Source organism: Halorussus caseinilyticus (assembly GCF_029338395.1).
Lineage (GTDB): Archaea > Halobacteriota > Halobacteria > Halobacteriales > Haladaptataceae > Halorussus > Halorussus caseinilyticus.
On the sequence record NZ_CP119812.1, the window covers coordinates 57,672 to 115,342 of the forward strand.

Below are 57,671 nucleotides of genomic sequence, written 5' to 3' on the forward strand. Positions count from 1 at the left end.
ACTCGAAAGTCGTCCAACTGGTCAAGGATGTGATCTGGGTCGTTGGCAATCGCGGTAGGCGTCTCAACCTCGATGATGGTGTTCGGTGCGGCGAACCCCTGTACGAGAACGTCGGGTACGTGACTTACGCCGTCTAACTCGCCGTCCGGATTCCCAGCGGCACCCGGTGGCTCAACGTGATCGACATAGACTGACGTATCCGAGGGTGTGGCGTTAGTGGCCGTGTCGAAGGTTTCTGTTACGAGTACATTGTGGTCGTAGTCTTCATCTCCCGCAGCGAGAATAGCTCCGATGACACCGCCTGCGACGGTTCCTGCGGGTCCGGCCACGCTTCCGATTGTGGCTCCAATTGCGGCTCCACCAATCGTCTTACCCGTGTTGCTGTCGTTATCGTCGGACATACCAACAGCCACTCAGGCCATTGTATAAAAGTTGTTGTGGGGTCTAATACCTGACTTCGCCTCATCGGGTTTAAAAACCGCGAATGTCGTTTCGTTCTCTCGCGTCGTCGCGTTCATCCGCCGCGAGTTCGGTGTCGGCTGAGGACCTTACTGCATTCCGACCGAGACCGCCGAGTCGGTAGCGGTAGCTATGCCTTCGCCCCTACGTTTCCGCTGTTCTCCCCCGCCGCTCACCGCTTCGACTGTTAACTTCTACTGCTTACCCGCCGATTTCGGCCGAAAGAATCGCCGGAAAGACGGTTTTGCTCATTCAAAGTCGCGTCTACTGGTCCCTACCTTCGATATATTGGTATATGATTTACAATGGTTGTTAATGGATTTGGTGTCGACTCGTGTCTGTTCTGGGTTTCCTGCGGAGAAAACATTACACGACAACTACTAAGTAAGCCGAATGAAACGCTCTACCCGTCGAAAACAGGGCGCACGAAATCGAGGGTCGGCGACGTGCGGCCGCTACCCGCCGATTCCCGCGGGGACGGTTTCGAGACGCCCGCCTCCTCCGCTACAACACCATGTCGAAGACACGCTACGCGACGATGGACCGAGACGACTGCGAACAGTACTACTGGGACGAGATTGCCCCGGCGATGCGGGTCGAGGGTCGCAATCCCGACGCCGAGACGCCGAGCTATCGGTGGCTGAATCGGGAGTATCCGGGGTTCGTGAAGCACCTGAAGCGGTCGTTCGACCTCTCGCCCGGCGACTTCTACGACGAGCGCGGGATTCCGCCGGAGGGCGACGACGACCCGTCGCCGTTCGGGTTCGTGGACCACGACGCGACCCGCGAGGCAGTCGAGGACTACCTCGCGGAACTCGCCGACCGGCGCGGCCGGGCGGAAGCCACCGTCTCGACGCGCCGGTCCATCCTCCGGCAGTACCTCCGGGCGTACCGGCAGGCCCACGACGCCGACGACCTGCTTTCGCCGCTTCTGGACGCCGCCGAGCAGTCCGCCGAGATGGACCGCGTGGCCGACACCTTCGACGTGTTGCGGCGGCGCGATGACGCGCTGACCACCCTCCCCGCCAAGCAGAAGTACGCCCAAGAGGTCCGGCAGTTCTACAGCCACCAACTCGCGTTCGGTCCCGCCCAGTACGACCCCACCGAAAAACTCGAAAAGCGGTTCGGGTGGGACGAGACGCCCGACTGGGACAACCCGAGTCTCGACGCCGACCAAGTGCGGGCGCTCTACGAGGCGGCCGACGCGCAGGACGACCGGTTGCTCGTCGTGGGCGTCTGCGGGTGGGGCCTGCGCCCGAGCGAAGTCGCGGCGCTCCGCGACGACCAACTGCCCGACTCGCTCGACCCGAGCGACGACCCCTACATCGAGTTCGGCGAAGGCGAGCGAAAGAACGGGCCGGGGACCGTGACGATGCTCGCCGGTCTCGACGTACTCCGCGAGCGTCTGGATACGCTGACCGACCGCGAGGGGTGGAACGGCTACCTGTTCCCGTCGTCGTCCGCCGCGGCGGGCCACCTCACGACCGAGACGGTGCGCCGTCGGTTCAAGAATATCGCCGACGACGCCGACGTGACGGTGGACGGCGGGACGCCGACGCCGAAGTTCGGGCGGCGGTTCTGGTACACCACGTACACGCGCGCGGTCGAACGCGTGGCAGAGCGGGTGTCTGCGGTCGCGCGCGAGCAGGGAAGTTCGGACGCCTCGGTCGTGCTGAGAAACTACCTCTCGGCCGACGAACGACGGAAGCGACGGCGCGAGGAGATGCGCGAGGAGTTGGAAGGACTGTTCGCGGACCGAGACGGCGGGGGCGCGGAGAACGAAAAATAGATATTAAAGAAATAAAAACATTGCCTTAGAAAATTTTTACCAATCTATAGACCATTGGTAGCGGTCCGAACCGGGAGTCAGAGGTCGTAGCCCCATTCGCGGAGAATCGCCTCGGCGGCGTCGAGGTTGCGCATCCCCGCGAGGTAGATGGCCTCACACGCGTCGAGTTTGTAGAGTCCGTCCTCGAACCGGTCTTCGAGATTGCGGCGCGCGCCCTCTTCTTCGTCGTCGGTGTCGGACTGGACGAACAGTGGTCGATGGAGTCCTCGACGCGCCGAACCAAGTCGTGGAGGTCGCTCCACGAGGTGGCGCACGAGGTTGTCTACCTCCGGGTCCACGCGGTAGTCCTCCGCGCCGAAGTGGTGGGTGAGTCCGCCGTCCTGCGGGTCCATGTCGATGACGAGAGCGTCCTGACCGCGGCGGGCGTGCGCCGCCGCGAGGTTGACCGAGTGGGTCGTCTTGCCGACCCCGCCCGCTTCGCTCTAGACGGTGTACGAAATCATCGACTGGTGGGTCACACCCGGCGCATAAAAATCTCCGTCAGACGAATCAGTCAGACTGAACAGTGACACTAATCAGTAACACTATCTAGTAATACTGACCAATAATACTGTCTAGTAACACTGGTGGACGGTAGAGACCGAGTGAGTCGTCCCCCGTTCCGCCCGCGGGTACCGCGAAGGGCATGATTTATGCCTCGTATCTCTGAAAAGCCAGTGTGAGAAACGTATCGAATCGGGAAATTATCGTGACTCTTGTCGTGTTGAGCCTCGGACTTTCGGCGGGAGTCACGATTGTCGCCGGGAGTAGCGACCTGATGTACGTCGAAGACGACATCTCCGAAGATACGACGTGGACGGCGGCGGGCGGTCCCTACCGAATCGCCGCGGACGTGACCGTCGAGAAGGGGACCACGCTCCGCATCGAACCCGGAGCGGTCGTCCAGTCCGCCGAGGACATCACGATTGCTGTCGAGGGGAACCTGACCGCCGAGGGAACTGCGAGCGAACCCGTCACGTTCACCACCGCGCCGCAGGCACCCGCGGAGATTCGCTGGGCGTCCATCGAGTACGACGGCGCGTCGGACTCCCGACTCTCGCTGTCGCACGTCACGATAGAGCGAGCGACGAACGGAATCACCGTCGCCAGCGGTGCCGGAAAAATCGCACTCTCCGAGACGACGGTCCGAAACGTCGAGCGGAACGGGATTCGCGTCGCCGACACGTCGAACACGCCGAAGATTACGGTCGAAGACTCGGCGTTCGCCGAAATCGGCGAGCGAGCGGTCGCACTGACCCCCGGCACGGGGACCGTCCGCGAATCGGACGTGGCCGCCCAGTCGAACGACCTCGGCGAGCAGACGATGCACAGAGCCACGGCGACGTTCGTCGCCGACGTGACGATGGACTCGTTCCGAGTCGGCTACCGCGGGCACGGAAACGCAAGCGGAGTGAAACGTGGGTCCATCAAGCGCCTCGGTATCGACACCGACGGCGACGAGCGAGTGGACCGGTCGCTGAAACCGGCGGTCCGAACCGTCGGCCATCCGGGAAGCAACGCCTTCCGAATCCGGTTCAACCGCTCGGTCACGGTTCCGGCGGGAGCCACGCTGGTCGCAATCTACGGCGGCGTGACCAACCCGGAAACCTACGGCACGTACCCGGTCGCGGTCAGTTTCGAGCGGGCGGGCGTCGAACAGACCGCGGGGACCCGGATTCCGTTCGACATCTACTCGTCGGCGGGCCAGCGATTCGGCAGTGAGGACGCGAAACCGAGTCGCACCGGACGACTCTCGATAACCGGCACCACCTTCGACGCCATCGGAGACCGAGGCGTGTTCGTCGCCGCGGACGCCGCCCGGCGGCTTCGAATCGCCGGGAACTCGTTCGCCGACGTGCGCGGAACCGCCGTCGCGGTCCGCGGCGAGCGAGTCGGTTCGGTCGTCCTCGACGGAAACGACATCTCCGCGCTCGGTGAGGAGGCCGACGGTCTCCGAGTCGCCACGCAGGAGGTCGAGAGCTTGGAAATCAGAGAAAACAACGTCTCGGGTGCCGACGCTGGCATCGCCTTCGTAGCGAGCAACCGCAACGTCGGCGGCGTGACCGTCGCCTCCAACACCGTCGCGCGAAGCACGACAGGTCTCCGCGTCCGACACGACGCCCGGTACTTCGACCAAGACGTGTCGCTGACGGTCCTGAACAACACGTTCGCGAACAACGCCCGGCGCGGCGTCTCGGTGGTCGCCGAGGACGCGCGACTCGCCGGGTTCGAGGTCCGAGGCAACCGGATTACGGCGAACGGCGAGGCTGGGATGGTGCTGGAAGGCCACCGGGTCGAGGAGAGTCGCATCGCGGACAACCGACTCGCCGAGAACCGCGGCGACGGACTCGCCATCTGGACGGACACCGTGATGCACAACGTCTCGGTGGCGGCGAACCGCGTTCTCGATAACGCGGGCGTCGGCCTGCGCTTCGATAGCCAGCTGACCCACGCCGGACGACTCTCCGTGACCGAGAACGTCGTGGCCGCGAACGCCTACGGCGTCCGCGTCTCGGGGTCGCTCGGTGCGCGAATCCTCGACAACACCGTCGTCCACAACACCTACGGCGACGGTCCGCCGGTCGGCTCCCCCGGCTACCGGCCCGGAACCGGAATCGTGGTCGAAGAGGGTGACGCTGGCGCAATCTTCGAGGCCGGGAGCGTGGACCCGCGACTCGCAGAGCTAATCGACGAGCGGATGGTCGAGTTCAGTCTCGAACGGAGACCCGGCGACGACTACACGGTCGTCCTCAGACCCGACGAGGGTGCCCACATCCGGCGGGGCGACGACAGCGCGCTGGCAGTCGAGGCGCTCCCCGACGACATCCCGACCGGGGTCACGCTTGGGAAGGACGACGACCGGCGCTCGGGCGTCGTCGTCCGGGACAACGACGTGTACGGCCACGACCGAGGGATGGTGGTGAACGTCAGCGGACTCGTCGACGTGAACTCGACGACCCGCCTGCTCGTCAACACGACCCGGACCGTCGTCGCCGAGCGAAACTACTGGGGCGCACCCGACGGCCCGACACACGCGTCGATTCACCCGGAGGGGACCGGCGACCTCGTCGTGACGCGCCGCGGGTGGGTCGATTTCGTCCCGATGGCGTCGTCGCCGTTCGGACCGCGGCGTCACCGTCCGACGGCGAACCTCACCGTCTCGCCGCGACCCGCGGTAGTCGGCGAGCGAGTCCGCCTCTCCGGTGTCGAGTCGAGCGACGCCGACGGACGCGTCGCGTCCTATCGGTTCGTCGTCGGCGGCGAGCGACGGACCGTCGCGGAACCCGCCGTCTCCGCCTCGTTCGAGACGAACGGCACGGAGACGGTTTCCCTACTCGTGGAAGACGAGATGGGGGTCGAGAGCGAAGCGCCCGCGACGGTCACGGTGAACGTGCAGAACGCGACGGCAACGAACGAAACGGCAACGAACGAAACGACCGCGAACGCGACGACGCAAGCCAGCGAGACGGAAACTGACCGGCAGACGACGCTCTCGGCCAGCGCGGACAGCGGTTTCGTCCCCGGTCTGACCGTCTTCACGACTCCCGGCGGACTCGTCGGACTCGTGTTCTACCTCGCGGCGCTGGTTCTGGGCGCGTACGCCGCCGTCCAGACGGTCCGGGACGAACCGATTCCCGTCGAGGGGATGACCATCAACGGTCTCGCGGGGGCCGGTGTCCTCGTCTGGGCCGGGTTCGGACTGGTCGGCACCGACGGACTCCTCGCGGTCGGTGTCGGCGGTGCGGTCCTCTGGGCCGGTCTCGTCGGCGTCCTCTGGGCAGTGACACAGCGGTTGTAGCAGAAGCGCGGCGGCTCGGAGAAATCGAACCGACCGGATGCGGTCGGTCTAGTCGTCGGAAATCGGTTCGCTGTTCGGCGACTCTTCGAGGAACTGGTCGGTGCCGAAACTCTGGAAGCGCGACCCGCCGTTGACCGAGTACTCCTCGCGTCCGAGGAGTTGGTTGACGATGAGAGCGTTCCGGTACGCGCCCAGCGAGAGGTCCGCGATGTTGAAGCCGTGGGCGTGCAGTGCGCCGTTCTGGACGAAGAGCGTCCCGTCGAGTCCGTCGGTTTCGACGGTGTAGTCGCGGTCGACTTGGAACTGGTCGTCTTCGGTGAACTCGATGCTGGACTCGATGGGGTCCAAGAACTCGGGGGTCGGGCGGTGGTAGCCCGTCGCCAGAATCACGACTTCGCTGTCGTGCTGGAACCGCTCTTTTTCTTCCCACTGGTTGCAGGTGAGTCGGTACCGCCCGTCGTCTCTCGCCTCGATGTCCTCGACTTCGGTCTTCGAGAGCATGCCGATGTCGGGGTCGCCGTGAATCGAACGCCGGTAGAGGGTGTCGAAGATGGCCGCACTCGTCGAGGGCGAGATGCCCTTGTACAGCAGGTCTTGCTGTGCAACCCGGTCGTCGCTCGTCTCCTTGGGCAGGTCGTAGAAGTACTCGATGTAGTCGGGCGTCCGCAGTTCGCGCGTCAGTTTCGACGGGTCGACCGGGTAGAATCCGTCGGAGCGAGTCAACCAGTCGAGTCGGTAGTCGGCCTTCTCCTGTCGCTTCAGCAGGTCGTGGAAAATCTCGGCCGAACTCTGTCCCGACCCGACGACGGTAATCGAATCGGCTTCGAGACAGCGTTCGCGCTGGTCCAGATACAGCGACGTGTGGAAAACGTCGTCGCTCGGGTGTCCGCGGAGGCTTTCGGGGACGAACGGACGCGACCCGACGCCGAGAGCGATGTCGTCGCACCGATGCTTGGTTTCCTCGCCGGTCTCGGGGTCTCGGGCCTTGACCATGAAGTTGCCGTCGCCGGTGTCGTAGACCGACTCGACGCGCCGATTGAACTGGCAACTATCGAGACGGGTCGAGACCCACTTACAGTACTTGTCGTACTCTCTGCGCGGGATGTGGAAGTTCTCGTAGTTGAAGAACTCCCAGAATCGGTCGTGCTTGCGGAGGTAGTTCAGGAAACTGTGTGGGTTCGTCGGGTCGGCGGGCGTCACGAGGTCACCGATAAACGAACTCTGGAGCGCCGACCCCTCGATGAGCATGTCGCCGTGCCAACTGAACTCCGACTTCTGTTCGAGGAATAACGCGTCGATTTCCTCGTCAGTCCCGTCGATAAGCGCCGCTAAGCTGAGATTGAACGGACCAAGCCCAATCCCGATAACATCGTAACTGCTGGAGTTCATGTGTTTGACCACACTACACTATGCATAAATAATCTACGGATTGAACTAATTTTTATTCTATATTTTTGTTGTGATAGCAACCGAGCGACCGTTTTAGCGCTCGTATCCGCCACTATCGGGACTGCGAGACTATCTGATTATCGCGCGTCGGGAAAGTCCGGACCGCGGACCGGCGGCGCTTACAGATTGAGCAGTTCGCGCGGGTTGTCCTGCGCAATTTTGCGCTTCTGCTCGGTGGTAAGTCCTTCGTGGTCGAACACCGACGCCGGAGCGTCGAAGTCCATGTGGGGGTAGTCCGTGGCGAGGACCAACTGGTCTTCGAGGTCGTTCATCTCGATGATGGTCTGGAGGTCCTCGGGCTTTCGGGGTTGCTCTTCGAGCGGTTGGAGTCCGTAGTAGAAGTCGCTCAGGTACTCGCTCGGCAGTTTGTTCATCTCGGGCGCGTCCGAGGGCCGTTCGATGTACTCGCGGTCCATCCGGGTGCGGAGGAACTGAATCCACGAGACGCCCGCTTCGAGGAAACACCAGTCGATGTCGTAGCGTTCCGGAATCCCTCGAGCGATGATGCTCGTCGCGTGCCACATCTTCGCCATCGGGTGGGTCAGCGTGTGGTACTCCATGAACGTCTCCACGTTGAGGTCACGGGTCGGAAACGCCGGGTACAGTCCGCTACCGCTGTGGAGGAAAATCGGGAGGTCCTGATTCTCGGCCGCCTCGTACATCGGTTCGTACTGCTGGTGGCCGAGCGGATACTGCGGGCCAACGTCTATCATGAAGATGCCCGCGACTCCGGGTTCGTCGCCGTACTCTTCGATGATGCGTGCGCTCTCTTTGGGATGCTCCGGAATTGCCAGTAGTTTGGCGAAGTTCTGGTTTTCGGGGTCGGCGAATCGCTCCACGAGGTACTCGTTGAGCGCCCACATGTAGTGGACTCGTTTCTCGGCGTTCGGAATCTGAGTGAGCTTGAACTGCCCCGGCGAGTACACGACGACATCGACGCCGAACTCCTTTCGCTTCTCCTCGTACTCCTCGGGGTTGGACACGGGATGTGGCGTCCACTGGATGCGCCCCCCGGCAGACCGGTCCCACCCGTCCCACGGAAGCGGTCCTCGTTCGGGATGAGCCATGTACCCCGCTTTTTCCCGCTCCCGAACGTCTTCGTCGAGATACGGGAACAGGTCCTTGTGCGTCGTCATCGAGTGCACTTCCGTATCGTAGACGGTGATGTCTTCAAGTTCCGAGTCCATAATTATATTGACTAGTAGACTGCACTAAAGTCTACCGGAGTTCAGCGAAAATAACCGTTCGATTCGACAGAAGGCTAGAGAATTTCTCCCGTACACAGACCGTCTAGCGAGCGTCGAGCGTCGGTTTCGATACGGGATGAACTTCGACAGAGCAATAATTTTTTCATCCCGTTGACTCAGGGTAGTAACATGGACGAATCATCGGCCGTGCCGGTAGGCGAGCGAGACGAGTTCGAAGACAGCGAGGGGCAAATAATCGACGTGGCGGGAACCGACGTGGCCGTTTTCCTCTCCGAAGGCGAACTGCACGCTATCGAGAACACGTGTCCTCATCAAGGAGGTCCGTTGGGCGACGGAAAAGTCGAGGGTGACAACGTGTACTGTCCGTGGCACGGATTCGAGTTCGACCTCACGACGGGCGAACACGCACACATGGACGACATGTGCGTCGAAACGTATCCCGTGTTCGTAGAGGACGAAACCGTGTACGTCGCCGTCGAGTAAACTCGACGGGACGAGCGACCGGTCGAAGCTACTCTTCGTACTCCGATTCGACGCGCGCGTCGAACGCGTCCCGAATCGTTTCGGTTGTCGCGCTACGCTCGAACTGTTGGCCGTCGAGACTCGAAACCGGACGGACTTCCCACGTCGTGTTCGTCAGGAAGGCGTCGTCGGCGTCACGCAAGTCATCGGGGGTGTAACTGTCGGTTTCGACCTCGATGCCCCGCTCTTCTGCCAGTTCGAGGACGACTTCCCGAGTGATGCCGGGGAGAACCGGCCCGTCGAGCGAGGGAGTCTTCAGCACACCGTCGGTACAGAAGAAGAGGTTGCTAGTGGCACCTTCGGTGACGTTCCCCGCTTGGTCGAGCATGAGCGTCTCGTCCGCGTCGGACTCGCTTCGGGCGAGGATTCCGTTGAGGTAGTTGTGCGTCTTGGCGGCCGACGGCACGGCCGAGTCGGGTATGCGAGTGGTCTCGACCGTCTCGACTTCGGCAGGCCCGTCCCAGACGGGTTCGCCCTTCCTACCGCTTCGAGGCAGTTCCGAGACGAGTATCACGAGCGTCGGGGAACTGTCGGCCGGTGGACTCAACTTTCCGGAGTGGACCCCGCGGGTGACAGAGAGTCTGACGTACGACTCCGAGAACCCGTTAGCCTCCAGCGTCTCCCGAATCGCCTGTCGAAGGTCCGCCGACCCGTAGTCGTGGTCGATACCCAAGAGGTCACAGGTGCGTTGCAGTCGGTCGTAGTGTCGGTCCCACTCGAACGGGTCCCCGTCGTACGCGCGAAGCGTCTCGAACGCCGCGTCCCCGTATTTGAATCCCCGGTCGTTTACCGACACGGTGGCTTCGCTCGCGGGAACTATCTCCCCATCGACGTAGTACAGTAACTCACTCATGATTAGATTCTCCCAGCTATACATTTATAGGCTCGTATGTCACTTGTATTTTACTTCTCGGCTCGGTTGTAGAAAAATTATCGGAGAATCGACTCCGCGTTACGGTTAGAGATAGTTAGAGTCAAGCCAGTTTTCTCTGAAAGTACGCTACCGATACGTGAGCGTAGTTTTTGAACGTATGTTTAGATACGGTCTTCTAAGTTTGTAAAATTCATCGGTAAAGTAGGAGCAGTTCAAAAATCTGCTCCGAGAGTAATGTTATTTTCGCAATCAATATCCAGATATGAAAACAATTATTATTGCTGTGCTTTAATTGATTCGATGAGTGCCGCGGCACTAGTGGTTTAAACACATGTCGGATAAAACATTTGCAGTTACGACCGAGAACGAATTCACCTCGTTGGCGGCTAGTCCAGACGAACCGGCCAGAATTCCGGTCGAAGTTCGGACGACAGTCGAAGACCCTTACGTCGCGTATCGAAACGCACGCGACGGTCCGGACGGAGTGTATCTCGAAACGACCGGAGAACAGGACGGTTGGGGGTACTTCGGCGTCGAACCGGAATACTGGGTCACGAACTCCAGCGACGAACCCGATAGTTTCGACCAACTCGATACCCTGTTAGACGACGAGCGACTCGTCCGTGGCGACTGCGACGTGCCGTATCCCTGCGGCGCGTTCGGGTGGCTTTCGTACGACATCGCCCGAGAGATAGAAGACCTCCCGGACACGACCGAAGACGACCGGAACCTCCCGCGGCTCCAGTTCGGCGTCTACGACTTAGTTACCGCGTGGGAGGACACGGGAGACGCCGACCGAACAGAACTGCGAGTTACGTGCTGTCCGGAGGTCAGTCCGGGCGACGACTTCGCATCGAGATACGCCACTGCGCGTAACCGCCTCGAAAACCACGTCGAGAAGATTCACAGCGGCGACTCGGGCGTAGAGCCACCGAAATCTGACAGTTCGGTTACGTTCGAGAGCGAGGCCGGGAAAGAAGAGTACGCCGACAGCGTTCGGAAGGTGAAACACTACATCCGAGAGGGCGACACGTTCCAAGGAAATATCTCTCAACGACTCTCCGGACCCGCCGCGGTCCATCCCGTCAAAGTGTTCGACGCCCTCCGCGAAGTGAACCCGGCACCGTACTCGGGGCTTCTGGAGTTCCCCGGTGTGGACCTAGTGAGTACCAGCCCCGAGTTGCTCCTCCACTGCGAGGGCGACCGACTTGTCACCGAACCGATTGCAGGCACCCGACCGCGCGGCGAGACGCCCGAAGAGGAGGAAGAACTCGAAGACGAATTGCTGTCGAGCGAGAAGGAACACGCCGAACACGCGATGCTCGTGGACCTCGAACGAAACGACCTCGGGAAAGTCGCCGAATACGGGTCCGTGGAAGTGACCGACTACAGGCGCATCGACCGCTACTCGGAGGTCATCCACACGGTTTCGGTTGTCGAAGGGACCCGCCGCCCGGAGAAGACGATTCCCGACTCTATCTGTGCCGTCTTCCCCGGCGGAACGATTACCGGCGCGCCGAAACCGCGAACGATGGAAATCATCGACGAGGTGGAATCGACCCGACGCGGCCCCTACACGGGGAGCATCGGTGTCATCGGGTTCGACGAGCGAGCGACCCTCAACATGACGATTCGGACGCTCGTTCGGCGACACGACAACTACTACCTCCGCGTCGGTGCGGGAATCGTTCACGACTCGGACCCGGTTTCGGAGTTCTACGAGACGCTGGACAAAGGGCGCGCGCTCATCAACGCCATCAGCGACGCCTTAGACGACGAAACCGAACTCGAACTCGAAGTGGGTGACGAACAATGATTCTGGTCATCGACAACTACGACTCGTTCGCGTACAACCTCGTGCAGTACATCGGTGAGTTCGCCGAAGAAATCGTCGTGCGAAGAAACGACGCCATCGATGTCGAAGAGATTCGAGAGATGGACCCGGACGGAATCGTCGTCTCTCCCGGACCCGGTACACCCCAAGACGCGGGCGTCTCCATCCCGATTTTCGAGGAGACGGAGATTCCCGCACTCGGCGTCTGTCTGGGCCACCAAGCTCTGTGTGCGGCGGAAGGCGCGTCGGTCGGCCACGCGCCCGAAGTCGTCCACGGGAAACCATCTCAAATCACCCACGACGGGAAGGGCATTTACGAGAACTTGGACGAGGTTATCCGCGTCGGCCGGTACCACTCGCTGGCGGTCGAAAACGGGTCGCTCCCCGACTCGCTCGAAGTGACGGGACAGACCGAAGGCGAGGAGGAAGACCGCATCGTGATGAGCGTCCGTCACGAGTCGAAACCCCACATCGGCATCCAGTACCACCCCGAGAGCATCCTGACCCCGCCCGGCAAGAGGTTGATACAGACCTTCTGCGAGAAGTGCCGTTCGGGTGCGTTCACCGGCTCGGAATAGTCGCTACCGGGTTCAGACGGGTTCGTGACAGACGTTACCCAGTACACCTCCCCAGGATATTTATTCGAGACGTTTCTTTTTACAGTTATAATTTTAGAGCGAATAATTTAAGTCGTCGAAATTTGTGGTATCAGATATGGTCGTAGGACCTGCCCACCACTACGGAGTCAACGTGTCCGACATCGAGCGTTCAATCGAATTCTATCGAGACGTTCTCGGACTGGAGTTGCTACGGGAGGAAAAGGAGCTGAGCGACCACCACGAAGAACTCCTCGGCGTGGAAGGAGTCGAGGGGACTTTCGCGGTTCTGGAAGGAAACGGGATGAAGTTCGAACTGAAGTCCATCGACAAGCCCTCGAACAAGAGCATCAACGCGATGCGGTCGCCCATCGACGTTGGTGACGACCACTTCTGCTGGGAAGTGGACGACATCGACGCGAAGTACGAGGAACTGACCGACAAGGGCGTCGAGTTCCTCGGCGAACCCAAGTCGGTCGGCACCGTCAAGTCGCGGGTCGCCTACTTCTACGACCCCGACGGAAACGTCCTCGAACTCGTCGAACCCGAGTAACGAGAATCGCCGCAAAGAGTTCTTCGAGAGGCGCGATTGGCCCATCTCTGTCTCTCATCTCTCCTATCGCTGTCCCGTGTTCTGTATCTCTGTTCTGTGTTCTATCGCTCGATAGCGACTGATTCCTCGGTCAGTACGACCGAAGAACCCAACGGGATTATGTAGATAGCAGTGGTCGTTTCGACCGATGGCGAGCAAGCGCGCGACGGTGACGTGTCCGGACTGCGGTCTCGAAGAGACGTTCACAAAACTCGGGACAGCACGGTCCTGCATCGAAGACCACCGCACGGAGACGGGCCACGAAGCGACGTGGGAGCTACACCAACTCGACGCGGGCGTCGAGCGCGCTGGCGACGACGCTGGTGTCTGTGGCCGACCGGGTTGTACGAACGAGAATTCACCTCTCGTTCAAGACGGCCGGTGAAAGTCGAGTAAGAAATGAAAATCGAGTAAGAGGTGAATGGCGAAGGGCGGAAACTGTAGGTTGTAGTGAACGAAAAGAGACACACCACGTTTCCAGTGAAATTCGCATTTTGGGTGGGTGGGACGAGTGCCAGCGTTTCGGAGTCGTGCGACCCAGAAACGCTGGCACCGATTCACTGGAAACGTGGTGTCAATGAGTGACTTCAACGACCTCTTTTCTCGGGAAGACCTAATCTTCGCCGACGAGGAACTCCTCGAAATCAACCACCTTCCCGACGACGACGACCGTATCGTCGGCCGCGGCGACGAGATTCAATCGCTTGCGAACGCGCTCAATCCGGCGCTCTTCGGCCAGTCCCCGAGCAACGTCCTCCTCTACGGCAAGACCGGCACCGGCAAATCACTCCGTGCGAAACACGTCTCGCGGCAACTCGTCCCCGAGGCGGCGCGCGACGGCATCACCGTCGGCAGAGCCTACGTCGATTGCGCCCAAGACACGACCGAGACGAAAGCCGTCTAGACCATCGCGCACAGTCTCAACACCGACGATACCGACATCTCCATCCGGAAAAGGCATCTCCACCTCGACCTACTACAAGCGACTCTGGCGCATTCTCGACGGCGAGTACGACGTGGTGGTCATCATCCTCGGCGAAATCGACAACTCGAAGACGACGCGATTCTCGTGCAACTCTCGCGGACAAACTCGGCCACTGCAAACTCGGCACTATCGGAATCAGCAACAAAATCAAGTACAAAGACCGGATGGACGAGCGAGTCAAGTCGAGTCTCTGCGAACGCGAGTTCGTCTTTCCGCCGTACGACGCGACTCAGCTCCGGGCCATCATGGAGGCCCGCGACGACGCTCCAGACGATTCAGTCGCTCGTGGAGCGAATCGAGGTGGACCGCGACGTGATGTCGTACGTCGTGGACATCACGCGCGAGACGCGCTCGGACGCACGGACGCAGGTCGGCGTCTCCCCGCGGGGCACTCAACGGCTCTTCGAGACGGCGAGGACTCGCGCGCTACTCGACGGCCGGGAGTACGTCGTCCCCGACGACGTGAAAGCGGTCGCTCGCCCGGTCGTGGCCCACCGACTCGTGCTGACCGCGGACGCCCGCGTCGAGGAGACGACCCGCGACGAGGTGGTCGGTGACATCCTCTCGGCGGTGTCGGTGCCGACGGTCGAACGGCGAGCGTAGCCGCGGAACGCGACTCCGGCGCACAGAGCGCGCTCTGCCTGTCTCGGCTATCGCCGCTTCTCGCGCGCGAAATACTAACCTATAATACTGTATACTAATTTCGATAGGAACTGGCTCGCCTACTCGTGGAGTGCCACGCTGAGCAGGACGATGGCGAGGACGAGCAGTGCGAGCGCCGGGAGAGAGAGACCGGTCGAACCCACCCCGTCCACGAGTTCGCCCGTCAGGACCGCCCCGCCGCCGACCACGCCCGCGCCGACCGCGTGGACGCCCTCGGTGCGCCACGTCGAGGCGGCCCGGCCCAACTGCTCGCCGACGTTGATGGCGTGTTCGCCGATGTCCCACCCGACGACGGCCACCGCCGCGCCAGCGACGAGTGTCCCGGCCGGGACCGCCCGGAAGATTCCCGCGACCAGTACCCCGACCAAGACGAGTCCAGCGCCGAGTTTCACCAGTCTGCGCGACCCGCGACCCCGCAGTGGGACCAGTCCGACGCCGAGCAGGAACACCCCGAGAAGACCGGGAAGCGCCCGCAGGATGCCGGGCAGGTCGCCAGCCATCACCGCGCCCGCGGGGACGCCGAGAAGCGCGACGACGCCGCCGACGCCGAGCGCGAGCAACGACAGAAATCGCCGCCCTCGGGACCGGAGTTCGTCGCCCACGGCCATCGCCCCTTGACCCGCGAGAACGACGCCGACCGCCGGACCGCCGGGACCGCCGACGAGAACGGTGCCGAGAGCGAGCGCGAACGCCGCGAGCGCGGCACTCGGACGCGTCGGTCGCCGTCTAACGGCGACCGACGCGCCGTCGCGCGCTACCGATTTCTCCGTCACAGCGCCCCCGTTCCCCGGCTTTTGCGACCGCCGCGGCGAGTCCGTCGTCGGCCGACCAGTCCACGACCGGAATCTCGCTCCGCCGGAGCGACGCGATTCGGTTGGTCCGCTCGGTCGTCGCCAGCCTTCGGCCGGGCGACTCGCCGCCGGTCGCGTCGGGACTCACGACCGTCACGCTGTGGCCGTGAGCCTCCAACTTGTGTGCGGCCGTCGCCGCGCCGTCGTCGCACAGCGGCGAGAACAGCGTCACCTGCGCGTTCGGCGGCAACTGACGCCGGATGCGGGCGATTTGGTCGTCGATTGGCGGCCCGGCGTCCTCTCCGGGGGGCGCGGCGGCCAGCGCGGGGTGGGTGGCGAGCAGTCGCATCGCCCGCGACTCGTGGTCGCTCCCGGCGCTCGGGGCCAACCAGCAGTCCTCGCGGCCGAGCGCGGCCACCCCGACCCGGTTCCGGCCGGTCAGGAGCGCGCCCGTCAGTCGCTGTGCGGCGGCCACGCTCCGGACGACTGCGTGGGGTTCTCCCGCTGGCGCTCGGTAGGACTCGGGCCGGGCGTCCACCAGCAGGACGACCGACGCGCTCCGCTCCTCGCGGTACTCGACGGTCGTGAGTTCGCCGACGCGGGCGAACCGTTTCCAGTCGATACGACTCATCGAGTCGCCGCGCCGGTACTCTCGCGTCTGGTGGAACTCGATGCCGACGCCGCCGTCGTCGGTCAGCAGGTCGCCCGCGTCCTCGATGGCGAGGTTCCGCTTGGGCGGCGTCCCGCGGGCGACGGCGCAGTCGATTTCGGTCTCGGCGGCCACCGTGGTCTCTACCTCGTGTTCGCCGCTCGGGTCGCGGACGACCACCGTCGCGGGGTCGAAGCCGTGTTTGCCCTCTTCGGCGCTCACGGCGTAGCTGAACGTCGCTTCCCCGCCGGGTCGGAGCAGGCCGCCGTATCGCGGCGACCCCGACGTGACCGTCAGCGCGGGCGGCACGCCGTCCACGACGCGCAGGTCGAAGAGGGTGTCGTCGCCGACGTTGCGGACGGTGACGGTGACTTCGACCGACTCGCCCGGCGTCGGCGCGCGGTCGCTCAGTCGCCGGTCGATTTCGAGGTCCGGCGTCGCTGGCGGCGCGGGCGAGAGTCGCGGGTAGACCGCGAACGCGACCCCGACGGCCGACACGAGAACGAGGTCGGGCCGGTCGGCCGCGAGACCCACGCCGCCGACGAGCAACGTCACCGCGACGATTCCTCGCCAGCGCCGGGTCGTCGTCACCGTCCTCCCCCCGTTTCGTCCCCGGCGTCCTCCGATTCCCGCTCCGCAATCGCCGCCACCGCCCGTCGCGCGCCGCGGCGACTCCACGGTTCGGCCCGCAGGAGCGCCGCTATCCGCGGTTCGACGCCCGGCCCGCGACCGGCGAGGAACGAGGCCGCCTCGTCGTCGTCGGTCCACGACCCGTCGTCGAGTCGCTCTCGGGCCTCCTCGCGGGAACACTCTCCGCGGCGGACCCACGTCTCGACGGCGGCGGTTCGGAGTCGCTCGCGGAGTCGCTCGCGCCTCTCGTCGCCGACGACCGGCGCGAGCGCGGTCCTGCTTTCGAGCGCTTCGTCCACGCCGTCGCCCGCCGCGGGCGCAGTCACCGGGCGCTCGGGCGTCGGCGTCTCGGTCTGGCGGAGGGTGTCGCTCCGCCCCGACATCAGGGCGGACCCGGCGACGAGCAGGCCCACGCCCGCGAAGGTTGCGACGACGAGGTAGTCGTTGCCCAGCGCCGTCAGCATCGCTTCGACTGCCCCGTCCGCGGGACCGCCGCCGAGAGTCAGCGCGACTCCGAGCGCGAGGACCCCCGACGCGCCCGAGGCGACGCGGTATCGCTTCACTGCTGAACCTCCAACTGCGACCGAACTCGGTCGAGGTTCCGCTCGGCGCGCTGGCGGCGCTCGTCGGTCACGCGAGCGCCGCCGTACCGGACTTCCTCGAACAGCGAGGTCAGCGTCTGTGCGGCGTCGGCGTCCACGCCGCGACGACGTGCCGCCGCCGCACACTCCCGCGGGGTGAGGTCGCGCCTGTCCCCGAGGTCCAGTCGCTCGACCATCTCGAACCACGCCGACGCTATCTCGTTCTGCGGGTCGGGTTCGCGGGTCTCGTCGTCGCCGTCGCGCGACGGCGACGACGAGACCCGCGAAAGCAGTCGGTCGCGGAACCTGACCGCCGCGGCGACCACTGCCAACAGGACGAGGAGTGCCAAGAGTCCGAGCAAGAGGTCGAACAGGTCACGGAGCAGAGACAGGAGTCGTTCGAGTAGACTCGGTTCCCGCAGGGTCTGTTCGGCACCGGACTGGGACTTCGACCCGGACCCGCCGCCCTGATTTCGCCGGTCGCCGCTTCCGGCGCTCTGCTGTCTCTGCCCGTCGCCGCTCCCGGCGCGCTTGTTCCGCTGGCCGTCGTCGGGTTTCGACTTCGCGCCGGTCCGCTGGCCGTCGTCGGAGGGTTTGGCCCCGACGCTCTCGGACCCGGACCCGCCGTTCGAGTCGCCGGACCCCGACTTGCCGCCGTCGATGGCGTCGTCCAAGTTCTTGGCCTGTCCCGTCCCGATGGGTATCTCGTCGTAATCGACCTCCGTGACTTCCTCGGGGTCGGTCGAGACTGTCGAGTCGAGGGTGGTGGAGGTAGCTCCGATGGCGAGAACACAGCACAGCGCGACGACTGCCGTGAGAACCGTGTCCGCCTTCATCCTCGGTTCGGGTGGACCTCTCGGCGGGTGCTTCGGCGAGCGATTCCGTACATCTCTCGTCCGGTCGCTGGACGCGCTCGGAGATAATTATGACGCGCTTAAGTACGACGTAGGTCGCCGATAATAATTGTCTCCCGCTCCCGTCTCCGAGTTATGCCTGATTCACTGGCGAGCCAGCGGGCGAAGAGACGACGACGGAACTGACGACGACCGAGGCGCAGGCCGGGACGACGTACCGCGACGGCAACGAGACCAGCGTGAGCTATCAGGTCAACGGCCAGTGAGTCGATGACCCCGAGAGCTACGAAGTCGAAGACGGCGACAAAGTGTTCGTCACCGTCTACACCCCGAACGTCTCGACGCCCGGACGGTACTTCACCGCGAACCACCCGCACCCGCACGGAAGCCTGAACGTCACGGTAGATGGGACTCCCGTAGACTTTACGAAGGAGAAGTACACGCACGCGGACAAGTACTTCCATTTCCACGGCGACGACGTGCAAATATCGGTCGAGGCGGAGAACGGGACCGCAACCGAGACGACCACCGAGTCGGCCTGACGCCAGCCAACAACGTTTTCCAATGTCGATTTATAGGAGGTCTCGATGGGGTTCGTAACCGGATTGCTCCGCGTCGTGACGAAGATTCTGCGGGGAGTGCTACTGGTCGCATTCGTGGCGGCCCTCGTCGGCGTGGCCGGGCAGTTCGCCGGGCAGATTCCGACGCCTATCGACGGCGGTTCGGACGGCGCGCCGACCGCGACGACGGGCGACGACGCGACGGCGGACCGCCCGACCGCAGACGGACCGCAGACGACGGACGACTCGACGCCGACCAGCGACTCGGTTCCGACAACCGGCGAGTCCCCTCCGACGACTGCCGTGCCACGCGCGGAACGGACCGCGAGCCCGTGGCCGACCGACACCGTGGTCGTCGCAGTCGATGCGCCGGAGGGGACCCGACGCGACGAGTCACGACTCGTCGCGTCGGCGCTCGACTACTGGAAGGCCAACGACGACGAGTACGCGGCGTACTCGGCCGACTTCGTGTTGAGACCCGACGCCGAGAACCCGGACCTCGTGGTCTCGTTCACCGAGACGGTCCGGTGTTCCGGCCACACCGAGGCGGTCGCCGGGTGCGCGCCGGTCCTGAACGAGACCTACCGGCCGCAACCGCCCGAGACGGTCCAAATCGAAACCGGGCACAACGACCGGTCCACGCTCCTCACCCTCGAACACGAGTTCGGCCACGTACTCGGGATTCGCCACTGCCAGCGACCGCTCGACATCATGGGGAGCAGATGCCCCGGCGGGGTGTCGGTGGACCGACCGGACGCAACCGACCGACCGCTGGCGTGGCGGTCCGCGAACCTCACGGTCTACGTGGACTCGTCGGGCGTCTCCCATCCGGTGGACGAGCAGGTCGGCCACGCGCTGACCTACTACGAGAGAGGCGCTGACGGGACGGTTCCCGAAGAACTCTCGTTCACGCGGGTCGAGCGTCGGTCGGCCGCCGACGTGGTTGTCCGGTTCGGCGACTCCGAGTGCGGTCCCGACTCGCCGTCGTGTTTCTCGTATCGCGGCCGCGACGTGGACGGCGACGGTGCGGTGGAGTACTTCGTCGGTTCGACCGTCACCCTCTCGCCCGAACTCGACCGGGAAGCGGTCGGGTGGCACGTCGGGTACGGTCTCGGCTACTTGCTGGGTGCCGAGGGGAGAAGCGAACTCCCGCCGCCGTTCCTCGATGCGGGATACGCCGACCGGCGAAGCGACTGGTGGCGATAGCCTTCGCCGTCAGTCGTCGGTGTCGGGTTCGGGTTCCGGTTCGGGGTCGGGCATCGACATGCCGGGTCCGAGGTCGTCTGAGTCCACGACGTTATCGGTCCACGTCCCGCGGAGGAACCACGCTCCGGCGACGATGGCGATGACGACGTTCGAGAACGCGATGCCGTACCAGACGCCCGTCGCGCCCATGTCGGCCAACTCCACGAGCAGGTAGGCCGGCGGAATCCGGAAGACGATGAGCGCGAGAATCGAGAAAATCATCGCGGTGCGGGTACTCCCGCTTCCGCGGAAGCCACCCTGCACGATTCGGAAGATGCCGAGGAACGCGAACGACAGGCCCACGATTTGGAGGTAGTCGCCGCCGAGGTCTATCACCGCGTCGGAGTTCTCGCCGGTGATGAACGCGCTCGTAATCGGTTCGGCGAAGACGAACGCGACGACGCTCACGACGGCGAAGATTGTGACGACGATTCCGGCACTCGCGTAGACCGCTCGCTTCGCTCGCTCAACTTGGTCAGCGCCCAAGTTCTGGCCCACGACGGTTTCGGTCCCGCGGGCCAGACCGATTGCTGGCAGGATGACGAGTGAAGTGAGTCGGTTGCCGATGCCGTAGGCGGCAACTGCGTCGTCGCCGACGATGGCGACTAGCGCCGTGAGCAACATCACGCCGACCGCCCGCGTACTCTCCTCGACGCTGGCCGGGGCACCGATTTTCACCATCTCACGAATCGTCTCCAAGTCGGGAACGAAGTCGCCGGGCGACGGTTTGAGACCGACGCGACCCGAGAGGAGCATCCCCATCGCAATCACTGCGCCCAGACCGCGCGAGGCAATCGTCGCCAGTGCCGCGCCTTGGACGCCCATCCCGGCGAAGCCAGTCGCGTCGTACAGCGACTGTTCGAGACCGGTGAGACCGAGCGCCTCGAACAGGATGTTGTTCTGGAATCCGAGGATGAAAAACGGGTCCGCGACGACGTTCAGGACGACGCCGAACGTCATGAGATAGAACGGCGTTTTGGTGTCGCCCCAGCCTTGAAGGAGCGACTGGAAGATGAAAAAGCCGAACATGAAGGGGATACCGAGGAACATCGTCCGGGTGTACTCCAGCGAGAGTTGGTACTCCGCGGAACCGGGCGTGGCACCGACCGCGGTGAGGAGCGTCGGCGCGAAGACGTACCCGACGAGCGACGTGAACGCCGACAGGCCGACGAGGAACGCGATGGCCTGTCCCGCGACGTGGTTGGCGTGGTCCTCGTTGCCCGCGCCCTTGTTCTGGGAGACGAGAACGGTACACGCGACGGTGAAGCCGCCCGCGAGACTGATGACGAGGAAGATGAGTGCCCACGAGAACGAGAGCGCGCTCACCGCGTCCTGTCCGAGTCGGCCGACCCAGAACGTGTCGGCGAGGTTGTAGCCGACCTGAAGCATGTTCGTCAGGACGATAGGTAACGAGAGCATCAACAGGGGTTTGACCAGTTCCCCGTCGGTGAGGTTTATCGACCTGTCACCGTCCATGCGACTCCCTCCGTGAACGATTACCAGTTACCAATGAGTTCATGTTACCGATGATTAAATTCATTTCATATATATGCTTCCATACCTGATGAAAAGTAGCGTCGGTGTCTCGGCGTCGGACGTTCTGTTCTGTTGTCGAACCAAAAGATACTAAATTTGTAGCCAAATAGACATTATCATGGCGTTCATTGGAATCAACCCCGGACTCACGCCGCTCGGGTTTCACGACCCGGCCGTCGTCGTAGTCCGAGGCGGCGAAGTCGTCTTCGGTGCCGAAGAAGAGCGGTTCAGCAGGGAGAAACACGCTCAGGGGTCGTTCCCGGCGGGTGCCCTCCGTGAGGCTACGACCTTCCTCGACGGCGGACTCGAAGACGTGGACGCGATAACCGTCCCGTGGGTGTTCGAGGAGATGGACTCGCTGTTCGACGGGCGAATCAGGGGGAAGGGAAAGCGCGACTCCGCCGACGCAGTGGACGCGATGAACGTCGCGCACCGCAAGGTCCGGGAGGTGGTCGAGTGCATGACCGGAAAGCAAGAAGAGAAGATAGCGGACGCTATCAGGGAGACGTTGGGCGTCTCGTCGCTCCCGCCGGTTCGGTGCCACCGCCATCACCGGTCCCACGCCGCCAGCGCCTTCTACCCCTCCGGGTTCGACGAGGCGCTGGTCGTCACCATCGACAGCGCGGGCGAAGACGACTCGACGGTCGTCTGGCACGCCAGCGAGTCGGGTCTCGAAAAACTCCGGACCTACGACTTCCCGAACAGTCTCGGGTTCTTCTTCTCGGGGATAACCGAGTTCCTCGGCTACCGGTTCAACAACGGCGAGGGGAAGGTGATGGGTCTCGCGCCCTACGGCGACCGCAACGAGGAAATCGAGGAGACGCTCCGGTCGCTGGTCACGCCGGGCGTCGATTACGACGTGACGGAACTGACCCAGTACGGCCCGCGGGAGATGGAACACGTCCTCGGCGACCTGTTCGACCGCGACCCACTCGACAGGGGCGGCGAGTACGACGACTGGCATCAGGACCTCGCGTACGCCGCCCAGCAGTTCCTCGAAGAGACCGTCGAGGCAATCGTCCGGGAGTACCTACCGGAGGTTTCGACCGACAACGTGGCGCTGGCGGGCGGCGTCGCGCTCAACTGCAAGATGAACAAGCGGGTGATGGAGATGGACGAAGTGGACTCGGTTTTCGTCCAACCCGTCGCCAACGACCCCGGTTCGGCCCTCGGGTCCGCGCTACTGGAGTTCGAACCCGGTGAAGTCCCGCAGATGCGCAACGTCTACTGGGGACCGGAGTACTCCGGCGAGACGGTACGAGACGTTCTCGAACGGAACAAACTCGACTACGATACGCCCGAAAACCTCTCCCGCGAAGTCGCCGAGGCCCTCGCGGACGGCCAACTCGTCGGGTGGTACCAGAACCGGATGGAGATGGGGCCGCGGGCGCTGGGCAACCGGAGCATTCTGGCCGACCCGCGGAGCAAGTCGTCGCTCGACAGGGTGAACGAGTACGTGAAACACCGCGAGGAGTGGCGGCCGTTCGCGCCGTCGATGCTGGCGGAGGCGGCCGACGACTACCTCGAAGGCGTCGATTCCGCGCCGTTCATGATAAAGACGTTCGACCCGGTGGACGACCGGAAAGACGAAATCGAGGCGGTTCTGCACCCCGCCGACGACACGACCCGCCCGCAACTCGTCTACGAGGACCAGAACCCCGAGTACTACGACCTCATCTCGGCGTTCGAGGACCTGACCGGCGTCCCCGTCCTGTTGAACACGTCGTTCAACGACAACGGCGAACCAATCGTAAACCGGGTCGAAGAGGCGGTCCGGGCCTTCTACACGATGGGACTCGATATGCTCGTCCTCGACGACGTGGTGATTCGGAAGTAGCTCCTCCGACCCAATTTCGTATATCCGCATATTATACCGTTCGCTCCGATTTCGGGCGGAAGTTCGTCTGTGTTGGGTTTCCCGGAAAACCCAACACAGACACGATTCCACACCAAGCCCATGAACAACCATTTTAAATGGTACTTCGATATATGTATGCTGTAATCGCCGGTTCAGATGGGAATCGTAAATGAGCGAGTATTCTAGCTCTTCTCCCGAACAGAGTCTGGTTAACGCCTATACCGGAGTCCCGCAGAAAGATTTTGTTACTCGGTTGTCAATATCGAATCGTGAACCGCAGACGATTCCTCTTGTACTCTGGATCAATCGTCATGACCCTGGGCGGGTGTCTCACTCAAGAACAAAGCGATACACCGGACAGGACATCGAAGCAAACGACCGCTCGCACGAAGCAAGATTCCGACCAAAGGCCAACCGAGACAATGCAACCGACTGGTCAGCACCTCGTATTCGTAAACATGGACGACAAACAACACACTATCCGAGTCACTGTCGATGCAACCGACGACAGCAATGTCTTTGACCGCACTGTGGACCTAGCCGCCGACGAGCGCCAAAGGTTCTTATTAGACATCGATAAATCAGGGAATATACAGTCTCAGTAACTATTGACGAAGACACGACAGAAACTACGTCAGTCAGTTTTGACGACTACGATATCGAAGAAGGCTCCGACGTTTTCATCGAAATCAACGACGGTCGTCCAAACATCTATTGGGAGGAATGACGGTCCCCGAGGGCAGGGTCAGAAAAAAGATAATATCGGGACACAGACCGTCGTTAGCCAATGGCTGTCCTGCGATGGCTCAGTGTAGGTTCGGCTAGGGTCTCCCGTCTAATTCCAAACGCTGGAGTAGTCGAGGTTCAGTTGGTCCTCAACGTAGTACATCGTGTTCCCTTGGCCGCCTTCGTGCCGTCGAAGCAATCAGCTCAGGCGTGGATGCCGATGATGTAGGCGTAACCGTCCTTGAACTCCCAGACCGGTGCACCGGAGTCACCGCCGTCAGTGCCGATTTTGTAGCCGACACGTGGGTCCGAACGATCAGGGTCGTGCCACATGATTTCGCCGCTGTTGCGTCCCGTCCGACGGCCCTGAAGTCAGATGTAACTGTCAACTCCGCGAGTTTCTCGGGAGTCAGTCCAGCAACGGCACCGGACGAGACGCCAAGTGCCGCGAGGCTTTCCATGAACCGACGACCCATCTTTCGGAGATCGCGTGTCTCCTTCCCCGACATGCAGTTCGAGTGTCAATAAGGTATTAGGATGAATTTTTTATCTAATCTAAAAATTGTGAATTAGAGATGTTTTCGGATTACTCGCTACTCACCGGAAGACTCTGATGACCCCAAACAAGCCAAAATCCCGGTCTTCTGCAGAAATGCTACCTGTACTACGCAGGCGAGTCTGCGGAGTTCGAAGCTACTGCCCCACGTTGCAACGACTTCCGTAACGGTAAGTCCGTATCGTCCGAACGATAGTCTACAAGTGGAATAACTCTGATGAGTATCGGTGTGTCAATGTGGACTTCTCGGGGGAATTCCGGTACTGTCTCAGAACGGGATGCTCGCCGGTGCCCGAGTGCAAAGCCCCGATACTCGCTATCGAAGGTCAGGCATACAAGCTCTACGACACGGCGAAGTGCCCACATTGTCGGTCCGCCACTCGCCCGTGCAGTACACCATGCCGAGACGAGTACTCATCAACTACTCGGACATGTTCTTCTGCAACGAGACGAACCTCGTTGGCTGTCCCAACTACGTTCGGCGCTCCGGAAAACCCTTGCAAGAACTCGCGTAGGCGTTCATCGAGAACATCCTGACGGCAATTCCGTAGAGTCTGAAATAGTCGCAAAGAACGTAGCGAAGCGGGAGGGGAACAAGAGCGAGAGGTGGTTAGCGGTCGTAGCCCCACTCGCGGAGGAGGTTGGCGACTTCGGCGGCGTGGTTTTGGTAGACGATTTGGAGGGCGGCTTCGCGGGCGTCGGCTTTGTAGACGTTCGAGGCGTTCAGTCGGTCTTCGAGGTCGTCGATGAAGTCGTCTTCGAGGGCTTGAACGTGGTCCCGAAGGAAGAACGGCACTTGGTCGCGGCCCTCTTTCACTGTCTCGCGGCGGTAGTAGTACGGGAGTTGCGCGGGCGACTCATCGCCGGTCGCGGATGCAGTTGTCTCGCCGGTGTCCGTATCGGCAGTCGAAGCCGTCTCGGGCGTCGATTGGGACCGCCCAGTGTCGGCCGAACTCGTCGTGTCGGCCGCGTCAGTCGTGTCGGTGGTGTCGGCCGCGTCAGTTGTCTCAGTCGTCGAACTGGGTTCTGGGGGGTCGTCGGCGAAGGGGTCGCCGCCGGTACCGTCTTTCATAGGTCACCACGCTCTTCGAGGAAGTCGGCGAGTTCGCGGAGTTGGTCGAGCGTCTCGTGTTCGTAGTCGCGGAGGTCGCGGCCGTCGTCGTGGTCTTCGACGGCGAACGCGGAGCCTTGAATCGACCAGCACTTCTCGAAGAGCGACGAGCGTTTCCGGATGGTGACTGGGTTCGGATAGGGGAGGTTGTCGACTGTTTTGTGGATGGTTTGTTGGTCGTTGGTGCCTTCGTAGCGGTTGACGACGGCGGCGAGAACGCCGACGTGGATGTCGAGTGTGTCTTCGATTCCGGCGACGACGGATTCGAGACCGTCGACGGATTCGCTTCCTTTGCCGGTTGGTTCGACGGGGATGGTGAGCGACCGGGTTGCGTAGATGGCGTTGTAGAGGTGGGGGCCGACGGTCGCGGGCGGGTCAACGACGAGGATGTCGTAGGTGTCGGGGATGTCGTTCTTTGCGAGGACGTGCTGGAGGCGGCCGAATTTGTTGAAGGGTTCGCCGAGGTCTTCGGCGGTTTGGGCGGCGCGGTCGAGTAGGGACCCGAGGTCTTCGAGACGGTTGTGGGAGGGGAGTACGTCGATGCCTTCGGTTGTGGTGAGGAGGTCGGTGAAGTCGCCTTTCGGTCGGTCGATGAGGTGGTGGACGAGGGTGTCGGCGTCGCTGTCGGCGCGGTCGTCGTCCACGCCGAGGAGGTGGGAGAGACTGCCGTCTTGGGGGTCGAGGTCGACGACGAGTACGTCGTGGTCGTTGTCGGCGTGGGCGCGGGCGAGGTTCGCCGAGAGGGTTGTTTTGCCGACGCCGCCTGCTTCGCTGTACACTGCGTATGTCAGCATATAGGCGGGGTCTCACCCTATAGTTATAAAACTATACGTTGTAACTATACCATAGAAATATACTATACAGCTATATCCCATAGCTATACCACTAAACTATATCAGACAGCTATACTCAATAGCTATCTGCGGTGGGATACGGCTTGTGAGATTCGAAATACCGTAGAGCTATCCTCGACAGCTATTTCGTAGAGCTATTTCAGACAACTATTCCAGACAGCTATCCCTGACAGCTATTTCAGACAGCTATTTCAGACAGCTATTTCAGACAGCTATTTCAGATAACTATTTCGTAGATCTATTACGCATAGCTATACTGTATAACTATACTGTATAGCTATTTTGTCTAGTTATTTCGTGTAGTTAGTTTGGATAGCGATACGGGATAGCTGTTTAAGAGTGCTATCGCGTACAGCGACAGAGAAAACTATCTCTCGGAGAGACACCGTTCTTCCGAAGTCATCTGTTCGAGAAGTCGCGGGAGAGAGAACGGTCGTCAGTCGGGGGAGAGGGTGGCATCGATGTCCGAGGAGAGGACGATTTCGTCCGACGACCGGACGACATCTTCGATACCTTCGTGGACGCCGACGTAATCAACGAGGTCGGCCATGGCGACCACGACGGTTTCGAGGTCGTGTTTGAGGTCGTGGTCGTGGTACTTCCCACCTGACAGTCCCTCGTTCTGTGGAGTGCGGGCGGTGATGCTGAGGTCCGCGAGTTCTTTCAGGAAGTCCCGGACGCGGCGCGCCGACCGTGGGTCGCTTCCGATATAGTGGCAGAGCGATTGGTAGCGGTCGTAGACCGTCGAGGAACTGACGGGTGTTTCGTCGTCGCCTTCGAACGTCGCCAGCGCGTACAAGGTGAGTTGTTGGTGTTCGGCGAGGTCGGCGATGCCGTCCATGACTTCTTCGCGTTCGAGTTTGTCGCGTGCTTTCTCGACGTGATGGTCGTGAACGTGGTCGGCGTCCGCGGCGCGCGCGATGTCGCCCGCTTCTCGGAGCAGGTCGAGGGCTTTCCGGGCGTCACCGGCGTCTTGTGCGCCGTACGCGGCACAGAGCGGGAGTACGTCGTCGGCGAGAGCGTCGTCGTGGAAGGCGGTGTCGGCGCGTTGCTGGAGTACGTCTTGGAGTTCGGGGGCGTCGTAGGGCGGGAACGAGATAGCTTTCTCGCAGAGCGACGACCGGACTTTCGCCGAGAGGTTGTCGCGGAACGAGAGGTCGTTGCTGATGCCGATGATGCCGACTTTCGCGTTCGTGATGTGTTCGTTGCTCCGGGCGCGCGGGATTTGGTAGAGGATAGAATCGTCGTCGCCGATGTTATCAACTTCGTCGAGGACGACGAGGATGGTGCCGCCGACGGCGTCGAGTTCGTCCCAGAGGTATTCGTAGACTTTGTATCCGGGGTGGCCGGTTTCGCTGATTTGGTCGCTTGGGTCGCGGAGTTCGTTGACGAGTTTCACGGCGATTTGGTAGCTTTTGCTGAGGTCTTCGCAGTTGAGGTAGATGACGGTGAGGTCTACGTCGTACTGGTCGGCGTCTCGTTGGAGGCGGTCGAGGAGGAATTTGGTGGCGGCGGTTTTTCCGACGCCGGTTTTGCCGTAGAGGAAGATGTTGGATGGGCGTTCGCCGTTGATGACGGGTTGGAGTGCTTCGTGGTATTGTTCGAGTTCGGTGTCGCGGCCGACGATTGTGTCGGGGGTGTAGTCTTCGAAGAGGGTGTCGCGGTTCTTGTAGAGGTCGTTGTCGGGGGTGAAGCTGATGTCGGGTGGCATTGTGACGTTTCCAGTGTTGGTTACGGGGGTGGCGTTTCCAGTGCTTTCCGGACAGTGGCGTTTCCAGTGCTAGCGGTTTAATCGTTGCCCTCCGTCGAGATATTTCTCCACACCACCGCTTCCACTGCTACCACACCACCGTTTCCAGTGCTTTCTGACACACCATCGTTTCCACTGCTTGGTTGAAGAGAACACGACGAATGGCGGAATCTCGGCAGGAACGGCGTCAGAAGACGGATTCTATGGCACGAGGCTGTCGAGTGAACAGTGAGAGACCACCGTTTCCAGTGCTTCCGGCGCTTCGACTGGACGCTCAGAAAATTCCCTCTTTAGTAGCATCAACCTTTATTAGAACAGAACGTGAGTTAGTCCGTACTGGCGAATTTTCTACACAACAAACAGCCGTTATTAGTTTGGATTTTGATAGGTTCGCGGTGTCACCCACAGCAATACGAGAAAGCACTGGAAACGATGGTCTCTCTCTCCCCCCTTCCTTCTCTCCGAGTTTGACTCCCACGACTGTTTCACTCGGCACAGCTACTCTGGCTCCACAACTACTCTGGCTCGTAGGAGTTCGTCGTGTCGAGCCAGTACACGTCGTCGGCGTCACGCTGATACACGGTAGCGAAAAGGACGAACCCGTTGAGGACGACACGCGGAACGTGTTGAGGTCGGCACGCGGCATCTATTCGCGTTCTCACGATGTTGGTTAGCCGGTTCGTCCGCGTTTTGTCCGAGACCGACGGGCGGCGACGTGGGCGTAGCTGGCGTCCCGGTCGGCGTCAAGGCCGGTCGCTCGCAGGTGCCGGTCGCTAACCAACAAGACGGGTCTCAGGTGGTGCTGTGTTGGTTCGTCGCGGTGGCCTGCTCGTCCAGTCCTGACTCTCACGATTCGGGGCGCGGTCTTGGTCGCTATACTGGCCGTGTTCTTCCCACGTCGGGTTTTGAAGCGACTCGGCCAGACAGGTGACTTCCGAGTTTCACTGTCGCCGTTCCAGACTTCGAGCATACTCGGCCGTTTCCGGGATAGCCGTGTCGAAGTCCGGCCCGAACCCGTCGCTAGAAACCACCTCATCGCTCTCCGGCCGTCTCACCCAGTTCCGTCCGACGCCATCTCGGAACTTCTACCACCCCAACCCCACAAAGCTGTGAGTTCCTCTTTTCGAGAACCCAAATCACTTCAACCCCACAAAGGTACATCTGGAACTTCGGGCATCAACGGCGTCATCGGCCCCGAACAGCACGCTTCAACCCCACAAGGGTACATCTGGAACGCGCGCTCTTGCCGCCGAACTGCCCGTCACCGAGGCTTCAACCCCACAAGGGTACATCTGGAACGGTCCAGACCGGGATTCTGTTCCTCCTGCTGTTCGACGCTTCAACCCCACAAGGGTACATCTGGAACCATGCCGGATTCTCCGGCGTGATAGGCTGTCGTAGCTGAATCCATACAAGTGTTTCCGTCGACCCTCAATTCCCCCTCTACCCCCGGGGGTCGACGGAAACGCGGAGTGACGGAATGGTTCTCTTGGTGAATGTCGGCGGACTGTCGCCGTGGGCGTCAACCGGACGCGGATACAGAGATTGGCCGTTCCGACCACGTTCTCCTACTCGTCTTCTAACTCGCTCGCGTCGAGTTCGCCAGCCAGATACGCACGGCCCTTCTCTGATATGCTATAGTATTGGCCCTCTTTTTCGAGTAGTCCTGCTTCAACGAGCTTCCGACAGCGTGTCCCGACGTAATCGTTGTTATAATCAATATTCACCGCAATACAACCGGGTGAAAGTTGGAGTTCCTTATTGAGAGGGTCGAACTGGGAGCCAAGGACTGTTAGAATAAGGTCATCACCGGCAGTCATCCATTCAACCTGCCGCCACATGATTTCCCAATCGATGGGGACGGGACATAACACGTTTCCTTCACCGCTAAAACTACCTTTAGGCAGTTCTGAATACCTGCTAAAGCATATTTCTATGCTATGACGCCACTGAAAATATGCTTAAGCATAGTCAAGTTTATTAACTGCGAATGTGACGCCTGAAATAGGAACTACCGAAGGCGCTATACGTCGATTTAGACCCGAAGAACGACCGGTGATACAGCACCGGCCTTCGGTGGTTCCCACGGCAGAGAACCATGCTCGCCTACAGGGACGCGGGACTTGAATCTCCCGCACGGATAGCCGCGCGTATCGATTTCATGAACAACCTCGGAACTGAGCGCGGAGGTGCTGAAGAGTGACGACGGCCGAGGCTTTGCCGTCGTTGGTAGACCTGCACGGGTTCCAACGAGACGTACTCTTTGCGGTGTGTGCGCTGGAACGCGACGGCGACCCGCCGCGAGGCCTTCGTGTGAAACAGCGTCTCGAAGCGACGTACTACGAGGAAGTGCATCACGGCCGTCTGTACCAGAACCTCGACACACTCGCCGACCACGGTCTCGTCTCGAAAGGCGAGAAAAACGGCCGGACGAACGAGTACACCACGACCGACGCGGCGCGGACCGTCCTCGACACGCACGTCCGGGCGCGCGCCGAGCAAGCAGGCGTCGAACTCGCCACCAGCGAACCCGACGCGTTCGATAGCGACGAGACCGGGACGCCGGACAGTCAGACGGAACTCGGCGACACCCCGCCAACTGAGGGCGAAGCGTGGTGACCGCCCGCGACGAGTTCGGGCCGGACCTCGACACGGCGATTCCCGAGACGTTCGACGTGTGCCCCGACTGTGGCACGCCAACCGTGAAACTGGGGAGTCACGACTGTCCGGGCGATTCGCTCCAAGACCCCACACGGGAAGAGCGCGACCGCCGCATCGAACAAGACTCCTATCCGGACAACGAGACCGTGCTGGTCCGTGACCGGCCGCGGCCGTGGGCGTACGCCTACCACGAACGCGGCGACGACCGGAAAACCCTCTGTCCCGCTCACCAGAACGCCGACTTCTACGAATGCCCGCGCTCGAAAGCGAAGGAGCGCGGGTTTTCGCCGTGCCAGTTCTGTCGCCGTATCCGCGACGCCCGAGACGACTGGGGCGACGACCGGGACCGAGACGGAGAGAGTTCCAACCCAGAGCGCGACCGAGACGGAGAGAGTTCCGACCGGGACCACGACCGCGACGGAGAGCGCGAGCGTGGGGTGGTGGCGTGTGAGTAGCACGCCGTTCGGACTCTCGGACGGTCACTGTCCCGAGTGCGGCCGCCCTATCACCGCGCTCTCGGCGACCGGGCCGGACGCCCATACCGCCGACCCCTGCGGTTGCACCGTCTAACAACCAACCAGAGACCTCCCTCGAAATCCATGACTAAGAACACCAACGACACGACTGACAGTACTGCCAACGAAGCACTCGACACCACTATCGCGCCCGCGAAAACGAAGGCGGACAAGCAGGACATCGTGTACTACCTCGAACGCCTCTTCGTCGGCGCGTACCCACCCGGCACCACGCTCCGGTACTACGACTACGAACTCATCCACACGTCCGAGGGCGTCTGGAGCGTCCGACACATCAAGGACGCCAACCCTATCGACGTACTGAATCCCGACGCCTTCCGGAGCGCCACTGAACTACAGGCGTACCTCGAAGACCTTGCGGAGTTCGCTCCCGACTCCCGAGAGGACTGGTACGCCCACCGCGCGGGAGGTGACGGACAGTGAGCGCCGACGAGTTCGACCAACCTATCGACGCGCTCGACCACCACGACCTCGCCCGCGAAGTCCGGAAGCTCCGCGAGGAAGTCGAAGCACTCAGCGCAGAGTACGAAAGCCAGCAGGTCGAACTCGAACAACTGCGTGGCGACCTGCAACGCGAGCGCCGCGAGCGCGAGGACGCCGAAGAGGAACTGAAGAAAGAACGAACACAGCAAATCGCTCGCGCGAAAGCCGACGTACGCGACGACGTGGCGGAACTACACGACACGGTGGTCTCGGAACAACAGACGCGAAGCCGGGCGGACGCCCGACTCAAACACCGCGTCAACGAAGTGGCGGACACCGCGGGCGTCGAAATTAGCGATGAGGACCTGATTGGGAAAGACAAACTCGTCCGACTCGTTCGGAACGGCCCCGAGGATGTGACGGACCGCATTTATCCCGTTCACGAACGCGCCCGCGCTCTGCTTGAACACGCCGACGACTGGGGCCGGGTCGTCTCGGACGCCAACGGCTATCGCGTCGTCTACACCGCCCCCGACGCACGGCCATTCTTGAACGCCTACTTCGGCCGGACGTTCAAGTCCAGCGAAATCAAACGCGTGTTCGAGAAGATTCGCGGCTTGGCGGAAACGTCGCCCCGTACCGTCCGGAAAGACAAGACGCGGAAGGGTGAACACGTCCTGACGGTGGAACTCACCGAAGACGACGGCATCCTCGCCGAGTAGCGTCGGCGATTAGCTCATAGGTGGTGTTAGCACAGCCACCGCCGACGGGGTGTCAGCGACACCCCGCCGTCCCTCGAAATAAGGCTCTCACGACAACCACACTTGCACAAAACGGCGAGCGGACTTGCGCGAGGCGGTACGGGTAGTCGTGAGTGTGTTTTGAAGAGCGGTCGTCGGCGGTCGTCTCGCGGACAGACACGGACCTGATTCTGCTAACACCACCTGTTCGGCGAGGGCGGGGCCGAGTAGGAACTGCCCACCTGACTAACCAACACACCGCTTCCCGAGACCCGTCTTGTTGGTTAGCGACTAGCCCCACAAGGGTACGTCTGGAACCTCGTGGATGCTGAGGCCGTTCTTCCACATGAGTTCGCTTCAACCCCTCAAGGGTACATCTGGAACTACGGACTACTCAAGAACGTCGGCAATGGGGTGCTTCAACCCCTCAAGGGTACATCTGGAACGTTCAGAAGAAAAGACAATCTAAGCCGCGGCGCTCGCTTCAACCCCTCAAGGGTACATCTGGAACACTCACCGACCTGCTCTTTCGTCTCGCCGATACCGGGGCTTCAACCCCTCAAGGGTACATCTGGAACTGGGTCCGCTCAGTCGGACAACTGCAAGACTGCTTCCTGCTTCAACCCCTCAAGGGTACATCTGGAACTCGGTCGCTCCAAGCCTCTTCCGAGACGATTTTCGCGTCGCTTCAACCCCTCAAGGGTACATCTGGAACCTCGCCGCCGACAAGAACATGCTCTCCAAGTTCGCGGCGCTTCAACCCCTCAAGGGTACATCTGGAACCGTCGGATTTGATACCGAACGAGCAGAACACTGGTAGCTTCAACCCCTCAAGGGTACATCTGGAACGTCGAGTCCGCTCCCGCAAGACCTCTCAAATGAGGCGCTTCAACCCCTCAAGGGTACATCTGGAACCGGGTCGAGGCCGTTGTGGAACGCCAGCGCTCGGGCGCTTCAACCCCTCAAGGGTACATCTGGAACCGCGGTGTGCGTCTGCCGCCCACCGGACGCCCTGCAAGCTTCAACCCCTCAAGGGTACATCTGGAACGACAACCTACGAGGTGAAGCTCGACGGGACGACCGTGCTTCAACCCCTCAAGGGTACATCTGGAACTGTCCCCCAACACGACGCCCTCTGTCGATTAACATCGCTTCAACCCCTCAAGGGTACATCTGGAACGTGACCGCGTGGAACCGTGTTTTCACCCCGTCAGGGGCTTCAACCCCTCAAGGGTACATCTGGAACGTGACCGCGTGGAACCGTGTTTTCACCCCGTCAGGGGCTTCAACCCCTCAAGGGTACATCTGGAACCACTGCCGGGCGTAATCACTTCGTTCGGGCCGACAGTGACGATAGCGCTTCAACCCCTCAAGGGTACATCTGGAACTCCAGTCGAGAGTTTCGACACCCTTACCGATAATGCTTCAACCCCTCAAGGGTACATCTGGAACACCGCGAGATAGAGACGGCGACCGCGACGGGCGGGCAGCTTCAACCCCTCAAGGGTACATCTGGAACCAGATACTGACGGGGGAATGCGACTCCCCAGTCGCCGCTTCAACCCCTCAAGGGTACATCTGGAACCAGATACTGACGGGGGAATGCGACTCCCCAGTCGCCGCTTCAACCCCTCAAGGGTACATCTGGAACCGGCGTCCAACTGCTCGCGGGCGGCACCGTCGTCTCGCTTCAACCCCTCAAGGGTACATCTGGAACCGTCGGGGTGGGGGAAAAGTTGGCTCACCCAACTGCTTCAACCCCTCAAGGGTACATCTGGAACCCCGGCACCCGCGGGCGACGCCGACCCGGACGGGGACGCTTCAACCCCTCAAGGGTACATCTGGAACGACAGGTCAGACTCCAGCAGATTCGTGAACTCCGAGCTTCAACCCCTCAAGGGTACATCTGGAACGCGAGGTCCGTGACCCGCCGAGCGAGGTCCCGCTGACGCTTCAACCCCTCAAGGGTACATCTGGAACGCCGGAGGTGGCGACGACGAGGAGATGGTGAGGCGCTTCAACCCCTCAAGGGTACATCTGGAACCGCGCTCGGTCAACTCGGCGACGGCCGCGCGCAGGTCGCTTCAACCCCTCAAGGGTACATCTGGAACGGCGGGCGTCGGTCCGTTTCACACAGTTGGCCCGATAGCTTCAACCCCTCAAGGGTACATCTGGAACGTGTCTACGACAGACACGAACTCGACGGAGAGGTTCGCTTCAACCCCTCAAGGGTACATCTGGAACCCGAGACCACGACCGCCGCCTCCGCCTCGTCCGGGTCGCTTCAACCCCTCAAGGGTACATCTGGAACTCCGGCGGCGTATGACCGAGGCGACGACTGCCCGCGAGGCTTCAACCCCTCAAGGGTACATCTGGAACGTCGGTCTGATGCTCCGAACTCGTTGCCTTTAATCCGCTTCAACCCCTCAAGGGTACATCTGGAACCTATCCAGTAAGGTCTTTTCCCCTCCGTCGTTGGTTGCTTCAACCCCTCAAGGGTACATCTGGAACACTCCCGAAGAGATTTTGAGATGCTTCGACTCAAGCTTCAACCCCTCAAGGGTACATCTGGAACCTACGGTACGGCAGTCGTCGGGTTCGGCTTCGGAAACGCTTCAACCCCTCAAGGGTACATCTGGAACGGACCGTGTGGACTCGAAGGGTATGTTTTCGTGGGAGGCTTCAACCCCTCAAGGGTACATCTGGAACTGACCACATATCCGAACTCACCCCTCGACGCCGACGCTTCAACCCCTCAAGGGTACATCTGGAACGAGCAAGCGGTACCGCGTCGATGTTCGCGACAGTCGGTGCTTCAACCCCTCAAGGGTACATCTGGAACGTCGGCGCCCTCGCTGGAGCGACCGACTTGAAGACGCTTCAACCCCTCAAGGGTACATCTGGAACGAACGACGAACGTCTCGACCCGTTGGCCCTCCATGCTTCAACCCCTCAAGGGTACATCTGGAACAGTCTCGTCGCACTCTAAACTCTCCAGTATAGTGAGCTTCAACCCCTCAAGGGTACATCTGGAACAGTCGTGGCGCGACATCTGGGAGCAGATGGACGAGGTGCTTCAACCCCTCAAGGGTACATCTGGAACTCCGCTTCTGTGTGCGCTCACGGTTGCACAGACGGCTTCAACCCCTCAAGGGTACATCTGGAACACCGCAGTCGCGGTGTCCGACGAGGAGATAACCGAGCTTCAACCCCTCAAGGGTACATCTGGAACCCTCTGGCGGTTCCTCGTCTACGGGAACCCCGGTGTTGGCTTCAACCCCTCAAGGGTACATCTGGAACGCTATTTCTTCGACAACGACAACGGCGGCAGTGGCGGGCTTCAACCCCTCAAGGGTACATCTGGAACATGATGATGCAGTAGCGTCGAACCCGAAGGGCGTCGCTTCAACCCCTCAAGGGTACATCTGGAACCCAGCAGGCACGCCAGCAGATTCGCGCGAACAGCGCGCTTCAACCCCTCAAGGGTACATCTGGAACGGAACCCGCCACCGTTTGAATTAGTCGTTTCCTGCCAGCTTCAACCCCTCAAGGGTACATCTGGAACGGTGCCGTTAAGGTCGCTTCCGGGGTCACCGGGTTGGCTTCAACCCCTCAAGGGTACATCTGGAACAACTGTGCGTACCGGTAGGGGCCGGTGCCGGGGGCGCTTCAACCCCTCAAGGGTACATCTGGAACTTGCTCGGCCTTCGTCTCCAACGCCGCCCGCGTCGGGCTTCAACCCCTCAAGGGTACATCTGGAACCGAGAACCCATACACCACGTCACCGGTCTTATCGCGGCTTCAACCCCTCAAGGGTACATCTGGAACGACACACCACAACCTCAGTCATCGACTATCCCCCCGAGCGCTTCAACCCCTCAAGGGTACATCTGGAACCTTCCTCGCTGGGGTTTTCCGGCCACCCGAATGTTTCGCTTCAACCCCTCAAGGGTACATCTGGAACAAGAGCGTCAGTCAACCGATAACCCGACGGTCGAGGTGCTTCAACCCCTCAAGGGTACATCTGGAACTGGCCGAACGCCGACGACGTGACCGTCATCGGGACGCTTCAACCCCTCAAGGGTACATCTGGAACACGACCGCGCACGTCGAACACTCCAGCGGCGAGGAGCTTCAACCCCTCAAGGGTACATCTGGAACCTGAGTCTTTGGGCACTTTCGGCACCAGCGAGACCCGCTTCAACCCCTCAAGGGTACATCTGGAACCATGCCGGATTCGTCGGCGTGATAGCGTCTCGTAGCCGAACCCACATGAAGATTTCCGTCGACCCCCAATTCCCCCTGAGACCCCCGGGGGTCGACGGAAACTTGTCTTGCTTGCGGTGGGCGTGGAACTCCCGTGAGCAATTATTTGTTACTCAAACGGAACGTTCATATAGCATCCGTTCGGAGCGTGACGTGGATGCAATGGTTGGTTTGACTGCATATCGACGGACGGGGGTACAGTGCGGCTTCTAATTCGGCTTCGCGCTCGCGCGGACGCCGCGTACGACAACTCGCACTTCCACGAACTCCGCGGCCGACTCTGGAAAGGACTCCGGGGGACAGAATACGACGACCTTCACGACGCCGACCGGCCAATCGGTCTCTCGTTCTCGAACATCTTCCCGTGGGGCGACATCGAAGAAGGCGACGAACGAACCGTTCTCGTCGCCGCAACAGACCAAGACGTATTACGGGCCATCGCCGAGAGCGTCATCACCGACCGCGAGTTCAACGTCGGCCAGATGCCGTTCCACGTCGAAGAAGTCACCACCGTCGCCCCGGATGTCGGCGAACCCGGAACCCGAGGAACGCTCGAAACCGGAACCGGCGTTCTCGTCCGCATCCCTCCACAGCAGGCCGACGCCTACGGCATCGACACCGACGGCGACGAAGCCATCTTCTGGCAACCAGAACACTCGCTCGAACCACTCAAAACCCAACTCGAAAACAACCTCGACAAGAAACACCGGCTGTTCTGCGACGACCACCTGCCCGGCCCGAGCAACCGCGACGGCGACCTCTTCGACGAGTACGACCTCCTCAAGACGTTCGCCGTCCCGGTCGAAGTCACCCAAGGCGTCGAAATGACGTACATCCTCAGCAAGTGGCGGTTCGGTTACCGGGTGCGCGACGACCACCACCGCCGCCACCTCAACCTCGCGCTCGACGCAGGCATCGGCGAACGCAACGCACTCGGACTCGGCTTCCTGAACATCCAGCGAGACTCGAAACGTCCGCCGGGGACACCAGAGGCGTCGAGCGCGTCGACCGACGGAGGGCGTCGATGACGCGTCTCGACACCGCGACGCTCGACAAGTATCTGCCCGACGGCCCGATTTCGTCGCTTCGCCGTCTCGAAGTCCTGTACGGTGCGATGACGGAAGCGGCCGCGGGCGGAACCGACAGCGAGTACGGCCTCTACTACACGCCCGGCGAGTTGGCCGGGTTCGTCACCGACGCCGACGACGACCGCTATCTCGTCACCGTCAAAGTCGACCTGACCGGCGACGACCCGCGACTCGACGCCGTTACCGCCCAACCGCTCCAGCCAAGCATGGTCGAAGACCTCGGCTACGCGCGCTACCCGTGGGGTCGTGGTATCGACCACAGCATCACCGAACGCGGCGCGAAAGGCGGGTCGACGCTCGACACGACCGTCCGGTACTGCCGCGAGCGACTGGAACGCTGGACGAACGCGAGCGGAAAAGAGCCAGCGGTCGGCCGAGTCGCCGACGAGCATCCGGACGGCCACGTGATTCGCGCGCTCCAGACGCTCGGGTCGCGCGACGACATCGCCGACCAGATAGAAGACTCGCTCGCATCGAACTTCCCGAGCGCGGACTCCCCGCGCGTCGTGGCGACGGTCGCTCTCAAACTCGACCCGGAGTCACTCGAAGCGCCACCGGACGGGCCGCCCGACGGCGACGGCTACTACTATCCCGGCCAGCTTCCGGTGTTGAACGAGGGGATGGTCGCGCGGAAGAACCACAAGCTCGCCACGAAGAACGTCGACAGTCCGTCGAAGGGCGAGGGGACGTGCATGGTGACGGGCGACCGCGGCGAAGTGTTCGGCACCGCCGAAGACCCACTGGCGTTTTTCACCATCCAGCACTCCGAGAAGTTCGCGGAACTCAAAAAGGAGAACGCGTGGCGGTCCCATCCGGTCTCGTCGGAGGCCGCGCTCTTGCTCCAATCCGGCACGTCGCTGGTCGACGAGTGCAGTCGGACGCGTGACGGCTTGCGCGTCTACATGCTCCCGTACGTGGTTGACTGTGACGCCGAGCGCGCGGAACTGCTCTACGCTACTGTCGCGGACGCCGACGCCACGTCAATCGTCACCTTCCAGCAGAACGCAGAGCAGAATAACGAAGCGTTTGCGGACGCGCTCCGGTTCTACGTCATCGGCGTTCGGAACGACAGCGGCGACATCAACGTCCTCCACGAGGTGCCGAACGTCGATATTTACTGGCCGCGAGAGGTGGCGAACGCCCATCTCGACGTGTTGGAGGGGAGTACGTTCGACCCGGTTGCCGGGTTTCGACGACCCGCAGAAGACGACTGGCGGCACATCGACGACAGCATCGGCCAAGACGCGATGCTTCGCGCGATTACCGGCGGAAGTTATGCCCGCGACACGCTCGCGTATCCGACCGCGGACGACCCGACGAGCGACGACCCCCGCGAATGGCTCGTCACTGCGCTGTTGACGGGCGAACCCGTCCCCGTGGACAAACTACTCAGCCAGTACGTCGACCGGATTGCGAGCGACACCGACGCCAGCGACGGGAGTTTCCCGACGTATCTGGTTCTCACCCAGTACGCCCAACTCGAAGCGCTCGCTCGCGCCGGACTGCTCGACGCGCCAGACGACCGTTCCGAACTCGCAGACACACCAGCAATTACGATGGACCAGACGAACGACCTCTTCGGCTCGAACGAATCGCTCCCGGACCCGTCCGACCTCGCGCCGGACGGCGACGTGAAAAAGTATCATGCACGAAAGTACCGGCTGGAACGCTTCCTCGGCGAACGACCCGCGTTTCAGGTCGACGACGACCCACACAGCGCTGACGACTCCCAGACCGCCGACGAGCGCCGCGGTGCGTTCCTCTTCGGCGTCTTTCTCGGCCAACTGGCTAACCACCAGTCGTACAACCGCGACATGAACCGGACGCTCCGCGACCAACATCCCGCCGACCGAATGACGGCCGACCGGATACAGAACGTGTATCCCGACCTCGAACAACGCTCGGGGGTCTACGCGAACGGAGACCAACTGTTCCCGGAGACCGAGAGTTTGCTGAAAGACGCTTTCGCCGAGGCACCCCCATCCAGTTGGGCGCTCCCGGTCGAGGACGTACGGTTCTTCTACGCGCTCGGTCTCGCGTACGGCGCGGAAGCCCGCGGACAAGCGTTCCAACTCATGGACCGCCTCGGCATCGACTACGGCGACGCAGACGACGCGACTGACTCGGCCGACGAATGACCGACTCGAACGCAACGCTCGACACCTACGACACAGACGACCAGACCACTGACTCCGCCACCACGCAATCCATGACCGAAACTGTCGATAACCGCTCCGAAATCGTGTTCGTCACCGACGCACAGGACTGCAACCCGAACGGCAACCCGCTCGGTGAAAACCGCCCGCGGAAAGACCCCATCACGGACCAAGCCGTCGTCACGGACGTACGCCTGAAACGCTACCTCCGCGACCAACTCCACGCCGACGGCCACGGCGTCTTCATCAAGAAGACCGGCGACGAGAGCGAAGTCCGCGCCCGACTCGCCCTCGACGTACTCGGCGACATCACGGACGCCGACGAAGTCGCCGAAATCGAGAACGTCCGCGACGAGTTCCTTGACGCCGCGACCGACGTGCGGTACTTCGGCGCAACGCTGAGCTTCAACGCCGACACCGACAACGACTTGCTCGACGCGGTGGCCGACGCGTTCGACGGCGGCAACTACACCGGCCCGGTCCAGTTCTCGCCTGCGCGGTCGCTCAACGCGGTCGAAGAGAACGAAGAGTCGAACACGCTGACCAGCGTCATCGCCACGCAGGACGACAAATCGACCGGTGGGTTCGACCTTGACGACAACCGGCTGAAGTACGCTATCTTCCCGTTCCACGGTCTCGTAGACGAGAACGGCGCGAGCGACACGGAACTCACCGCGGCCGACGTGAAGCGTCTCGACACGCTCTGCTGGCGCGCGATGAAGAATCAGACGATTTCCCGGAGTAAAGTCGGCCAAGAGCCACGACTCTACGCTCGCGTCGAGTACGCGACCGACGGCTATCACGTCGGCGACCTGCACAACGGCTTCGACCGCGACCCCGACTACTCGAAACCGGAGTCGGAACTCCGGAACGTGACGGACTTCACGCTCGACGTGACGAAGTTCGTGGACCGACTCGCGTCGGCGAGCGACCACGTAGAGACGGTTCACGTCGTCGGCGACGAGTATCTGGACATGAGCTACGACGGCGAGCGGTACGGGACCGCCGCCGACCTCGCCGACTTGCTCGAATCTCAGGGCGTGCCGACGACCACTATCGACGTGTACGCCGAGTTCGAGGAGACGCTTCCGGCGGGCGAGTGAGGGTTCGACGTGACTAATACGAACGTCGGGCCGGTGGACCCGGCCCCCGACCGGAGCGAGACGCCGCCGACGCTCACCGACGGCGTGCCCGATTCGTGTCTCGTCTGTACGGTGGGCGGCGACTGGGCGCACTTCCGGCGCATCGACCGGACGGTCACGAAACAGACGTATCGGTTGCCGCCGCGGACGACCGTCGCGGGACTGCTCGCGGCTATCGTCGGTGTCGGCCGCGACGAGTACTACGACGTGTTCGACCCGGCGGTGTCGGCGGTCGGCGTCGAAGTCGTCGGCGACCTCCGAACCACGACGCAGCCGAGTCTCGGCGTCGGCACGAACCCCGGCGAGACGTTCGACAGCGCGGGCGGAAGCGGCAAGAAGACGGTCAAAGTCCGGTTTCCGGACACGACCGACAACCGCCAGATTCACAGCTACGAGTACGTCGTCGACCCGGCCTACCGGCTGTACGTCGCGGTCGAAGACGAGGCGTTCCACGCGGCGCTGAAACATCACCTCGAACGCGGCACGTCGTACTATCCGCCGTCGCTCGGCCTGTCGGAGTTGCTCGCTCGCGTCGAGACGCCCGAGGCGGGCGTCGAACACGACGTGACCGCGGTCGCTGTGGACGACACGGTGGCGGTCGATTCGGCGATTCCCGAGGCGGTCGAGACGATTGTTCCGCGCGCAGGGACGCCACATCACGTCGAGCGTCTGCCTGCCGCGATGGAGGCCGACGGTCGGAACCGCCGGACGACCGAGTTCACCGACTACGCGTTCACCGCCGACGGCCAGTTGGAGACCACCGGCGACGGTCTCGCACTCGGCGATGTCGCTGGACGCACGGTCGCATTCTACTGACACGACACCCCCTGTTTTCACGACTCTCGATTCATGACACCAGACCAACTCCCCGACGAGATTATCGCCCGCCGGAGAAACCGGGACGGCGGCGCGGACGAGGACGTGCCGAACGACGAACTGCTGGTTGACCACGCGAAAGCGGTCGCCGACCGCGCGGTATGGCTCGGCCGGTTCGAGAGCGAGTCGGGCGACGGCGGGCCGTCCGACGAGGCGGTCGTGCGGTGTCTCGGCTGGCTTCACGACTTCGGGAAGGTCGCACCGGCGTTCCAGTTGCACGTCCGCGGCGAGTATCCCGACGGGAAAGACGACCGATTGACCTACCACGCGCGACTCGGTGCGTTCGCCACGTACTACGCACTCGGACAACTCGGTGCGCCAGAGCGCGACCGTCTCGCCGCGTGGGGCGCGGTGCTTCGTCACCACGGCCGACTGCCCGACTTCGCAGAGCGAACCTTCGAGACGGTGCAGAACGAACAGCACGCCGAAAAACGCGGACAGTGGGCTGGCCCGCAAATCAACCACGTCCAGTCCTGCGCTCCGAGCCGTGCGGTTGCATCGCGGCTGTTGGCGGAAGCCACCGACGGCGCGGCGTCGTGGGACGGCTTCGTCGAGGCGTTCGAGAGCGGCGCGCTGTTCGACGACCTGCTCGACGCCGTTGCCGAGGGACCGATGCAGGCAACGGCGACGACCGATAAGCTTCCCGCAGACCTCTACGGCCGGACGACCCGGCTCTGGAGTTCCCTGACGCTCGCGGACAAAACCGCCGCGGCCGACCGCGAAATGGCCGACGCTCTCCGACCGCAGGCGCTCGACCTCGACCGATTGGAGAGCCACATCGACCGACTTCAACACGAGTCGGGTGCGACCGACACCGACATCGGCGACACCGACACCGACACCGACATTGGTGACATCGACCCGACGGACGAGGCGTCACTGAACCGCTTACGGGAGACGGCGCGCCAGCGCGTCAAAGCGAACGCGCCGCGACTCGCCGACGCCGAGGTCGGAACGCTCACGCTCCCGACCGGACTCGGCAAGACGTTCGCCGGGATTACGGGCGCGTTCGAACTCCGCGACGTTCTCGCCGAACGACGCGGCCGCGACACCAAGCCGACGGTCGTGTACGCGCTCCCCTACACGTCGATTATCGAACAGACCCGCGAGACGTTCGAGGACGAAGACGTGTTCGACGCCGACCCGCGGTCGCGCGAGTTCACCGTCCACCACTACCTCGCCGAGACCGTGACCTACCTCGACGCCGACCACGACGAGACCGCCGACGAAGCCGACTGGGAGACGACGCGGTCCGACGCCGAACTGCTCGGCGAAAGTTGGCGGTCCGGCGTCGTCCTCACGACGTTCGTCCAACTGTTCGAGAGTCTCGCCGGGCCGACGAACGGACAGGGACTGAAGCTTCCGGCGTTACGGGATGCGGTCGTCGTCCTCGACGAACCGCAGGCGCTCCCGAAACGCTGGTGGGACGCTATCCGACGCCTCGGCCGGATAGTGGTCGGCGAGTACGACGCCCGCATCCTTTCGATGACCGCGACGCAACCGACCCTGTTCACCGACGGCGACTTCGAGACGCTCTCGCTGCTCGCGGCCAACGACAGCGATGGGGCGGACGCCGCGGAGACGACCGACGACTCGTCGGCCGAGTCGTCGTTCGAGCGCCGGGCGTCCGAGGCCGTCGCGCGAGTCGGCTACGAGGTCCACGAGTCGGTTCGGGCGGCCACGGAAGACGGCGGCACGCCGATTTCGCACGCGGACGCCGCGGCCGAGATTGCCGCCGCGACACAGACAGACGGCGACGAGTCGGCCGACGCCCGCCCGTCGGCCGGTGGCCGGTCGGTTCTCGCGGTCTGCAACACTATCGGGAGTTCGCGGGCGTTGACCGCACGTCTCGAAACGGCGTTTCGAGCGACCGGCCGTCGGCCGACGCACGTCGGCGAGACGTACCAGAGCGTCCTCTCGGAGGTGGACACGAACCCGGACGAACTCCCGGACTACGAGCAGCTAGCGCGGCGGACGCTCCGGGAACTCGGGTTCGCGTACGACGCCGACCGCGAAGCGTGGTATCCGACCGACGACTGTACGGGACGCGGGTATCTCGGGACGTTCAACTCCCGGTATCGGCCGCTCGACCGGCGCGTGCTGATACACGTCGCAGACGAGCTTTCGACCGCGGGCGTTCCGTTCGCGTTCGTCTCGACGCAGGCTATCGAAGCGGGCGTCGACATCAGTTTCGCGCGAGCGTACCGCGACATCGCACCGCTCGATAGCGTCGTCCAGACGGCGGGACGCTGTAACCGGTCGTTCGAGTGGGGGCCGGAGAACGGCCGGGTGACGGTGTGGACGCTCGCGGCCGTCGAAGACGACGACACCGACGGCGAGGACTTCGACAGCCACGGCCGAGACGCCGACGACGAACCGGACCGCGACCGGAAACCACCCTCGAACTACGTCTACGACGGCGGCCTGCTTCGCGCGGCGGCCGACATACTACTCGGACTGGGTACGGACTCGGCCGGAACGGTGTCGAGCGTCACGCTCGAACGCGAGGCGGTGCCGCGCTACTTCGAGACTATCGAAACCCAACCGTGGGCGTCCGAGGAACTCGCCGCGTTCGTGGACGACAGTCGAGCGGAAGCACTCGGCCACCGTTCGCTCATCGACCAAGACTACCAGACGGTCGACCTGCTCGTCGCGGCTACCGAGACGGACTGCGAGCGTCTCGACAACCTCAACGATGCGTTCGGCCAGCACGCGAGCGAGGGCTTCGAGTTGCTGTCGGAGTTGGCTGACCTCCGCGTGTCGATACCCGTCCAAGACCTCGAAGAACAACTGCCGACTCACGTCCGCGCGGACCACTCCGCGCGCACGGACAGCGACGGTCTCGACGTGTTCGTCCACCGCGGCACGGAAGGCTACGGCGCGTACAAACTCGACGACGGCGGCTTCGTCTCCGACGACGGCCGCGGCCCCTCGAACCGATTCACGACGTAACGAAGCGGCGTCAGTATTCATCTCCGTCGACCCCCCGGGGGTAGAGGGGGAATTGAGGGTCGACGGAAATCTTCATGTGGGTTCGGCCACGATAGCCTATCACGCCGGAGAATCCGGCATGGTTCCAGATGTACCCTTGAGGGGTTGAAGCCGCGAGGTCGAGGACGACGACGGCCGCGGCCGCGCGTTCCAGATGTACCCTTGAGGGGTTGAAGCCCTTGTCGGGCCAGTTGTCAGACAGTTGGAGTTTAGTGTTCCAGATGTACCCTTGAGGGGTTGAAGCTCGACGAGCGTCGAGTCCGGGGAAATCACTAACCAGTTCCAGATGTACCCTTGAGGGGTTGAAGCAGCGTCTTCGAGACGCTTTCCGCTCGGGTATCGAGAGTGTTCCAGATGTACCCTTGAGGGGTTGAAGCGACGAACCCCTGCCGATGGAGGCGGTCCTGAATGCCTGTTCCAGATGTACCCTTGAGGGGTTGAAGCTCGTGTGACCGTTCGCCACAGTTAACGCAGACGTTGTTCCAGATGTACCCTTGAGGGGTTGAAGCCAGTTGGCGGTCGAGAGTGACCTGCGCGAGACGGCGTTCCAGATGTACCCTTGAGGGGTTGAAGCAAGTATGGGACACCGCCAACGAGCGTTGATGGGACGATTCAGTTCCAGATGTACCCTTGAGGGGTTGAAGCCTCGACCTTCGGGCCGAAGGGGCCGAAGCGGCGGCGGTTCCAGATGTACCCTTGAGGGGTTGAAGCATTTTGCGCAGGGGTCGGTCATGACTGAGAGCGCGTTCCAGATGTACCCTTGAGGGGTTGAAGCAGTCGCGGGGTCGTTGCACTGGACGGGACGCCGACCAAGTTCCAGATGTACCCTTGAGGGGTTGAAGCGTTGTCGCGCTCCGGGTCAATCCGCAGTGCGGCAGTTCCAGATGTACCCTTGAGGGGTTGAAGCTCTCGTGACCGGGAGAACGTCTCCAGATTGCTCGGTTCCAGATGTACCCTTGAGGGGTTGAAGCGCGGAAGCGCGCGCGGTCGCGACCACCGACGACGGAGTTCCAGATGTACCCTTGAGGGGTTGAAGCGCAGGCGGCGGGAAGCCGTTCGCCGTCGAACTTGAAGTTCCAGATGTACCCTTGAGGGGTTGAAGCTCGTGACCGGGCGGCCCTCCAGCTGGCTGGCAACACGTTCCAGATGTACCCTTGAGGGGTTGAAGCCTGTGCCGGGCGTGGTTGGACGCAACCAGCCAATCGGGTTCCAGATGTACCCTTGAGGGGTTGAAGCACGTCCCTAAGATTCATTAAAAACCCGTGAGTGAGTGTTCCAGATGTACCCTTGAGGGGTTGAAGCGGTCACTCACGGTCAATATCTGCAACGTGTTGAGTGTTCCAGATGTACCCTTGAGGGGTTGAAGCGCCCACAAGCGGGGCCTGTCCTTCTCCCGACTCGGTTCCAGATGTACCCTTGAGGGGTTGAAGCGGTGTTCGTTCTCTGGGAGCGTGATTTCTGATGCCCGGTTCCAGATGTACCCTTGAGGGGTTGAAGCGGTGTTCGTTCTCTGGGAGCGTGATTTCTGATGCCCGGTTCCAGATGTACCCTTGAGGGGTTGAAGCGGCCAACTTTCGGGGACGCCGACCGGCACGCAGGTGAGTTCCAGATGTACCCTTGAGGGGTTGAAGCACTGTGCTGTTGGTTGTGTCGTTCGCTCTGTTGCCAGCGTTCCAGATGTACCCTTGAGGGGTTGAAGCGTCACCTCGACTTGCGCGGGCTGGCTGTCGCCGGGGTGTTCCAGATGTACCCTTGAGGGGTTGAAGCTCGCCTTCGCCACGCGACGGAGGTACTTGATGGCCGAGTTCCAGATGTACCCTTGAGGGGTTGAAGCGAGATGAAAATCAAGCCGTATGACAGTTCTGTGGACAGTTCCAGATGTACCCTTGAGGGGTTGAAGCTCTCCGGTCGGCGACGTGGGGTCGTAGTTGCCATGTTCCAGATGTACCCTTGAGGGGTTGAAGCGCGGCCGAGAAGGCCATCGAGAAGTCCATCGACCGCGTTCCAGATGTACCCTTGAGGGGTTGAAGCTGGTTCGCGTGCTGGAACAGGCCGGTGTTGTCTTCGGTTCCAGATGTACCCTTGAGGGGTTGAAGCACCGCCACGTCCATGAAGACCTTCCGCCAGCACCCGGTTCCAGATGTACCCTTGAGGGGTTGAAGCTCGGGTTGGCGGCTTACGCCCTCGGCGGTCTCGTCGGGTTCCAGATGTACCCTTGAGGGGTTGAAGCGGCCCGTGAGGACAACCGCCGCAACCGGGGCCGCACGTTCCAGATGTACCCTTGAGGGGTTGAAGCGCGGCCGACGAGTTGCTCGGGAATTACGGCATCGAAGTTCCAGATGTACCCTTGAGGGGTTGAAGCGGTCTTAGACCGTACTCTGCGAAATGAAAGTGGGCGTGTTCCAGATGTACCCTTGAGGGGTTGAAGCGACTGGTCTACGGTCTCGGAGCGGTTGAAGGACTTGTTCCAGATGTACCCTTGAGGGGTTGAAGCACCGAAGGACATTGTTGCTCGAACGTCCCGGCAACGGGGTTCCAGATGTACCCTTGAGGGGTTGAAGCCGCGACCCATGAGCGCGGCCATGTAGATTAGTTTGCAGTTCCAGATGTACCCTCGTGGGGTTGAAGTGACCCGCATGAAGTTGCGGAACTCTGGTTTACGACGTTCTGGCTGTTCTGTGGTGTAGTGTTGGGTAGTCTGTTCTTTCAGGTGGGATGGGTTCGGCGACGAATAAGTGAGTCTATGCAATAGCAATAGAATTCAGTCTTAAAGACAAAAATACACATGTTTAATACACTTTTTGATTGGTGGAGACGGAAAAGACACGTGTTGGTGTTGTTGCGGGCGTCGTTCGGTCCCTTCTTCACCCGAAGAATTTTTAACCTATTAACATGTTATCGGAGCATAATGTCCGATGGTGAGGACGTACTGAAACAGTATCTCGCGGCCGAGCGCGACCCACACCGTGAGCCTCGTGTACGGATAACGGGGTTGATGGTGCAGTATTACCACGTCTGCAAGCGCGAACTCTGGTTCATGTCCCGCGGACTCGACATCGACCGCGAAACCACGAACATCCAGCGCGGAACCCATGTCGACGAAAACAGCTACGACGACCGTCGACGGTCCTACCAAATCAACGGCCGGATTCAACTCGACCTACTCGACTCCGGCGACGTAATGGAAGTCAAAGTTTCCTCGACGCTGGAGAAACCCGCCCGGATGCAGTTACTCTACTATCTCTGGTACCTCGACGAAATCCTCGACATCCAGAAAGACGGCGTTCTCGCGTACCCGAAAGAACGCAAGCGCGAGACCGTCGAACTCGACTCCGACGCCCGAACCGAAGTCGAAATCACCATTCGCGGTATCATCAACACCGTCGAACGCGACACACCGCCCGAACTAAAGAAGAAACCGTACTGCGACGCCTGCCTCTACCAAGACATCTGCTGGGTGTAACCATGCCGAAAGACAATCACCACGTATTCGCCGACGGCGAACTATCCCGGAACGAAGGCACGCTTCGAATCGACACCCTCGACGGCGAGACGAAATACCTCCCCGTCGAAAGCATCGACACGCTCTATCTCCACGGCCAAATCGACTTCAACACGCGAGCGCTCGGCCTCCTCAACGACCACGGCGTCCCCGTCCACGTCTTCGGCTGGAACGACTACTACCGCGGCACCTACCTGCCGAAACGCGAACAAGTATCCGGAAACACAGTCGTCGAGCAAGTCCGCGCGTACGACGACCACGACCGCCGTCTCGAAATCGCCCACGACATCATCGCCGCCAGCATCCACAACATGCGGGCGAACGTCCAGTACTACGACGGCCGGAAAGAAGACTTCGAGAGCGCGGTCGACCGCCTCGAAAACCAGTACGCCCGCGTCGAAAACACCACGAACGTCGAGGAACTCCGCGGTGTCGAGGCGACAGCACGCAAAATCTACTATCGGTGTTTCGACCGCATCCTCCGGGACCCGTTCGAGTTGACGAAACGAGAGTACAACCCACCGACGAACGAAGCGAACGCGTTAGTCTCGTTCCTCAATTCGATGGTGTACACGACGTGCGTGTCTGCGATTCGGAAGACCGCGCTCGACCCGACGATAGGCTACGTCCACGAACCCGGCGAACGCCGGTTCACGCTCTCGCTCGACATCGCGGACGTGTTCAAGCCGATTCTCGCCGACCGAGTTCTGTTCCGACTCGTCAACCGCCAACAGATAGGTATCGACGACTTCGAACAGGAACTCGATGGCTGTCTGCTCACCGAAGACGGCCGTCTGGCAGTTCTTGAAGCCTACGAGGAAACGCTCGACCGGACAGTCGAACATCCACGACTCAACCGGAAGGTGAGTTACAAGACGCTGGTGAGGACTGACGTGTACAGCTTGAAAAAGCACGTCCTCACGGGAGAACCGTACCGGCCGACGGAACGGTGGTGGTGAGATGATAGTCATCGTCGTCTACGACGTGCCCGCAGACAGAACCCGGATTTACCGGAAGCTACTGCGTCGACGGCTCGAACACCTCCAACAGTCGGTCTTCTACGGCGAACTGACCGACGGGCAAGTCACCGGACTGAAAAACGAGATTCAAGAGAAGTTACAGCCCGACGACTCGGTTATCGTCTTCGAATCCGGTTCGTCGGCAGTCGTCGACTACACGACGTTCGGAGATACCGACGACCCCGGAAGCCGCTTCACCTAGTCTCCGTCGACCCCCGGGGGTCTCAGGGGGAATTAGGGGTCGACGGAAACACTTGTATGGGTTCGGCCACGAGACGCTATCACGCCAGCAAATCCGGCATGGTTCCAGATGTACCCTTGTGGGGTTGAAGCTCTGATGCCGGGAGTCCCCGAGTTCACTCAGTCGGGTTCCAGATGTACCCTTGTGGGGTTGAAGCACTCCCAAAATGGCCCGTGTGTAGTATCCAGTTTGTCGTTCCAGATGTACCCTTGTGGGGTTGAAGCGGATTTCGGGAGTGGGTCACGTTCGACATCAATATCGCTGTTCCAGATGTACCCTTGTGGGGTTGAAGCTGGCTGATTACGTCCCGGATGGTGTCGGCGTCAGGCAGTTCCAGATGTACCCTTGTGGGGTTGAAGCGCTCAGCGACATGAGCGAACCAGTAGGTCGCCTCCGTTGTTCCAGATGTACCCTTGTGGGGTTGAAGCTCGGCCGAATGGTCGGGTTGGAGAGTCCAAGTGGTGTTCCAGATGTACCCTTGTGGGGTTGAAGCTCGGTCGAGCGCGCGAAAAACGAGTCTGGACTGAGTTCCAGATGTACCCTTGTGGGGTTGAAGCATCTCGCTCCAAGTCAGAGTAGTTTCTGACGCCACGGTTCCAGATGTACCCTTGTGGGGTTGAAGCTCTAAGGTGTGGGAGACTGGCCCCCTCATGGATCAGGTTCCAGATGTACCCTTGTGGGGTTGAAGCCCGAGGGGGTCGCCTCCGACGAGACGGTTGACGAGTTCCAGATGTACCCTTGTGGGGTTGAAGCGACTCGCCTTCCTCCGTCAGAACGTAGACCGCGTTGTTCCAGATGTACCCTTGTGGAGTTGAAGCGTCTATTACTCAAACGCGGAAGTTGTGCTGGCGTGTGTCGAACGGCAGTTAGACGGTTGGGTGTCCGGCCACAGGTGAGGTGAGCGGAGAGTCACGGGGAGGGGTCGCCGGGGGTTGTCGCTGGCTGTCGCTGAAGGAGAGATACTCACAGGTAGTCGTCCGTCGTCACCGTGGCGAGGACCCACCAATCTGGGTGGTGTACACGTCGCCGCGGATTCACGGCCGCTCGAACGTGATGGATTACCGGGAGAGCGGCCGCTCTCTCGGGCCGTCGAGTCGTCGGGCCACGGCGTTATCCGGCCACCTCGTTTGTGTTCGGACCGTCCGGTTCGCCGAGTGTGGATTCGCCCGGTAAGTCCACGTCGGCTTTCAGGACGACGACGGTCTCGGTGTAGGTGAGACCGTCGGCGGTGCGTTCGCGTTTGGTTTTGACGAGGCGGTGGGTGCTGAGTTCGACCATCGCGTCGAGCGTGCGGCGGGCGAGTTCTTCGCGGAGCGCGTCGAGGGCCGTCTGTTCGGTGTCGGACTGTCGGTGTTGGGTGGCGCTCTCTGGCTGTCGGTCGTTCGTCGTTGTGGATGTCATTTGTGGTGGTCTCAGGGAGGGGTGCTTGGCTGGCGATACTCGCGGCTGTTCGACCGTGACCAGCGACGTGTGAACGCTCTCTTCGCGCTGAGTTAGACGGCCGAGAGAGGGAGTGTCGGCGGCGGTCTATCGGCAAACGGTTTCATTGTCGAAGCGTGGTGTCGGCGGGCTGTCGGTTCGACCGCTTCGTGGTCGGCGTCAGGCGTTACAGACGAACCCGAGTAGGGTTGAAGCCCCTTAGGGGTGTGGCTAAGGCCACAAGTCCAAAACGTTACAGACGAACCCGAGTAGGGTTGAAGCCAAACCCGGACCGCATCATCGGTCGAGACGACCAAATGTTACAGACGAACCCGAGTAGGGTTGAAGCCACCCATGGACTACGAGGGTGCGTCGTCGGTAGCGGTTACAGACGAACCCGAGTAGGGTTGAAGCGGAGATGGAGACGAAGAAAACAACGCTCCCGGTGGCCGTTACAGACGAACCCCGAGTAGGGTTGAAGCAACGTCAGACAGTGCCTTCCGTCCCCCAACGGTGTTACAGACGAACCCGAGTAGGGTTGAAGCCTCGACGGTGAGACGTGGACCGAGGCCGACAAGCAGACCGTCGAGACAGTTACAGACGAACCCGAGTAGGGTTGAAGCACGGGGTCGCCGAAGTGGGGAAGAGAGCGCACGAAGTTACAGACGTACCCGAGTAGGGTTGAAGCCGAGTTCGCTCAGGAGTGCATCGTAGAACCGTGTCTGGGGTTATAGGCACGATGATGACCGCACGCGGGGAGGAAGGCCGCCAGCGTCTTGACCAAACTCGGCCTCGGATGACGAGAGTCAGAGGTAGGCCGGGAGAGAACAGTCTCCCCGACTAACCAACACACCACTACCCGAGAACTGTCGTGTTGGTTAGCGTCCGGACTCCCGAGCGTTCCGTCTCGACGCCGACCGGGACGCCAGCCACACCCTCATCGTCGGTCTCGGACAGAACGCAAACCCGGACTAACCAACAGTGGCGACTGGGGGAACGCCATTGTTGGTTAGCTACGCACGACGAACGATACCGAACTCGCCGACCCTGACGCCTCGCCGTCCCGGTCGAACTCTCGGTGTGTCCGAACGTCTACCGACGGCGCGACCACGGCGGCCACGTCTGCGCGCCCGGTAGTTGGCCGACGAGGTACAATACGAAGACGACGGGCGTCAGAAAGCCGAGAATGCGCGTCCACAACTCGGCCTGCACCTGTATCGAGAAGAAGCGACTGCCGGGATGCACGCGCACCCGGCTTCCAGTGAACGCGGGCGTCTCACTCCACCACGGCGCGGGTCGATAGCGGACGCCGACCGACGGCGCTTTTTCGACCGACACCAGCACGACACCCGACGCGTTCGTGTTGACCCGGTGGCCCGCGACTACGACGTGGCCGTCGCGGTCCCGGAGGTCTATCGGCCGCCCCGTCGCGTTCCCCCGTAACTCCACCCGCACCGTCGCGTGCGTCGCGTTACTCTCGACTACCGCCGCCGAGAGGTTCGACCGCCGTACCCGCCGGACACCCGTCGTCGCCGAGAGGTTCACCACCTCGCTCTCAACGCCGCCGACCAGCCCTCGAACTCGGACGGTCGGCGTGAACTCGTCGGCGCGCACCGCGAGCGTCCGCGTCGTCTCGTACTCGCCCGCAACCACATCCACGTCCACCGCGTCCGGAAGCAATCCGGCAGGACTCCCCGCGGTCTCACCGTCGAGGACCGCCTCCACCACAACCCCCGACCCAGTGTCGGTGTCGCTGTAGCCGCGCGGATGTACGTCCGCGGGGAACGCGTACGTCCGGACGGGCCGCACCCCGGAGTGCCGTCGTGTCACACCCTCGCTGGTTGCGGTCTGGAACTCGTCCCACGCCGGGTTTCGCGCGGTGTAGAACCGCCAGCGCGTCGGCACCACCCCCTGCCCTGAGACGTTCACGCCCGTCCAGCGATGCGACGACTGCACCACCACACCCATGTCGCCGTCGGGGTAGCGGGCGTACCGGACCGCCGACCGAAGCCGGTAGAACGACACTCCTGACATGCTGTCGGTCACGACGACCTCTTGGGTCGGCCGGGTGGTCGTCTCCGTCCACCACGTCCGGGTCTCCTCGTCGCACTTCGTCACCGTCCCCGCGGGCGTCCGCACCTCTCGACACTCCTCGTAGGTCTCGCTGTGGCGCTCGCGCACCGTCTTCACGTACTCCACGTCGATGCGGGCCGCCAGCACGAGAGTCGTGTTCCGCCCGCCGTACCCGAGCGCCTCGTAGCTCACGTTCACGACATGCCCGCCCGCGCTCCGACCGATTCGTGACCCCGGCCGGTCGCAGGACGCCCGCGACTCGGCGACTCCCTGCAACACGCACACTGCCGCGATTTCGTGCGATGCAACCGTCCATTCGACCGTCCGACCGTCACTCGCGTCCGTGTCGTCCGCAGGTGGCTCGACGCGGTAATCGACGAGACCGAACACGCGGCCGTCGCGCGCGAGCATCGTCCGCCGCGTCGCCCCATCCACGAACACGTGGGTCGCTGGCTGGATTCGCGCCACTGTCGCGTGGGCGTCCCGGACGCCGCCGTCGGTCCCCGCGACCGACACCGACTCACGGCTAGCGTTCGACGGCGCAACCGACCGACTCCGAGTCGTCGAGAAGTTCCGCGCCAGCGCCGCCCACGCCCGCCGATTCCACCGCCGAGGAAGGTCGGGCGACTGCGACCACGTGTAGTCGGTTGCGTTCACCATTGCCTCGACCATCGACTGGTTCCCCGCCGCGGTCGTGTTCGAGACCGTCGTGTCGTTGCTCACGTTCGACGCCGTGGTGTCAGTATCGAGCGACCATAGGACGGCGGTCTCGTTGCCGAGACCGTACGTCTCGTTGCCAACTGGCCGGTCGAACCCACCGCCGACCGCGCCAGTCGCTACGGCGGTCGCTGGCGCGACGAGAATCACAGCGACGAGGAAGAGTCTGGCCGACTGATTCATACAGTCGGGTTAGAAGGGGACGAGTTTGATGCAACTGGCAATCGGGACGCCGGTCATGTCCACGAAGATGGTGAACGCGGGTCCGGCGAGGAACACGGTGAGTCCGGCGCGAATCGACCGTCCGCGCGTGTTCTTCAACAGCTTCCGTTGTTCTTGCCCGAGATACGGCAGACTCTCCAATGCTTTCGTGAGCATGACCGTGGCGAACCCGCCAGCGCCCCCAATCCAGACACTGAACTGAATCAGGAAGTTGAACACGCCACTAATCACCGTCCCACACATCGGATTCTTCTCCTTCTCGCCGTCCGCCGCCACCGGCGTCGCTACTAGTGACGCGACGACCAGAACCACCGCGGCGGCCACGCCAACCTGCCGGAGTCGGAGTCGGTTCGTTGTCGATACACTTGCTGAACGCTCGTCGCTCGACGCGTGTCTCTGAATCATATCTCACTGTGACTGTGACTGGTTCGTGCGTCACGCCCGGTCCGAGGACACGACCATCCCCGACATCCGAGCAAAGAAGAGGTCGCTTGTACTGCGCCTCCGACAACCACACTTGTATCATTCCGAGAATAACTTTATAGCCTTTACGGATACCCACAGACAGCTAAATACACGAGAACACGACTCGAAGACAGAGGAGGTCCGATTCAGGGGGAGCGTGTTAGGCGGTGGTGTTGAACGTTCGGACCTGCCGGGTGAGGCCCGACGACTGGACGACCGCCCGGACCTGCGACGCGTCCGCCGTCTCGACGCGCACCACGTTCCACCCCCGACCGAACCAGTCCGCCGGAACCACCACGTCGTAGGTGCCGTTCAGCGTCCCGTCCGGCCCAAGCACCGCCTCGGGCACCACCTTCCGGTGGGTGGTGCCGTCGGGCGACTCGACGACAACACTGGGTTTGGTAGTCTGGCGCGCCTCGCCAGCGTACTGGAGCGTCGCGGTCACGGTCGGCCGCAACCCATCGACTTCGGGAGTTGCAACCTCGACGGTGTTCGCGCCGAGCGCCAGCGCCGACACGTTCCGCGACACCACCCCGTCGGTGAGCGGTCCGCGACCGTCGAACTCGCTCGGGTACCGATAGGTCTCGCCGTTGACCGTGACCGTCGCGTTCGTGGGTGCGGCCCGCGCTCGATAGCTCACGTTGTACGCGACCGGCCCGCTCGCCGTCGTAATCTCGAACCTCGCTGACTCCCCGTCGAGCAACGACTGGGGCACGTCACAGGTCCGAGTACCGTCGAGAACGCCCGTGAACGCACACACCGTCTCACCACCCACCCGGACCACGGGACGCCGCGTCCCAGTACGCTCGGTGTACGCGAGGTCGAACCCGACCTGCTTCCCACCCGTCGTCTCGACCTCGATTTGGTTCGTGCCGTTTTGGAGCGAGAGAGTGGGGGTCTCGGATTCGCCGGGGGCGAGCGCCGAGGTCTGGTACGTCCGGCCGTTGACGGTGACTTCGACGCGGCCGGTCGGCGCGGTCGTAACGACGCCCGCGTCGGTCCCCGACACCCGGACCGTCGCGGCGTCCGTCGCCTCCATCTCCGCCCGAACCGTCTCACCAGCGTTCAAGTAGACGCGCTCGCGGTAGGTGCCGGAGTCTACGTCGCGGCCGCCGGGCGCGGTCTCGGCGGTCTTCGACAGCACGGTCTCGTCGCCGACGTGGAGCGCGAGGTCCGCGCGACCGCCGTGTTCGTCGCCGTACGTCGTCGCGGTCGTCGCTTTCACCACCCACGGCAGACGCAACGTGTAGTAGCCCGACTCACGCGCGTAGAACAGCGTCCGCGTCTTCTCCCGCGAGACTGACCCGTAGTCTTCGGGGTTGCCGTGGACGTTCACCCGCGGCGTCCCGTACCGCGTCTCCACCCCGTCGTTCCCCGTGAGTGTGAGTGATGCGTTCGCGGGCGGGAGGTTCCCGCCGACCGTGACCGTCTCGGTCGCCGACGTGCGCTCGCCCTGATAGGTGGTGACGACCTGCGCGGGTATCATCGTCTTCCCCCACCCACTCTCGGCAACCTCGATTTCGAGGTGTTCACCCGCATCCAACGCGACCGTCGTCCGATAGGTCCCCGACCGCGACGCCCGATACCGGCCGCCGCCGAACCGCCGCTCGACCGTCGTCAGCTGGCGACACCCCGACTCGTCGCACGCCGAGACCGTAAACCGGCCGTGCATCCCGCCGTACTGGGTGTTGCGCATCTTCCACTCGACTGCGACCTCGTAGGTGCCGTTCCGCCGCACCTCGACCACGCCGGTCTCGCCGTCAGTCAACTGCGACACCACCGCCCGCGTCGGCCGCGCATCCAACCCCAGCGTCTCACTATCAGTCACGCGGTTCTCCGAGAGGTTCGCCGCGAGGTCGACGCGCACGTCCCGCGGCGGCATGTTCCCTCGAACCGGGAGTGTCGGAGCCGACCCCGACCCCGTATAGGTGCCTGATGTCGAGACGCGCTCGCTGGCAACCTGTCCGGAGAGTCCAAGACGTTGGCGGTCGGGTACGCGATTCCCGTCGATAGGGACCGTTTCGGCCGTGTTGTGGCCCGAAACAGTCTTGGTCTGCTCGCCCGCCGTGTACAACCCCGTAAGCGAGACCGACGTATTCTCAGCATTCAGTGGTTGCGCGAACTGTATCGTGGACGCCAGCGCCGACCCGGTGCCCGTGAGTTCGATACGCTGACTCGGCCGCGTCAACAACCGGAGCGAGTTCTCCGCAACCGTCCCGTCCGCGGTCTCGAAAAACACCACGTTCTCCGGGCTTCCCTGTACGCGGAGGTCGCCCGCCTCTGTCACCGTGACGTTCACCGGCCGACTCGCCGCCAGCGAACTCCCCGTCGGTGGCTCGACGAACAGCGTGTCGTTCCCCGGCGTGACGTTCCCGAACTCGAACGTCCCGTTCGCGCCGGTCGTCACCGTCCGCCCCGCACGCTCTAAGTAGACGGTTGCGCCCGCGACCGCGTGGTCGGCGTCGTCGTAGACCGCGCCGCGAATTACGTCGGTGGTCGCTGTCTCGGAGGTGTTGGTCGGGTCGTACTCGTCGCTCGGCCACTGCCAGTCGTAGTCGCCCGACGCGGGCGTCTGGGTCGGCCAGTCGATACCGTCCGGGTCCCACTCCCGCAAGTCCGACTTC

The 57,671-nt window shown here is 62.2% G+C and carries 43 protein-coding genes, 2 pseudogenes and 3 CRISPR repeat arrays (2 of these 48 cut by a window edge); of the genes and pseudogenes, 25 read left to right on the plus strand and 20 right to left on the minus strand.

Annotation, left to right across the window (positions count from 1 at the left end; genetic code table 11):
• Positions 1 to 401 carry the 5' portion of a hypothetical protein gene (locus tag P2T60_RS20635; RefSeq protein ID WP_276282820.1) on the minus strand. The gene continues 127 nt to the left of window position 1, outside the view, so 401 of the gene's 528 nt are visible here — the first part of the coding sequence; the start codon lies at positions 399 to 401; its stop codon lies off the left edge, out of view.
• A 572-nt stretch (positions 402 to 973) separates the two neighbouring features.
• Here P2T60_RS20635 and P2T60_RS20640 point away from each other — a divergent pair.
• A complete protein-coding gene (locus P2T60_RS20640) occupies positions 974 to 2,248 on the plus strand; it encodes a tyrosine-type recombinase/integrase (protein WP_276282821.1) in 1,275 nt (424 codons plus the stop codon).
• Positions 2,249 to 2,325: 77 nt separating this feature from the next.
• On the opposite strand, the gene P2T60_RS22010 is transcribed toward P2T60_RS20640, so the two are convergent.
• Positions 2,326 to 2,550: a DUF7970 domain-containing protein gene (locus P2T60_RS22010; RefSeq protein WP_465261647.1), complete on the minus strand. Its 225-nt coding sequence runs from the start codon at positions 2,548 to 2,550 to the stop codon at positions 2,326 to 2,328.
• Positions 2,524 to 2,751, minus strand: a pseudogene (locus P2T60_RS22015) (ParA family protein); the annotation flags it as partial. The gene P2T60_RS22010 and the pseudogene P2T60_RS22015, both read right to left, overlap by 27 nt.
• A 215-nt stretch (positions 2,752 to 2,966) precedes the next feature.
• Between P2T60_RS22015 and P2T60_RS20650 the strand changes: the two are divergent.
• Positions 2,967 to 6,086: a right-handed parallel beta-helix repeat-containing protein gene (locus tag P2T60_RS20650; RefSeq protein ID WP_276282822.1), complete on the plus strand. Its 3,120-nt coding sequence runs from the start codon at positions 2,967 to 2,969 to the stop codon at positions 6,084 to 6,086.
• Positions 6,087 to 6,134: 48 nt separating this feature from the next.
• On the opposite strand, the gene P2T60_RS20655 is transcribed toward P2T60_RS20650, so the two are convergent.
• On the minus strand, positions 6,135 to 7,475 hold the full coding sequence (locus P2T60_RS20655; RefSeq protein ID WP_276282823.1) for a lysine N(6)-hydroxylase/L-ornithine N(5)-oxygenase family protein: 1,341 nt from the start codon (positions 7,473 to 7,475) through the stop codon (positions 6,135 to 6,137).
• A gap of 179 nt (positions 7,476 to 7,654) precedes the next feature.
• The gene (locus tag P2T60_RS20660) at positions 7,655 to 8,722 is read right to left on the minus strand and encodes an amidohydrolase family protein (protein ID WP_276282824.1); all 1,068 of its coding nucleotides are present in this window, start codon (positions 8,720 to 8,722) and stop codon (positions 7,655 to 7,657) included.
• A 189-nt stretch (positions 8,723 to 8,911) separates the two neighbouring features.
• On the opposite strand from P2T60_RS20660, the gene P2T60_RS20665 reads away from it, so the two are divergent.
• Complete coding sequence (locus P2T60_RS20665; RefSeq protein ID WP_276282825.1) at positions 8,912 to 9,226, plus strand: Rieske (2Fe-2S) protein; 315 nt, start codon at positions 8,912 to 8,914, stop codon at positions 9,224 to 9,226.
• 28 nt (positions 9,227 to 9,254) lie between these two features.
• Here P2T60_RS20665 and P2T60_RS20670 read toward each other — a convergent pair whose 3' ends face one another.
• Positions 9,255 to 10,118, minus strand: coding sequence for an aminotransferase class IV (locus P2T60_RS20670; protein ID WP_276282826.1), 864 nt, complete (start codon positions 10,116 to 10,118; stop codon positions 9,255 to 9,257).
• Between the two features lie 352 nt (positions 10,119 to 10,470).
• Between P2T60_RS20670 and P2T60_RS20675 the strand changes: the two genes are divergently transcribed.
• From P2T60_RS20675 to P2T60_RS21945, 6 genes and pseudogenes are all read left to right on the plus strand, one after another.
• The gene (locus P2T60_RS20675; RefSeq protein WP_276282827.1) at positions 10,471 to 11,955 is read left to right on the plus strand and encodes an anthranilate synthase component I family protein; all 1,485 of its coding nucleotides are present in this window, start codon (positions 10,471 to 10,473) and stop codon (positions 11,953 to 11,955) included.
• A complete protein-coding gene (locus tag P2T60_RS20680; RefSeq protein WP_276282828.1) occupies positions 11,952 to 12,551 on the plus strand; it encodes an anthranilate synthase component II in 600 nt (199 codons plus the stop codon). Before P2T60_RS20675 ends, P2T60_RS20680 begins: the two co-directional genes overlap by 4 nt.
• 136 nt (positions 12,552 to 12,687) lie before the next feature.
• Positions 12,688 to 13,122: a VOC family protein gene (locus P2T60_RS20685; RefSeq protein ID WP_276282829.1), complete on the plus strand. Its 435-nt coding sequence runs from the start codon at positions 12,688 to 12,690 to the stop codon at positions 13,120 to 13,122.
• Between the two features lie 187 nt (positions 13,123 to 13,309).
• Positions 13,310 to 13,546 carry a DUF7542 family protein gene (locus P2T60_RS20690; RefSeq protein ID WP_276282830.1) on the plus strand — a complete coding sequence of 79 codons (237 nt, stop codon included), beginning with the start codon at positions 13,310 to 13,312 and terminating at the stop codon, positions 13,544 to 13,546.
• A gap of 192 nt (positions 13,547 to 13,738) precedes the next feature.
• Positions 13,739 to 14,427: pseudogene (locus tag P2T60_RS20695) on the plus strand (AAA family ATPase); the annotation flags it as partial.
• A gap of 4 nt (positions 14,428 to 14,431) precedes the next feature.
• Positions 14,432 to 14,749 carry an AAA family ATPase gene (locus P2T60_RS21945; RefSeq protein WP_382208704.1) on the plus strand — a complete coding sequence of 106 codons (318 nt, stop codon included), beginning with the start codon at positions 14,432 to 14,434 and terminating at the stop codon, positions 14,747 to 14,749.
• Between the two features lie 119 nt (positions 14,750 to 14,868).
• Here the strand turns inward: P2T60_RS21945 and P2T60_RS20700 are convergent, their stop codons facing one another.
• The 4 genes from P2T60_RS20700 to P2T60_RS20715 are packed head-to-tail and all read right to left on the minus strand — an operon-like array spanning position 14,869 to position 18,296.
• On the minus strand, positions 14,869 to 15,582 hold the full coding sequence (locus P2T60_RS20700; protein ID WP_276282831.1) for a DUF7519 family protein: 714 nt from the start codon (positions 15,580 to 15,582) through the stop codon (positions 14,869 to 14,871).
• A complete protein-coding gene (locus tag P2T60_RS20705; protein ID WP_276282832.1) occupies positions 15,536 to 16,840 on the minus strand; it encodes a DUF58 domain-containing protein in 1,305 nt (434 codons plus the stop codon). Before P2T60_RS20705 ends, P2T60_RS20700 begins: the two co-directional genes overlap by 47 nt.
• A complete protein-coding gene (locus tag P2T60_RS20710; protein WP_276282833.1) occupies positions 16,837 to 17,442 on the minus strand; it encodes a DUF7269 family protein in 606 nt (201 codons plus the stop codon). The genes P2T60_RS20705 and P2T60_RS20710 overlap by 4 nt, the downstream gene beginning before the upstream one ends.
• On the minus strand, positions 17,439 to 18,296 hold the full coding sequence (locus tag P2T60_RS20715) for a DUF4129 domain-containing protein (RefSeq protein ID WP_276282834.1): 858 nt from the start codon (positions 18,294 to 18,296) through the stop codon (positions 17,439 to 17,441). The genes P2T60_RS20710 and P2T60_RS20715 overlap by 4 nt, the downstream gene beginning before the upstream one ends.
• Positions 18,297 to 18,622: 326 nt before the next feature.
• On the opposite strand from P2T60_RS20715, the gene P2T60_RS20720 reads away from it, so the two are divergent.
• Both P2T60_RS20720 and P2T60_RS20725 read left to right on the plus strand, forming a co-directional pair.
• Positions 18,623 to 18,856 carry a hypothetical protein gene (locus tag P2T60_RS20720; protein ID WP_276282738.1) on the plus strand — a complete coding sequence of 78 codons (234 nt, stop codon included), beginning with the start codon at positions 18,623 to 18,625 and terminating at the stop codon, positions 18,854 to 18,856.
• A gap of 45 nt (positions 18,857 to 18,901) precedes the next feature.
• Positions 18,902 to 20,080 carry a hypothetical protein gene (locus P2T60_RS20725; protein ID WP_276282739.1) on the plus strand — a complete coding sequence of 393 codons (1,179 nt, stop codon included), beginning with the start codon at positions 18,902 to 18,904 and terminating at the stop codon, positions 20,078 to 20,080.
• A 9-nt stretch (positions 20,081 to 20,089) separates the two neighbouring features.
• Here the strand turns inward: P2T60_RS20725 and P2T60_RS20730 are convergent, their stop codons facing one another.
• Positions 20,090 to 21,595: an MATE family efflux transporter gene (locus tag P2T60_RS20730; RefSeq protein ID WP_276282740.1), complete on the minus strand. Its 1,506-nt coding sequence runs from the start codon at positions 21,593 to 21,595 to the stop codon at positions 20,090 to 20,092.
• Positions 21,596 to 21,773: 178 nt separating this feature from the next.
• On the opposite strand from P2T60_RS20730, the gene P2T60_RS20735 reads away from it, so the two are divergent.
• Positions 21,774 to 23,492 (plus strand): carbamoyltransferase family protein, encoded by a 1,719-nt coding sequence (locus P2T60_RS20735; RefSeq protein WP_276282741.1) that lies wholly within the window; start codon positions 21,774 to 21,776, stop codon positions 23,490 to 23,492.
• 951 nt (positions 23,493 to 24,443) lie between these two features.
• Here P2T60_RS20735 and P2T60_RS20740 read toward each other — a convergent pair.
• From P2T60_RS20740 to P2T60_RS20760, 5 genes are all read right to left on the minus strand, one after another.
• A complete protein-coding gene (locus P2T60_RS20740; RefSeq protein WP_276282742.1) occupies positions 24,444 to 24,572 on the minus strand; it encodes a hypothetical protein in 129 nt (42 codons plus the stop codon).
• Between the two features lie 833 nt (positions 24,573 to 25,405).
• Positions 25,406 to 25,867: a DUF7970 domain-containing protein gene (locus P2T60_RS20745; RefSeq protein ID WP_276282743.1), complete on the minus strand. Its 462-nt coding sequence runs from the start codon at positions 25,865 to 25,867 to the stop codon at positions 25,406 to 25,408.
• Positions 25,864 to 26,700 carry a ParA family protein gene (locus P2T60_RS20750; protein ID WP_276282744.1) on the minus strand — a complete coding sequence of 279 codons (837 nt, stop codon included), beginning with the start codon at positions 26,698 to 26,700 and terminating at the stop codon, positions 25,864 to 25,866. Before P2T60_RS20750 ends, P2T60_RS20745 begins: the two co-directional genes overlap by 4 nt.
• A 496-nt stretch (positions 26,701 to 27,196) precedes the next feature.
• Positions 27,197 to 28,471 carry an orc1/cdc6 family replication initiation protein gene (locus P2T60_RS20755; protein WP_276282745.1) on the minus strand — a complete coding sequence of 425 codons (1,275 nt, stop codon included), beginning with the start codon at positions 28,469 to 28,471 and terminating at the stop codon, positions 27,197 to 27,199.
• Positions 28,472 to 30,078: 1,607 nt separating this feature from the next.
• Entirely contained in the window at positions 30,079 to 30,351 is a 273-nt protein-coding gene (locus P2T60_RS20760; RefSeq protein WP_276282746.1) for an RPA1 family protein, read from the minus strand.
• Between the two features lie 358 nt (positions 30,352 to 30,709).
• On the opposite strand from P2T60_RS20760, the gene P2T60_RS20765 reads away from it, so the two are divergent.
• The 13 genes from P2T60_RS20765 (at position 30,710) to cas2 (ending at position 50,112) form a co-directional block, all read left to right on the plus strand.
• The gene (locus P2T60_RS20765) at positions 30,710 to 31,129 is read left to right on the plus strand and encodes a helix-turn-helix transcriptional regulator (protein ID WP_276282747.1); all 420 of its coding nucleotides are present in this window, start codon (positions 30,710 to 30,712) and stop codon (positions 31,127 to 31,129) included.
• Entirely contained in the window at positions 31,126 to 31,626 is a 501-nt protein-coding gene (locus P2T60_RS20770; protein WP_276282748.1) for a hypothetical protein, read from the plus strand. Before P2T60_RS20765 ends, P2T60_RS20770 begins: the two co-directional genes overlap by 4 nt.
• Entirely contained in the window at positions 31,619 to 31,741 is a 123-nt protein-coding gene (locus tag P2T60_RS20775) for a hypothetical protein (protein WP_276282749.1), read from the plus strand. The genes P2T60_RS20770 and P2T60_RS20775 overlap by 8 nt, the downstream gene beginning before the upstream one ends.
• A 29-nt stretch (positions 31,742 to 31,770) precedes the next feature.
• A complete protein-coding gene (locus P2T60_RS20780; RefSeq protein WP_276282750.1) occupies positions 31,771 to 32,130 on the plus strand; it encodes a hypothetical protein in 360 nt (119 codons plus the stop codon).
• Positions 32,127 to 32,852, plus strand: coding sequence for a hypothetical protein (locus P2T60_RS20785; protein ID WP_276282751.1), 726 nt, complete (start codon positions 32,127 to 32,129; stop codon positions 32,850 to 32,852). Before P2T60_RS20780 ends, P2T60_RS20785 begins: the two co-directional genes overlap by 4 nt.
• A 372-nt stretch (positions 32,853 to 33,224) precedes the next feature.
• A CRISPR array of direct repeats spans positions 33,225 to 37,097; the repeat unit is 30 nt; unit sequence GCTTCAACCCCTCAAGGGTACATCTGGAAC.
• 239 nt (positions 37,098 to 37,336) lie between these two features.
• Positions 37,337 to 38,164, plus strand: coding sequence for a CRISPR-associated endoribonuclease Cas6 (gene cas6, locus P2T60_RS20790; protein WP_276282752.1), 828 nt, complete (start codon positions 37,337 to 37,339; stop codon positions 38,162 to 38,164).
• On the plus strand, positions 38,161 to 40,362 hold the full coding sequence (gene cas8b, locus P2T60_RS20795) for a type I-B CRISPR-associated protein Cas8b/Csh1 (RefSeq protein ID WP_276282753.1): 2,202 nt from the start codon (positions 38,161 to 38,163) through the stop codon (positions 40,360 to 40,362). Before cas6 ends, cas8b begins: the two co-directional genes overlap by 4 nt.
• Before the next feature lie 71 nt (positions 40,363 to 40,433).
• Positions 40,434 to 41,483, plus strand: a complete 1,050-nt coding sequence (gene cas7b, locus P2T60_RS20800) for a type I-B CRISPR-associated protein Cas7/Csh2 (protein WP_276282835.1) — start codon at positions 40,434 to 40,436, stop codon at positions 41,481 to 41,483.
• A 9-nt stretch (positions 41,484 to 41,492) separates the two neighbouring features.
• On the plus strand, positions 41,493 to 42,338 hold the full coding sequence (gene cas5b / locus P2T60_RS20805) for a type I-B CRISPR-associated protein Cas5b (protein WP_276282754.1): 846 nt from the start codon (positions 41,493 to 41,495) through the stop codon (positions 42,336 to 42,338).
• A gap of 33 nt (positions 42,339 to 42,371) precedes the next feature.
• Positions 42,372 to 45,350 carry a CRISPR-associated endonuclease Cas3'' gene (locus P2T60_RS20810; RefSeq protein WP_276282755.1) on the plus strand — a complete coding sequence of 993 codons (2,979 nt, stop codon included), beginning with the start codon at positions 42,372 to 42,374 and terminating at the stop codon, positions 45,348 to 45,350.
• 121 nt (positions 45,351 to 45,471) lie between these two features.
• Positions 45,472 to 48,018: direct repeats of the CRISPR family, unit length 30 nt; unit sequence GTTCCAGATGTACCCTTGAGGGGTTGAAGC.
• 279 nt (positions 48,019 to 48,297) lie between these two features.
• Positions 48,298 to 48,852 carry a CRISPR-associated protein Cas4 gene (gene cas4, locus P2T60_RS20815; RefSeq protein WP_276282756.1) on the plus strand — a complete coding sequence of 185 codons (555 nt, stop codon included), beginning with the start codon at positions 48,298 to 48,300 and terminating at the stop codon, positions 48,850 to 48,852.
• A gap of 2 nt (positions 48,853 to 48,854) precedes the next feature.
• Positions 48,855 to 49,850 (plus strand): type I-B CRISPR-associated endonuclease Cas1b, encoded by a 996-nt coding sequence (cas1b, locus tag P2T60_RS20820; protein ID WP_276282757.1) that lies wholly within the window; start codon positions 48,855 to 48,857, stop codon positions 49,848 to 49,850.
• A gap of 1 nt (position 49,851) precedes the next feature.
• Positions 49,852 to 50,112: a CRISPR-associated endonuclease Cas2 gene (gene cas2, locus P2T60_RS20825; RefSeq protein WP_276282758.1), complete on the plus strand. Its 261-nt coding sequence runs from the start codon at positions 49,852 to 49,854 to the stop codon at positions 50,110 to 50,112.
• A 101-nt stretch (positions 50,113 to 50,213) separates the two neighbouring features.
• Positions 50,214 to 50,970: direct repeats of the CRISPR family, unit length 30 nt; unit sequence GTTCCAGATGTACCCTTGTGGGGTTGAAGC.
• A 291-nt stretch (positions 50,971 to 51,261) separates the two neighbouring features.
• Here cas2 and P2T60_RS20830 read toward each other — a convergent pair.
• The 4 genes from P2T60_RS20830 to P2T60_RS20845 all read right to left on the minus strand — a co-directional run.
• Entirely contained in the window at positions 51,262 to 51,552 is a 291-nt protein-coding gene (locus P2T60_RS20830) for a DUF8008 family protein (RefSeq protein ID WP_276282759.1), read from the minus strand.
• A gap of 1,110 nt (positions 51,553 to 52,662) precedes the next feature.
• Positions 52,663 to 54,543, minus strand: a complete 1,881-nt coding sequence (locus P2T60_RS20835) for a DUF8186 domain-containing protein (RefSeq protein ID WP_276282760.1) — start codon at positions 54,541 to 54,543, stop codon at positions 52,663 to 52,665.
• Between the two features lie 9 nt (positions 54,544 to 54,552).
• On the minus strand, positions 54,553 to 54,987 hold the full coding sequence (locus P2T60_RS20840) for a DUF7985 family protein (RefSeq protein WP_276282761.1): 435 nt from the start codon (positions 54,985 to 54,987) through the stop codon (positions 54,553 to 54,555).
• Between the two features lie 220 nt (positions 54,988 to 55,207).
• Positions 55,208 to 57,671: the 3' portion of a carboxypeptidase-like regulatory domain-containing protein gene (locus tag P2T60_RS20845; RefSeq protein WP_276282762.1), read on the minus strand. Its footprint extends 893 nt past the window's final position; only the last 2,464 of its 3,357 coding nucleotides appear in the window; the start codon falls outside the window, past its right edge — the gene reads right to left on this strand; its stop codon occupies positions 55,208 to 55,210.

Coding starts and splice junctions, on each gene's coding strand:
- P2T60_RS20640 (WP_276282821.1), top strand. CDS start 974: ATGTCGAAGACACGCTACGCGACGATGGACCGAGACGACTGCGAACAG.
- P2T60_RS20655 (WP_276282823.1), bottom strand. CDS start 7,475: ATGAACTCCAGCAGTTACGATGTTATCGGGATTGGGCTTGGTCCGTTC.
- P2T60_RS20660 (WP_276282824.1), bottom strand. CDS start 8,722: ATGGACTCGGAACTTGAAGACATCACCGTCTACGATACGGAAGTGCAC.
- P2T60_RS20665 (WP_276282825.1), top strand. CDS start 8,912: ATGGACGAATCATCGGCCGTGCCGGTAGGCGAGCGAGACGAGTTCGAA.
- P2T60_RS20670 (WP_276282826.1), bottom strand. CDS start 10,118: ATGAGTGAGTTACTGTACTACGTCGATGGGGAGATAGTTCCCGCGAGC.
- P2T60_RS20675 (WP_276282827.1), top strand. CDS start 10,471: ATGTCGGATAAAACATTTGCAGTTACGACCGAGAACGAATTCACCTCG.
- P2T60_RS20680 (WP_276282828.1), top strand. CDS start 11,952: ATGATTCTGGTCATCGACAACTACGACTCGTTCGCGTACAACCTCGTG.
- P2T60_RS20685 (WP_276282829.1), top strand. CDS start 12,688: ATGGTCGTAGGACCTGCCCACCACTACGGAGTCAACGTGTCCGACATC.
- P2T60_RS20690 (WP_276282830.1), top strand. CDS start 13,310: ATGGCGAGCAAGCGCGCGACGGTGACGTGTCCGGACTGCGGTCTCGAA.
- P2T60_RS20715 (WP_276282834.1), bottom strand. CDS start 18,296: ATGAAGGCGGACACGGTTCTCACGGCAGTCGTCGCGCTGTGCTGTGTT.
- P2T60_RS20725 (WP_276282739.1), top strand. CDS start 18,902: ATGGGGTTCGTAACCGGATTGCTCCGCGTCGTGACGAAGATTCTGCGG.
- P2T60_RS20730 (WP_276282740.1), bottom strand. CDS start 21,595: ATGGACGGTGACAGGTCGATAAACCTCACCGACGGGGAACTGGTCAAA.
- P2T60_RS20735 (WP_276282741.1), top strand. CDS start 21,774: ATGGCGTTCATTGGAATCAACCCCGGACTCACGCCGCTCGGGTTTCAC.
- P2T60_RS20740 (WP_276282742.1), bottom strand. CDS start 24,572: ATGTGGCACGACCCTGATCGTTCGGACCCACGTGTCGGCTACAAAATC.
- P2T60_RS20745 (WP_276282743.1), bottom strand. CDS start 25,867: ATGAAAGACGGTACCGGCGGCGACCCCTTCGCCGACGACCCCCCAGAA.
- P2T60_RS20750 (WP_276282744.1), bottom strand. CDS start 26,700: ATGCTGACATACGCAGTGTACAGCGAAGCAGGCGGCGTCGGCAAAACA.
- P2T60_RS20755 (WP_276282745.1), bottom strand. CDS start 28,471: ATGCCACCCGACATCAGCTTCACCCCCGACAACGACCTCTACAAGAAC.
- P2T60_RS20760 (WP_276282746.1), bottom strand. CDS start 30,351: ATGTGGCGGCAGGTTGAATGGATGACTGCCGGTGATGACCTTATTCTA.
- P2T60_RS20780 (WP_276282750.1), top strand. CDS start 31,771: ATGACTAAGAACACCAACGACACGACTGACAGTACTGCCAACGAAGCA.
- cas8b (WP_276282753.1), top strand. CDS start 38,161: ATGACGCGTCTCGACACCGCGACGCTCGACAAGTATCTGCCCGACGGC.
- cas7b (WP_276282835.1), top strand. CDS start 40,434: ATGACCGAAACTGTCGATAACCGCTCCGAAATCGTGTTCGTCACCGAC.
- P2T60_RS20810 (WP_276282755.1), top strand. CDS start 42,372: ATGACACCAGACCAACTCCCCGACGAGATTATCGCCCGCCGGAGAAAC.
- cas4 (WP_276282756.1), top strand. CDS start 48,298: ATGTCCGATGGTGAGGACGTACTGAAACAGTATCTCGCGGCCGAGCGC.
- cas1b (WP_276282757.1), top strand. CDS start 48,855: ATGCCGAAAGACAATCACCACGTATTCGCCGACGGCGAACTATCCCGG.
- cas2 (WP_276282758.1), top strand. CDS start 49,852: ATGATAGTCATCGTCGTCTACGACGTGCCCGCAGACAGAACCCGGATT.
- P2T60_RS20830 (WP_276282759.1), bottom strand. CDS start 51,552: ATGACATCCACAACGACGAACGACCGACAGCCAGAGAGCGCCACCCAA.
- P2T60_RS20835 (WP_276282760.1), bottom strand. CDS start 54,543: ATGAATCAGTCGGCCAGACTCTTCCTCGTCGCTGTGATTCTCGTCGCG.
- P2T60_RS20840 (WP_276282761.1), bottom strand. CDS start 54,987: ATGATTCAGAGACACGCGTCGAGCGACGAGCGTTCAGCAAGTGTATCG.